48 protein-coding genes, 1 other RNA gene and 1 pseudogene (2 of these 50 cut by a window edge) are annotated in these 57,671 nt (G+C 57.5%); 25 read left to right on the top strand and 25 right to left on the bottom strand.

Translation table 11 applies throughout. From position 1 onward, the window contains the following. The 6 genes from AC5S3R_RS11205 to AC5S3R_RS11180 all read right to left on the bottom strand — a co-directional run. Nucleotides 1-15: the 5' portion of a hypothetical protein gene (locus AC5S3R_RS11205; protein ID WP_494267128.1), read on the bottom strand. The gene continues 330 nt to the left of window position 1, outside the view; only the first 15 of its 345 coding nucleotides appear in the window; its start codon is at nt 13-15; its stop codon lies off the left edge, out of view. Between the two features lie 119 nt (nt 16-134). Further along, a complete protein-coding gene (gene rodA, locus AC5S3R_RS11200) occupies nt 135-1,232 on the bottom strand; it encodes a rod shape-determining protein RodA (RefSeq protein WP_494267127.1) in 1,098 nt (365 codons plus the stop codon). Between the two features lie 7 nt (nt 1,233-1,239). Next, entirely contained in the window at nt 1,240-3,324 is a 2,085-nt protein-coding gene (mrdA, locus tag AC5S3R_RS11195) for a penicillin-binding protein 2 (RefSeq protein ID WP_494267126.1), read from the bottom strand. A gap of 93 nt (nt 3,325-3,417) precedes the next feature. Beyond that, on the bottom strand, nt 3,418-3,939 hold the full coding sequence (mreD, locus tag AC5S3R_RS11190) for a rod shape-determining protein MreD (RefSeq protein WP_494267125.1): 522 nt from the start codon (nt 3,937-3,939) through the stop codon (nt 3,418-3,420). Further along, complete coding sequence (mreC, locus tag AC5S3R_RS11185; protein ID WP_494267124.1) at nt 3,939-5,273, bottom strand: rod shape-determining protein MreC; 1,335 nt, start codon at nt 5,271-5,273, stop codon at nt 3,939-3,941. The genes mreD and mreC overlap by 1 nt, the downstream gene beginning before the upstream one ends. A 257-nt stretch (nt 5,274-5,530) precedes the next feature. Beyond that, entirely contained in the window at nt 5,531-6,595 is a 1,065-nt protein-coding gene (locus AC5S3R_RS11180) for a rod shape-determining protein (protein WP_494267123.1), read from the bottom strand. Nucleotides 6,596-6,973: 378 nt separating this feature from the next. On the opposite strand from AC5S3R_RS11180, the gene AC5S3R_RS11175 reads away from it, so the two are divergent. Then, nucleotides 6,974-8,461, top strand: a complete 1,488-nt coding sequence (locus tag AC5S3R_RS11175) for an aldehyde dehydrogenase family protein (RefSeq protein ID WP_494267122.1) — start codon at nt 6,974-6,976, stop codon at nt 8,459-8,461. A 28-nt stretch (nt 8,462-8,489) separates the two neighbouring features. Then, nucleotides 8,490-9,530, top strand: coding sequence for an L-glyceraldehyde 3-phosphate reductase (mgrA, locus tag AC5S3R_RS11170; RefSeq protein WP_494267121.1), 1,041 nt, complete (start codon nt 8,490-8,492; stop codon nt 9,528-9,530). Between the two features lie 67 nt (nt 9,531-9,597). On the opposite strand, the gene AC5S3R_RS11165 is transcribed toward mgrA, so the two are convergent. Next, complete coding sequence (locus AC5S3R_RS11165; RefSeq protein ID WP_494267120.1) at nt 9,598-12,285, bottom strand: M14 family metallopeptidase; 2,688 nt, start codon at nt 12,283-12,285, stop codon at nt 9,598-9,600. A gap of 170 nt (nt 12,286-12,455) precedes the next feature. After that, a complete protein-coding gene (locus tag AC5S3R_RS11160) occupies nt 12,456-12,995 on the bottom strand; it encodes an Lrp/AsnC family transcriptional regulator (protein ID WP_494267119.1) in 540 nt (179 codons plus the stop codon). Nucleotides 12,996-13,191: 196 nt separating this feature from the next. Between AC5S3R_RS11160 and ald the strand changes: the two genes are divergently transcribed. From ald to AC5S3R_RS11140, 4 genes are all read left to right on the top strand, one after another. Further along, nucleotides 13,192-14,307, top strand: coding sequence for an alanine dehydrogenase (gene ald, locus AC5S3R_RS11155; RefSeq protein WP_494267118.1), 1,116 nt, complete (start codon nt 13,192-13,194; stop codon nt 14,305-14,307). 119 nt (nt 14,308-14,426) lie between these two features. Beyond that, nucleotides 14,427-16,703 carry a sensor histidine kinase gene (locus AC5S3R_RS11150; RefSeq protein WP_494267117.1) on the top strand — a complete coding sequence of 759 codons (2,277 nt, stop codon included), beginning with the start codon at nt 14,427-14,429 and terminating at the stop codon, nt 16,701-16,703. Nucleotides 16,704-16,713: 10 nt separating this feature from the next. Beyond that, entirely contained in the window at nt 16,714-18,069 is a 1,356-nt protein-coding gene (locus AC5S3R_RS11145) for a sigma-54-dependent transcriptional regulator (RefSeq protein WP_494267116.1), read from the top strand. A 164-nt stretch (nt 18,070-18,233) separates the two neighbouring features. Next, complete coding sequence (locus tag AC5S3R_RS11140) at nt 18,234-18,686, top strand: recombinase family protein (protein ID WP_494267115.1); 453 nt, start codon at nt 18,234-18,236, stop codon at nt 18,684-18,686. Here the strand turns inward: AC5S3R_RS11140 and AC5S3R_RS11135 are convergent. Further along, the gene (locus AC5S3R_RS11135; RefSeq protein WP_494267114.1) at nt 18,683-19,750 is read right to left on the bottom strand and encodes a hypothetical protein; all 1,068 of its coding nucleotides are present in this window, start codon (nt 19,748-19,750) and stop codon (nt 18,683-18,685) included. The two genes, AC5S3R_RS11140 and AC5S3R_RS11135, sit on opposite strands and share 4 nt — an antisense overlap. 135 nt (nt 19,751-19,885) lie before the next feature. Here AC5S3R_RS11135 and AC5S3R_RS11130 point away from each other — a divergent pair, with 135 nt between their 5' ends. The 3 genes from AC5S3R_RS11130 to pyrG all read left to right on the top strand — a co-directional run bounded on the left by AC5S3R_RS11130 (nt 19,886) and on the right by pyrG (nt 24,904). After that, nucleotides 19,886-20,185: a hypothetical protein gene (locus AC5S3R_RS11130; protein ID WP_494267113.1), complete on the top strand. Its 300-nt coding sequence runs from the start codon at nt 19,886-19,888 to the stop codon at nt 20,183-20,185. Between the two features lie 165 nt (nt 20,186-20,350). Further along, nucleotides 20,351-23,041: a carboxypeptidase regulatory-like domain-containing protein gene (locus tag AC5S3R_RS11125; RefSeq protein ID WP_494267112.1), complete on the top strand. Its 2,691-nt coding sequence runs from the start codon at nt 20,351-20,353 to the stop codon at nt 23,039-23,041. A gap of 198 nt (nt 23,042-23,239) precedes the next feature. Beyond that, nucleotides 23,240-24,904 carry a CTP synthase gene (gene pyrG / locus AC5S3R_RS11120; RefSeq protein WP_494267111.1) on the top strand — a complete coding sequence of 555 codons (1,665 nt, stop codon included), beginning with the start codon at nt 23,240-23,242 and terminating at the stop codon, nt 24,902-24,904. A gap of 77 nt (nt 24,905-24,981) precedes the next feature. On the opposite strand, the gene AC5S3R_RS11115 is transcribed toward pyrG, so the two are convergent. The 3 genes from AC5S3R_RS11115 to AC5S3R_RS11105 are packed head-to-tail and all read right to left on the bottom strand — an operon-like array spanning nt 24,982 to nt 26,514. Next, entirely contained in the window at nt 24,982-25,389 is a 408-nt protein-coding gene (locus tag AC5S3R_RS11115; protein ID WP_494267110.1) for an OsmC family protein, read from the bottom strand. After that, entirely contained in the window at nt 25,386-25,961 is a 576-nt protein-coding gene (locus AC5S3R_RS11110) for an RNA polymerase sigma factor (RefSeq protein ID WP_494267109.1), read from the bottom strand. Before AC5S3R_RS11110 ends, AC5S3R_RS11115 begins: the two co-directional genes overlap by 4 nt. After that, entirely contained in the window at nt 25,939-26,514 is a 576-nt protein-coding gene (locus AC5S3R_RS11105; RefSeq protein WP_494267108.1) for a rhodanese-like domain-containing protein, read from the bottom strand. The genes AC5S3R_RS11110 and AC5S3R_RS11105 overlap by 23 nt, the downstream gene beginning before the upstream one ends. A gap of 96 nt (nt 26,515-26,610) precedes the next feature. Here AC5S3R_RS11105 and kdsA point away from each other — a divergent pair, with 96 nt between their 5' ends. The 8 genes from kdsA (at nt 26,611) to AC5S3R_RS11065 (ending at nt 36,065) form a co-directional block, all read left to right on the top strand. Further along, complete coding sequence (kdsA, locus tag AC5S3R_RS11100; protein WP_494267107.1) at nt 26,611-27,423, top strand: 3-deoxy-8-phosphooctulonate synthase; 813 nt, start codon at nt 26,611-26,613, stop codon at nt 27,421-27,423. Nucleotides 27,424-27,510: 87 nt separating this feature from the next. Then, a complete protein-coding gene (locus tag AC5S3R_RS11095; protein ID WP_494267106.1) occupies nt 27,511-29,571 on the top strand; it encodes a S9 family peptidase in 2,061 nt (686 codons plus the stop codon). Between the two features lie 194 nt (nt 29,572-29,765). Next, nucleotides 29,766-32,264: a hypothetical protein gene (locus AC5S3R_RS11090; protein WP_494267105.1), complete on the top strand. Its 2,499-nt coding sequence runs from the start codon at nt 29,766-29,768 to the stop codon at nt 32,262-32,264. A 104-nt stretch (nt 32,265-32,368) separates the two neighbouring features. Next, nucleotides 32,369-33,232, top strand: coding sequence for a 6,7-dimethyl-8-ribityllumazine synthase (ribH, locus tag AC5S3R_RS11085; RefSeq protein WP_494267104.1), 864 nt, complete (start codon nt 32,369-32,371; stop codon nt 33,230-33,232). Beyond that, the gene (nusB, locus tag AC5S3R_RS11080; protein ID WP_494267103.1) at nt 33,229-33,651 is read left to right on the top strand and encodes a transcription antitermination factor NusB; all 423 of its coding nucleotides are present in this window, start codon (nt 33,229-33,231) and stop codon (nt 33,649-33,651) included. The genes ribH and nusB overlap by 4 nt, the downstream gene beginning before the upstream one ends. Before the next feature lie 154 nt (nt 33,652-33,805). Then, nucleotides 33,806-34,237 (top strand): YtxH domain-containing protein, encoded by a 432-nt coding sequence (locus tag AC5S3R_RS11075; RefSeq protein WP_494267102.1) that lies wholly within the window; start codon nt 33,806-33,808, stop codon nt 34,235-34,237. A gap of 102 nt (nt 34,238-34,339) precedes the next feature. Next, nucleotides 34,340-34,897 (top strand): hypothetical protein, encoded by a 558-nt coding sequence (locus AC5S3R_RS11070; protein ID WP_494267101.1) that lies wholly within the window; start codon nt 34,340-34,342, stop codon nt 34,895-34,897. Nucleotides 34,898-35,024: 127 nt separating this feature from the next. Beyond that, nucleotides 35,025-36,065, top strand: a complete 1,041-nt coding sequence (locus AC5S3R_RS11065; protein WP_494267100.1) for a YncE family protein — start codon at nt 35,025-35,027, stop codon at nt 36,063-36,065. Nucleotides 36,066-36,676: 611 nt separating this feature from the next. Here the strand turns inward: AC5S3R_RS11065 and mnmA are convergent. The 3 genes from mnmA to AC5S3R_RS11050 are packed head-to-tail and all read right to left on the bottom strand — an operon-like array spanning nt 36,677 to nt 39,972. After that, complete coding sequence (mnmA, locus tag AC5S3R_RS11060; RefSeq protein WP_494267099.1) at nt 36,677-37,792, bottom strand: tRNA 2-thiouridine(34) synthase MnmA; 1,116 nt, start codon at nt 37,790-37,792, stop codon at nt 36,677-36,679. 55 nt (nt 37,793-37,847) lie between these two features. Then, complete coding sequence (locus AC5S3R_RS11055) at nt 37,848-39,005, bottom strand: cysteine desulfurase family protein (RefSeq protein ID WP_494267098.1); 1,158 nt, start codon at nt 39,003-39,005, stop codon at nt 37,848-37,850. A gap of 19 nt (nt 39,006-39,024) precedes the next feature. Then, nucleotides 39,025-39,972, bottom strand: coding sequence for a LysR family transcriptional regulator (locus AC5S3R_RS11050; protein WP_494267097.1), 948 nt, complete (start codon nt 39,970-39,972; stop codon nt 39,025-39,027). A 104-nt stretch (nt 39,973-40,076) separates the two neighbouring features. Here AC5S3R_RS11050 and AC5S3R_RS11045 point away from each other — a divergent pair, with 104 nt between their 5' ends. Further along, nucleotides 40,077-41,063: a YeiH family protein gene (locus tag AC5S3R_RS11045; RefSeq protein ID WP_494267096.1), complete on the top strand. Its 987-nt coding sequence runs from the start codon at nt 40,077-40,079 to the stop codon at nt 41,061-41,063. A gap of 29 nt (nt 41,064-41,092) precedes the next feature. On the opposite strand, the gene AC5S3R_RS11040 is transcribed toward AC5S3R_RS11045, so the two are convergent. Beyond that, nucleotides 41,093-41,314: a hypothetical protein gene (locus tag AC5S3R_RS11040; RefSeq protein ID WP_494267095.1), complete on the bottom strand. Its 222-nt coding sequence runs from the start codon at nt 41,312-41,314 to the stop codon at nt 41,093-41,095. 505 nt (nt 41,315-41,819) lie between these two features. On the opposite strand from AC5S3R_RS11040, the gene AC5S3R_RS11035 reads away from it, so the two are divergent. Then, nucleotides 41,820-42,272: a CYCXC family (seleno)protein gene (locus AC5S3R_RS11035; RefSeq protein ID WP_494267094.1), complete on the top strand. Its 453-nt coding sequence runs from the start codon at nt 41,820-41,822 to the stop codon at nt 42,270-42,272. An 88-nt stretch (nt 42,273-42,360) separates the two neighbouring features. Here AC5S3R_RS11035 and AC5S3R_RS11030 read toward each other — a convergent pair whose 3' ends face one another. Continuing rightward, the gene (locus AC5S3R_RS11030; RefSeq protein ID WP_494267093.1) at nt 42,361-43,386 is read right to left on the bottom strand and encodes an aldo/keto reductase; all 1,026 of its coding nucleotides are present in this window, start codon (nt 43,384-43,386) and stop codon (nt 42,361-42,363) included. Nucleotides 43,387-43,677: 291 nt separating this feature from the next. On the opposite strand from AC5S3R_RS11030, the gene ssrA reads away from it, so the two are divergent. Beyond that, nucleotides 43,678-44,030, top strand: a transfer-messenger RNA (tmRNA) gene (ssrA, locus tag AC5S3R_RS11025). 112 nt (nt 44,031-44,142) lie between these two features. Next, on the top strand, nt 44,143-44,277 hold the full coding sequence (locus tag AC5S3R_RS11020) for a hypothetical protein (RefSeq protein WP_494267092.1): 135 nt from the start codon (nt 44,143-44,145) through the stop codon (nt 44,275-44,277). A gap of 297 nt (nt 44,278-44,574) precedes the next feature. Here the strand turns inward: AC5S3R_RS11020 and AC5S3R_RS11015 are convergent. After that, nucleotides 44,575-45,567: pseudogene (locus AC5S3R_RS11015) on the bottom strand (recombinase family protein); the annotation flags it as partial. 878 nt (nt 45,568-46,445) lie between these two features. Here AC5S3R_RS11015 and AC5S3R_RS11010 point away from each other — a divergent pair. Both AC5S3R_RS11010 and AC5S3R_RS11005 read left to right on the top strand, forming a co-directional pair. Beyond that, nucleotides 46,446-47,015, top strand: a complete 570-nt coding sequence (locus AC5S3R_RS11010; protein ID WP_494267091.1) for a hypothetical protein — start codon at nt 46,446-46,448, stop codon at nt 47,013-47,015. After that, on the top strand, nt 46,987-47,442 hold the full coding sequence (locus AC5S3R_RS11005) for a PIN domain-containing protein (RefSeq protein ID WP_494267090.1): 456 nt from the start codon (nt 46,987-46,989) through the stop codon (nt 47,440-47,442). The genes AC5S3R_RS11010 and AC5S3R_RS11005 overlap by 29 nt, the downstream gene beginning before the upstream one ends. 133 nt (nt 47,443-47,575) lie before the next feature. On the opposite strand, the gene AC5S3R_RS11000 is transcribed toward AC5S3R_RS11005, so the two are convergent. Both AC5S3R_RS11000 and AC5S3R_RS10995 read right to left on the bottom strand, forming a co-directional pair. After that, nucleotides 47,576-48,418, bottom strand: a complete 843-nt coding sequence (locus tag AC5S3R_RS11000) for an SEC-C metal-binding domain-containing protein (protein WP_494267089.1) — start codon at nt 48,416-48,418, stop codon at nt 47,576-47,578. After that, entirely contained in the window at nt 48,412-48,756 is a 345-nt protein-coding gene (locus AC5S3R_RS10995; protein ID WP_494267088.1) for a DUF3892 domain-containing protein, read from the bottom strand. The genes AC5S3R_RS11000 and AC5S3R_RS10995 overlap by 7 nt, the downstream gene beginning before the upstream one ends. Nucleotides 48,757-49,099: 343 nt before the next feature. Between AC5S3R_RS10995 and AC5S3R_RS10990 the strand changes: the two genes are divergently transcribed. Together AC5S3R_RS10990 and AC5S3R_RS10985 are read left to right on the top strand one after the other, a co-directional pair. Then, on the top strand, nt 49,100-49,432 hold the full coding sequence (locus AC5S3R_RS10990) for a helix-turn-helix domain-containing protein (RefSeq protein ID WP_494267087.1): 333 nt from the start codon (nt 49,100-49,102) through the stop codon (nt 49,430-49,432). Then, complete coding sequence (locus AC5S3R_RS10985) at nt 49,413-49,955, top strand: ImmA/IrrE family metallo-endopeptidase (RefSeq protein ID WP_494267086.1); 543 nt, start codon at nt 49,413-49,415, stop codon at nt 49,953-49,955. The genes AC5S3R_RS10990 and AC5S3R_RS10985 overlap by 20 nt, the downstream gene beginning before the upstream one ends. Nucleotides 49,956-50,034: 79 nt before the next feature. Here the strand turns inward: AC5S3R_RS10985 and AC5S3R_RS10980 are convergent, their stop codons facing one another. The 5 genes from AC5S3R_RS10980 to AC5S3R_RS10960 form a co-directional block, all read right to left on the bottom strand. Next, a complete protein-coding gene (locus tag AC5S3R_RS10980; RefSeq protein ID WP_494267085.1) occupies nt 50,035-53,466 on the bottom strand; it encodes a DEAD/DEAH box helicase family protein in 3,432 nt (1,143 codons plus the stop codon). Further along, complete coding sequence (locus tag AC5S3R_RS10975; protein WP_494267084.1) at nt 53,466-54,350, bottom strand: hypothetical protein; 885 nt, start codon at nt 54,348-54,350, stop codon at nt 53,466-53,468. Before AC5S3R_RS10975 ends, AC5S3R_RS10980 begins: the two co-directional genes overlap by 1 nt. After that, on the bottom strand, nt 54,351-55,511 hold the full coding sequence (locus AC5S3R_RS10970; RefSeq protein WP_494267083.1) for a restriction endonuclease subunit S: 1,161 nt from the start codon (nt 55,509-55,511) through the stop codon (nt 54,351-54,353). It lies immediately after the preceding gene. Further along, entirely contained in the window at nt 55,508-57,043 is a 1,536-nt protein-coding gene (locus AC5S3R_RS10965) for a type I restriction-modification system subunit M (protein WP_494267082.1), read from the bottom strand. Before AC5S3R_RS10965 ends, AC5S3R_RS10970 begins: the two co-directional genes overlap by 4 nt. Nucleotides 57,044-57,130: 87 nt before the next feature. Then, nucleotides 57,131-57,671, bottom strand: the 3' portion of a protein-coding gene (locus AC5S3R_RS10960) for a hypothetical protein (protein WP_494267081.1). 8 nt of this gene lie beyond the right edge of the window; the window shows 541 of its 549 coding nt (coding positions 9-549); the start codon falls outside the window, past its right edge — the gene reads right to left on this strand; it ends in the stop codon at nt 57,131-57,133.

Genomic DNA, 57,671 nt, shown 5'->3' with positions numbered 1-57,671 from the left:
TTTCTGCCTGCTCATGAACCCAATTCCTGCCGGGACTGCGGCTCCCAGGTGGAACCTTACCGGCGAATCAATCAATCTTTTTCATCAACTCCCAAGTGTTCGGAGGAACGCCGGGAGCGAAACATCTGGACCATTTAGTTTACGAACCTGCGCATGCGGACATTCATAGCCACGCCAAGCGCGAGGAAGGTAAACAGTACCGAAGACCCGCCGTAACTCATTAACGGTAAAGGGATTCCGGTGACGGGCATAAACCCGATGACCATGCCCACGTTGACCGCGATCTGAAAGGTCAACACAGCCACGATTCCCATAATGATGAGGGAGCCGGGCAGGTCTGCGGCTGTTTGAGCGTTTTGAATCAAACGCATCAATACAAAAAAGTATAGCAGGAGGACAAAAATTGCGCCCACGAATCCGTGTTCCTCGCTCCATGCGGCGAAGATGAAGTCGGCGTGGGGGATGGGGATGAATGCGCCTTGCGTCTGCGAGCCCTTTTCCGCGCCCTGTCCCCAGATGCCGCCTGCGCCAACAGCGATTTTGGCCTGGAGGACCTGGTAGCCTGCGCCGCGGGGGTCGTTGTCAGGGTCGATGAAGCCGGTGAGGCGGGCCTTCTGGTAGGGCTTGAGGATTTTGCCGCTGTTCCAGACTCCGACGATGAGGACGAGCCCGGTGGTGGTGAGGATGAGAGCTTGTTTCCAGTTGATGCCGCCGAGGAAGAGGCCGGCGATGAGGACGGGAGCGTAGGTGAGCGAGGTGCCGAGGTCCGGTTGGGAGAGGACGAGCAGCATGGGCACGCCGACGAGGGCGAAGGCCTTGCCGATGTCCTTCCATGTCAGGTCGCGTGCTCCGAGGTTGGCGAAGTAGCGGGCGACGGCGAGGATGAGGATAAGTTTGACCCACTCGGAGGGTTGGAAGTGCATCGGACCGAGCTTGATCCAGCGGCGCGCGCCGAGGACTTTCACACCGACGACTTTGACGGCAACAAGCGCCAGCAGAAAAACGCCATAGGCCCACGGAGCCCAGTCGAGCAGCTTGTGGTAGTCGATCTTGGAAAAGATGAACATCAGCGACAGGCCGCCGAGAATCCAGTAGACCTGCTTGGTGTGGAAGCCGACGTACTTGGTGTGCAGTGTGGCGGAGTAGATTTCCCAGACGGAGATGACGCAGAGCGTGAGCACCATCAGCAGGAGGCCCCAGTCGAAGTCGCGGAAGGAGAGGAATCGGCGCATTGTTTTCTTACCTTTGGACTGGAGTCAGCGAATGGGGAAGTACCGCCAGAAGGCCTTCCTTGGTGGCGCGAAGCGGAGAGATAAATAAGGGGCTGATAGGTGCGCTCTGGGCTGCGAGGTCGTGGGAGAAATCGGCTGGGTTCACGAAGAAGTGGCCGGCTCCGAAGGCTTGCCCGATGTCTTCCTTCTTTTTGCTGTCAGGATCAGTGGTGGACCAGACGGCTCCGACCTCGACAGGCTTCTGTTCGGTTGCGTTGGCCTGCTGCAGCAGGTTGTGGTCGGTCTTGCGCTGCTTGTTGATGTAGGCAATGACAACCTTTTGAGCGATGAGCGCAGACCCTGCACCCCAGTCGCCGTGCTCCTGCAGCACTACAACCGCAAGCTCCGGGTTGCGTCGTGGGACCATGCCGACGAACCACGCGTTGGGAGTCTTGGAGCCGCCCTTGACGTGGGTGTCACCCTGGCCGGTGACCTGGGCGGTGCCGGTTTTGCCGGCGAAGTCTACGCCCTCGATATGGGCCTGACCTGCGGTGCCGAAGGTGGTGGCGCCGGCCATGCCGTCAGTAATTGTCATCCAGGTGCGATTGTCGAGCGAAACATTGGTTGCGCCAGAACCCTTGAAGGTGTTGTAAAGCGCGGTCGTGTACTCGGCGGGAAGCTGGGTGGGATTGACAAGATGCGGGCGAACCAGATGTCCATTGGATGCGATGCCGGCAAGTGCGCGAACTAACTGGATGGGCGTGACCTGCGTTTCGCCCTGGCCGATACCGACCGAGATGGTGTTACCGGGATAGTAGCGCTGGTGGAAATTGCGCCACTCCCATTCCGTGGAGGGCACGATGCCAGCCATTTCGTTGGGCAGGTCAACGCCTGTTTTCTGCGAGAGGCCGAATTCCTTGGCGTACCTGGCGATGGTATCGATGCCGAGCTTTTGCGCAAGGGCATAAAAGAAGGTGTCGCACGAATAGGGGATGGCCTGCGAGATATTCAGGACTCCGTGGTGGCGGTCGCATTTGAAGAAGCGTCCATAGAACATTCCGCCGCCCTGGCAGTTGACCTTCATGTCTTCGGCCACGCCTTCCTGCAAGCCGGCGGCGGACATGATGATTTTGAAGGTGGAGCCGGGGGCAAGCTGGTCCTGAATGGCCTTGTTCATCAGCGGATGCTTGGGGTCGGTGATGAGCTTGTTCCAGTCGGCGCTCTTGATTCGGACGGCGAAGGCGTTGGGGTCATAGCTAGGATGCGAGACCATGGCGAGAATTTCGCCGTTGCGCGGGTCCATGGCGATGACGGCTCCCGGAGCATCTCCGAGAGCAAGCTCGGCGGCGCGTTGGATATCGATGTCGATGGTGAGCTTCAGGTCCTCGCCGGGAACGGCGTGCTGAGTGCCGAGGTAGCCGACTTCGCGGCCATGGGAATCGACGATGACGTCGCGGGAGCCGTCCTGGCCGCGGAGAATCTGGTCGTAGGTGGCCTCTACACCAGCTTTGCCCACCACATCGCCCGCTTCGTAATAGGCGTAGCGCGGATTGTTGTTGAGGTCTTCTTCGGAGATTTCGCCGGTGTAACCAATGAGGTGCGCGGCAAAGCCGTCGCGGGGATAAAGGCGGCGTTCGACTTCGATGGTTTCGAGTTCTGGCAGCTCGTTGCGATGGGCCTCAACGAAAGCTTCCTCGTCGGGAGTGACGTCCTTCTTGATGGGGATGGGCTGGTAGCCGGGCGCGGAGCGGTAACGCTTGAGCGTGGCCTGCAGCGTGTCGAGGTCGAGATGGAGCCCCTGCGCAATCATCGGCAGGTCATCGTCAATGTGCTTATTCTGCTCGCGGACCAGATAGCAGGAGGTGGAGGGATAGTTATCGACCAGCAGGCGGCCTTCGCGGTCAAAGAGGCGGCCACGCGGAGCCATGATGGGCTCCTTGCGGATGCGGTTTTGCTCGGCGAGTTCCTTGAAGTTGTTGGCGCCAAGAACCTGCAAGCGCCAGAGGCCTGCGCCGAGGCCGAGCATCATGACAAGAATGCCGTACTGCACCGCCGTGGACTTGAAGGCGGAGAGCTTTTCGCCGCGATTGAATCTGTCGGAATAGATAGCCATGATGCGATACCGCTTGATTTCAGAATACTGCCGTTTTGACTTTCATCGGCAGGGAAGGTGTTTGTTTTGTCCCTCGCTCTTTGTCTCTCGTGCCTAATCTTGAATCTGGAAACGGTCGAGCATGGGGAAGAGAAGCAGTGCAATCACCGAGTTGCCAACGGCCTGGAAGAGCATTGTGTACCAGTTCCAGTCCATTTCAAGGCCCAGCATGCCGCGATAAATCACGAGATAAATGCCGTTGCATAGCAGGGTGAGGGCGAAGTTGAGCAGCACGCGGATGACGATGTTCTGCACGTCAATGCGGATACCGACTGAGGCGGCGAGGTAGCCCGCGACGGTTTTGGCAATGCCGTTGACGCCGATGGCGTGGTGCGTAAGCGCGTCCTCAAAGATGCCAACAAATGCGCCTAAAAACATGCCCTGAATAGGGCTGCGGCGGGCGAGGGCAAAGTAAATGGTGATGACCAGCGGTAGGTCAAAGTAGGCAAAGTGGCCCAGAAAGCGCGGCAAAAGCGCCTGCAGAAAGATTGCCGCCAGCGGAACCACTAAATAGAGGAAGGCTGGATAGCGGTGAATCTCCAGGTCGCGCCGCGAGTTGGCTGTAAGTATGGCCATTAGAACTTCCTCTGCGGCTGGGGCGCCGGAGTGGTTGGCGGGGCCGGGGTGGATTCCAGTTTGGTATCGCTCCTGGGAGCAGCCGGGACCTTAATATCAGCCGGGTTGACAGTCGAAGGCTTGTGAACCGGGGGCTGAGCTTGCGGCTTGGGAGCCGTTTTCGGCGTCGTTCCCGTGGCCGGAGCGGCTTCTGTTTCAGCCTTCGGAGTTGCAGGCTTGGGCGTATGCGGCTTCGGCGCGTTCTCCGCCCCACCGCTGTAACCGGGGGTAAAGCGGTCCGCATGCTGCGGTGTAAGCAGCTTGGGTGCAGCGGGCGGTGTGGCTGGAGTTGCTGCGCCGCTGGCCGGGGCCGTTCCGGGAGCAGCGGGCTGCTTGGCGTTGGGGTCGGTCAGGCCGGGGAGCTTCTCTTCCAGAACCTGAGCCGCCTTCAACTGCTCGTTCAACGCGGCGGCCTCTGCGCCTTTTTCGCTGGCGCTCTGGTCCATGTCCTTCTTTGTCTTGTCGTTGAAGCGCGGCTCGGTATCGGTGATGACCATGACTTCATCGAGCCCGTTGAGGTTCGCCGCCGGCTTGATGACAACCTGTACAAATCCATCGCGGTCGGGGTCTTTGTCGATGTGGTCCACTACGCCCACGGGAAGACCGCGTGGGAAGATCATGTCGCCGCCGGCGGTGATGACTTTTTCGCCCGGCTTGAGGCGCTGGTCGGCAAGGATGTTGACGATCGCCGGCTGCCCAGCGGCGTTGCCGCGCAGGATGCCGCGGATGCGAGTGGTTTCAAGAATCACGCCCGCGCCGCTCGACTGGTCATTGATGACCAGCAGTTGCGCCGAGTGCGGATAGACTTCGCGAATTTTGCCAACAATGCCGTCTGGTGTAATGACCGCCATGTCGCGGGCGATGCCGTCGTCCTTTCCCTTGTCGAGATAGAAGACGCGGGAGAGGTCGGTGCCGCTGCCGCCGATGATCTGCGCGGTGACGGTCTTATAGAGGTACTTTTGCTGGAAGCTGTTCAGCGTTTGCAGGCGCTGGCCCTGCTTGGCGTCTTCCAGAAGCTGTGCCTGTTCAAGGCGGAGCTGGTCGATTTCCGCCTGCAGGTCCTTGTTTTCCTGCCGCACGCGGCGCAGGTCAAAGTAGTTGTCCCATATCCAGCCGACGCCGGTCTTGGACGACTGCACTGCGCGCTCCGGCGGCGAAACAACGGCATTGGCCCACAGGCGGATGAGTTGCTGGCCCTTGTCGTCATGTCCGTTCAGGGTGGCTTCGCCGTTGCCGGTGCGCCGGACCTGGATGGCGAGGCCAAGAATCTGCACCGCCAGCAGGGCTAGCAGCACGAGGAGATTCCGATACCGGACAAAGAAGGATTCCATATTTATAAGAGACCAAGGGAACGAGGAAACAAGGAACCAAGTAGAAGCATATCGAGATATATCGAGCCTTCGTGCTGGTTAGATGCGCAAAAGCCCACTGCTGCAATCAAGTTTGTAACGGTGAGGCGCTGTGCGGCGTTCGCCATTTGCGGATTCCCCAGTCCCTTGGGCCATCCGGAGAACAAAGTCCACCGGATGGCCGGGTTTCCCGGTTCCTGTTTTTAATCGATCTTGATTTTGCGCAGGAGGCGGAAGTCGCTCAGCATCTTGCCCGTGCCAAGCACCACCGAAGCCAGCGGATCGTCGGCCACGGAGACCGGCAGTCCGGTTTCCTCGCGGATGCGCTTATCGAGGTTCTTGATGAGCGCGCCGCCGCCGGTGAGAACGATGCCGCGGTCCGAAATGTCCGCCGAAAGCTCGGGCGGGGTCCGTTCCAGCGCCACGCGAATTGCATTCATAATGACAGCAATGCACTCGCCCAGGGCTTCGCGAATCTCCGAATCGTCGATGGTGATGGTCTTCGGCACGCCTTCAATCAGGTTGCGGCCCTTGATTTCCATCTGCAGCGGCTTGTCCAGCGGGAAGGCCGAGCCAATCTCCATCTTGATGTGCTCTGCCGTGCGCTCGCCGATGAGCAGGTTGTACTTGCGCTTGAGGTAGTTGGTAATGGCCTCGTCCATCTGGTTGCCGGCCATGCGCACTGAGCGCGAATAAACGATGCCCGAGAGCGAGATGACGGCGATGTCCGTAGTACCGCCGCCGATATCGACAACCATGTTGCCCGAAGGCTCGGTGATGGGCAGGCCCGCGCCGATAGCAGCCACCATCGCCTGTTCCACGAGGTAGACTTCGCTGGCCTTGGCGCGATAGGCCGAGTCCTCGACCGCGCGCTTTTCCACCTGGGTGATTTCTGAAGGCACGCCGATGACGATGCGGGGATGCACGAGCATCTTGCGGTTGTGCGCCTTCTGGATGAAGTAATTCAGCATCTTTTCGGTGACTTTGAAGTCCGCGATGACGCCGTCTTTCATGGGCTTGATGGCAACGATATTGCCGGGCGTACGGCCAAGCATATCCTTGGCTTCCTTGCCTACGGCTTCCACCTCGCCGGTGTTCTTATTGATGGCGACAATTGAGGGCTCGTTGACGACGATGCCCTTGCCGGCCGCGAAAACGAGCGTGTTGGCCGTGCCGAGGTCAATGGCCAGATCGCTCGAAAACATGCTGAAAAGCGAACGCAGACCGTGCGTGCGCTGGGAACGCGAAGGATAGCCGTTGGATGCCATTGGAAAGTTGGTTCTACCTCTAGGAGTATTCTACGGCGATTGCAGTCAAAGCCACGTCAATGAGCGGAGTAAAGGCGGTAATGTGCAGGAAACAACCCTTGGATGTGAGCTCTAATGTTGTGCCGCGCTTTCAGGATAACGCAGATTTTCGGGCGCAAAATTGGTGTTTTTCCGCGAAATGGTTCTAAATGTGGAAAGATTGGCAGCTTTGGTTCCGGTTTGAATCGGCTGAGAGATTTTTCTTTTACGGTGCGCGGGGGAGCAGGGTGTTCCCGGAGAGGGTGCGGCTCCCCGTGCGGTAAGCTGGAACGTTAGCCCGTCACTGCGACGTGGCCGTGTCCATCCCGCGCAACCGCGCCAGCACAAAGCGAGAATTTCATGTCGGCAAAGCTTTACCACAACCTTATTGGCGGCGAGTGGGTTCCCTCCCGCAGCGGAAAAACCTTTCAGAACATCAACCCGGCGGACCACTCGGATGTGGTGGGCGAGTTTCCTGCTTCCAGCGCCGAGGATGTGGATCTTGCCGTGACTGCGGCGAAGAAGGCCTTTGCGTCATGGCGGCTGGTTCCCGCGCCCAAGCGCGCAGAAATTCTGTATCGCACCGGCGAGCTGCTGAAGGAGCGCAAGGAAGAGTATGCGCGGCAGATGACGCGCGAGATGGGTAAGGTGCTGGCCGAGACACGCGGCGATGTGCAGGAGGCTATTGACGAGGCTTTTTATGTTGCGGGTGAAGGCCGCCGTCTCTTCGGCAAGACTACGCCGAGCGAACTGGCCAATAAATTCGCTATGAGCGTGCGCATGCCGCTCGGTGTTGTGGGTCTCATTACGCCGTGGAACTTTCCGATGGCGATTCCGAGCTGGAAGCTTTTCCCCGCGCTCGTTGCAGGCAACACGTGCGTCATCAAGCCGGCAGAGGACACGCCGCTTTCCACCTACAACCTGGTGCAGACGCTTATTGATGCAGGACTGCCCGCAGGCGTAGTGAATATTGTTGCAGGCTACGGGCCGGATGCGGGCGCGCCGATTGTGGAGCATCCCGGCGTGCGTGCCATCAGCTTTACCGGCTCCAGTGAAATCGGTTCGCTTGTTGCGCAGCGCGCCGCAGCGAACTTCAAGCCTGTCTCGCTCGAAATGGGCGGTAAGAATGCGCAGATTGTTCTGGACGATGCGAACCTTGACCTTGCGCTCGACGGCGCGCTGTGGGGAGCGTTTGGAACAACAGGCCAGCGCTGCACTGCTACCAGCCGCATCCTGGTTCAGAAGAAGATTGCGGATGAATTCATTGGCCGTCTCGTAGAGCGCGCGCAGCGACTGCGCGTAGGCAACGGACTCGAAGCCGGAATCGACGTAGGCCCGCAGGTGAATGCGCAGCAGATAGAGACTTCTACAAAGTATGCAGAGATTGCGAAGAGCGAAGGCGCAAAGCTATTGCTTGGTGGCGAAGCGTTGACCGCAGGCGCGCACGCCAACGGCACGTTCTTTGCGCCGACGGTCTTTGCAGGCGTAAAGCCGGAGATGCGCATTGCTCGCGAGGAAGTCTTCGGCCCCGTGGTAAGCGTGCTGGAGTTCGATACCTATGAGCAGGCAGTGGAAATTGCCAACTCGATTGACTACGGGTTGTCCACATCGCTCTACACGCGGGATGTGAACAAGGCCTTTGCCGCAATGCGCGATTTGGAAGCCGGCATTACCTACATCAACGCACCAACGATTGGTGCGGAGGTGCATCTGCCCTTCGGCGGCGTGAAGCAGACAGGCAATGGCCACCGCGAAGGCTCCGAAGCTCTGGACTTCTTCACAACATGGAAGGCTGTCTACGTGGATTACTCCGACAAGTTGCAGCGCGCACAGATTGACAACCAGTAGCTGGTGATTACGAAAAAACAGGAGAGCAATGGAAACCGCTTACGTTCCCAACCCATCTCGATATGAGAATGCAACCTTTCGCCGCTGCGGACGTTCTGGCCTTGTGCTGCCGCCGATTTCGCTTGGCCTATGGCAGAACTTTGGCGGCGCGGATGTTTTTGAAACTGGCCGCGCAATGATTCGCCGCGCCTTTGACCGTGGCGTCACGCACTTTGATCTCGCTAACAACTACGGTCCTCCGTACGGCTCGGCAGAAGAAAATTTCGGTGTGATTTTGCAGAAGGATTTTCGCAATCTGCGCAATGAACTGGTGATTTCCACGAAGGCCGGCTGGGATATGTGGCCCGGACCTTACGGCATCGGCGGCTCGCGCAAGTATCTGCTGGCTTCGCTCGATGAGAGCCTGAAGCGCATGGGGCTTGAGTACGTCGATATCTTCTACGCGCATCGCCCGTGGGACAACGCACCGCTGGAAGAAACAATGGGAGCGCTGGCAACGGCTGTGCATCAGGGCAAGGCGCTGTATGTGGGCATCTCTTCCTACAGCCCGGAGCGGACGAAAGCCGCCGCTACGATTTTGAAAAGCCTTGGCGTGCCGCTGCTGATTCACCAACCGTCTTACTCCATGCTCAACCGCTGGATTGAAGACAGTCTGCTGGCAACGCTCGATGAAGTGGGCGCGGGTTGTATCGCATTTTCGCCGCTGGCGCAGGGGCTGCTGACCAATAAGTACCTCAACGGCGTACCGGAAAATTCACGTGGTGCTGTGGATGGTTCTTCGATGCTGAAGCAGTTCTTGAGCGATGAGAATATTCAGCATGCCAAGGCGCTCGATGAGATTGCGCGAGGCCGCGGGCAGTCGCTGGCACAGCTTGCCATTGCGTGGGTACTGCGTGACAAGCGTGTCACCTCGGCATTGATTGGTGCGCGCAATGTGGCGCAGCTCGACAACTCGCTTGATGCATTGAACAATCTGAACTTCACCGCGGGGGAACTTGCCACAATCGATAAGCATGCAGTCGATGCCGGTATCGACTTGTGGAAAGATGCACGCCTCACCATGGCGTAGTGTTTTTCCTGAGCAAAATGAAGGGGCCAGAGCATTCATGCTCTGGCCCCTTCATTTTATGCGGTGATTATTCCTGCGAGGATTGCCAATCATCATCCTCATCTGCTGTAGCGGGCTTGGAGGCTTTTGCCGTCGTAGCTTCCGGCTTCTTCGGTGCCACGTCGTTCATTGCCGGCAGCTCAGGGTGCTCATACGAATACAACTCGTTAAACATCCACTTATAGGTTGCATGCGATTGCCCGCGGAACTGCGGCTTGAAGCCGTAGAGCACAATGCGTCCGCGCCCATAAGCAAGCTCCATCGCTGCAGCCTTGCCTTCAATCGCTTCCGGATGCAGCAGCAATCCGCTTTCCAGTGGATTGGTCTGCTTGGGATAGCTGGCCAGCACCGCGCCGTGCGCTCCGGGTAGCGCCGCAAATGCCGGCCCGCCCTGGAACATGACAACAGGAGAATCGGAAAGCCCATAGTTGACGGGCTGATCCGTATGCGCAAGCTCCGTGCGCAGCAGCGCTCCAGAGCAGAAGAACTTGTCGCTCTTCACGCCTTCAATCGCATTCTGTACCGGTAGCGAAAGCAGTGGAATCAGCGCGCTTGCTGTCTTGTTCAGAGCAATCAGCGTGCCGCCCTCGCGTGCAAACTCGCGCAGGTTGTTGAGGCCATCCTGCCCAATGCCGCCTGCGTACTGTCCCGGCACAACGCCAATGCCAAAGCCATCCATCATCTGCTTCGAGGACATGTCAGGCAAAATGATGACATCGTAGCGCGCACGCAGATTCGATGACTTCACATCTGCGTTGTAAAGGCTCTTGGGCTCAAAGCCGTAGTTTTCCAGGATCCAGCGTGTCCAGCCTTCATCAATGGAGGCAGACCAGGGACGATAGAGACCAACGCGAGCCTTCTTGATAGGCAGCGTCTTGCCCGGCATAGAGACAGCAGCAGCACTTACAGAAAACTTCTGCGCGAGCGCATCCACTTTTTCGCGCCCGATGCCGGAGATGAGAAACGCGCCTCGCTCTGTACCGCTTGCGGTTTTCACTGGCTCAGCAGCGAGTGAAACCGTTGCGCCGGATTTGAGTGCTTCATTCACAAGCTGGAACGAAGCATTCACGCGATGGCTGATAGCGAAGACCGTGCCTGTGCCTTCCACGGAAGCTGCCGGCGCATGTGCAGCGTCAATCTTTTCCATCTGCGCGAGTTGTTCAGGCTTCAGAGGATCGGTGACGGCATCTACATCTACACCCATCTGCATGGGCAGAGTCCAGCCTGTCACGTCATATGGTAGGTCAATGGCCTTCGATGTTCCAGCTTCAATGGCATCGGGATACTTCTGTCGTTCAAACAGTTCTTTAGCCAGCGAAGAATACGCTTGGTCCATTGGAATGACCCAGGAACCCTTCGGATAGCTCACGCCATTTGCGGAGAAGCCATCCTTCGATGCGTACACATCAAGGCCATTGTCAATCATCAGTTGCGCAAGCTTCGCAGCTTCCGGTGTATCCGTTTGCTTGCTTGGAATGACATACGCAAACGGAGGCTCTTTCTTGAAGTGGTCGATGTTGTCGCGTGCCGCTTGGTAGCGGTTATAGAGCAGCGTCTCGCGATTCTTTGATGCAAGGTCGAGGACAGACATCGAGCCGCCAACCATATAGTCCACAGCGTCCTTCAGATGCCACCAGCCACCTTCCCAAGGCGTGGTGTACATGGTGAGTGCGCGCAGATCCTGGTACTGTTTGGGGAAATCAGAGACCGTGTAGAAATGAGGCGTGGCGTATTGGTAAAGCGCTGTTTCGGTGAAGAAAGAAATCTCGTTGCGGAAAACGTGTGTCCAATCCACGAAGCCCGCGTACCAGTTATCAAAGCGCGACTCTGAGATTGCGCCGGGCATCTTGTGTGCGTTCAGATAGGCTGACATGTTGGTGCCGATAACGTTGAGCCAGCTACGAACGTAAGGGCTGATGTTGGACGAGATGGGATCGGAGAATGGAGGAATCCAGATGCGCGCAGGGAAGGGGGCCGTCTGGTGCTGGCAATAAAAGATGACGGGATTGTACTCAAGCTGCGTCTTCGTCACAACCTGCGATTCCTTCATGTTCAGCATGTAGCCATCGCGGTTGTTGTCGTGGCCTACATATTCTTGCCAAAGCCAAGGCAAGGGGCTGACCTCGTACTTGGTGCCAACGTTCTGGCGATACCAGTGCACCACCATGTCCTGCCCGTCAGGGTTCAGCGTGGGCCACAGAACGAGAACAACGTTGTCGAGGATGGAGTCAATTTCCGGGTCGTTCTTTGCGGAGAGCAGCTTGTAAGCCAATGCCATCGTGTGTTGCGGGCCAGCAACCTCGCTAGCATGCAGGCCTCCATCAATGTGCACGATTACTTTTGAATTGCGCGCCAGTCCGCGTGCGGAATCATCATTCAGGTCCGTGGCCCGCGCCAGCCGTGCGGCGGTTTGCTTGGTCTCGTCGAGCTTGGCAATGTTGGCTGCGGAAGAGATGACGGCAATCTCAATATCGCGGCCCTGAGTGGTCTTGCCCACGGTAAACATCTTCATGCGCGCCGGATCGGCGGAAGCCAGCGCATGAAAGTAGCGCACGGTGTCTTCATAGTCGGCGAGATAAAAATCATCTCCCGGAGTGTGACCTAACACAGAGGCAGGTGTAGGAACCTGTGCAATCAAGCGTGGAGCAAGGCTCAGGGCTGGGCCCAGGGCGCACACAACCGCCAGGCCTAAACGAAGGGAAAAACGCGGCAACATCGGCTCTCCTCAAAACAAAATGGAATCGCTGCGGAACTGCAGACTGCGGGAATTGCCCGCAATGGCGCGCACAGGCACGCTTGTTCAGTCTGTCTTGCGTGATTCCAAGAGTAATTTAGGGATTTGAGAAGCGCCATAGAGATGGCATATGGATTTCTGCCAGGTTTGCGCTACCGACGACGGCCTTCCAGCACATCCCGCAGCGCAAAGCTAGTTTCAATGCGGGTGACGCCCGGCAGTCGCGAAAGCTCATTCTGGTGCAGACGGTTATAGTCGTCAATGTCCGCCACGCGAGCCAGCAACAGGTAGTCATACTGCCCGGCCATCAGGTGGCAGCTTGCAATGCCGTCCACATGGCGCACAGCATTTTCAAACGCGCTCAGCACGGAGGCTGATTGCCGCTCCAACGTCACGCGGATAAAGGCCGTCATCTGTCGGCCAAGCACGTGGTCGTCCACTATGGCGCGGTAGCCGCGAATTACGCCCATCTCCTCCAGAGTCAGGATGCGGCGCGAGGCCGCCGATGCGGATAGACCTGCAGCTTCGCCTACTTCATAATTGGTGGCGCGGCCGTTTGCTTCCAGCACGCGCAGAATTGCGCGGTCCAGTTCGTCTAACAGTCCAAGGGAAGGAGAAGTTGCCTTGACAGTCTGAGCCTTGGCGCGTGTTTTATGCGTAGATGCGGAAGCTTTCGCGCGTTTTGTTCCCATAAGGCTGTTTTATCACGAAATTTGCAAACATTGGCTGCTCGCCGCGCTTTAGCATTCAAGCATCTAAGTCACTCAAGAAGCTGTTGCGCCGGGTAGCCCTCCCCAGTATTGAAGTAAGACCGGCGTAGCAGCACTCAAGACAAAAGCCGCTACGGCGCCCACCGCGCAACATCCAACTACTCAGAGGAGCACAGCGATGATTATTGGCGTACCCCGCGAAATTAAAGATCATGAGTCCCGCGTAGGTGTTATTCCCGCAGGCGTAAAAGCACTTACGGAGGCCGGCCACAAGGTGCTGGTGGAAACCAATGCAGGCTCCAAGTCAGGCTTTCCGGATGCGGAGTATCAGGAGGCTGGCGCGGAGATTGTGGGCGACGCGGGCAACGTCTGGGGCAAGAGCGAAATCGTCGTTAAGGTGAAGGAACCCATCGAGAGCGAGTATGTGTACTTCCGCGAAGGCCTCGTGCTCTTCACCTATCTGCACCTCGCTCCCTTGCCGGGACTAACACAGAAGCTGCTCGATGCGAAGGTCATCGGCATTGCGTATGAAACTGTGCGTGACCGCAACAACACGCTGCCTCTGCTTACGCCGATGAGCGAAGTAGCTGGCCGTATGAGCGTGCAGGTTGGCGCGGCATATCTGGAGCAGGAAAAGGGTGGACGCGGCATTCTGCTTGGTGGCGTACCGGGCGTTCCCCCGGCGCATGTCACCGTCATCGGCGGCGGCGTGGTGGGCACCAATGCAGCGCGCATCGCGCTAGGCTTTGGCGCAAAGGTTACGCTTGTTGATTTGAACCTGAATCGCCTGCGCGAGATTGACGACATCTTCAACGGCCGTGTTTATACGCTTGCTTCCAACAGCTACAACATCGCCAATGCTACGCGTGAGGCAGACCTCGTTATCGGCGGCGTGCTGATTCCCGGCGCAACTGCTCCCAAGCTGGTGACCAAAGAAATGGTGAGCCGCATGAAGAAGGGTGCGGTGATTGTGGACGTGGCCATCGACCAGGGGGGATGCGTGGAGACGGCAAAGCCAACCTCGCACTCCAACCCCAGCTACGTGGTAGATGGCGTGGTGCACTACGCCGTAACGAACATGCCTGGCGCGGTTCCGCATACATCCACGCTCGGCCTTACAAACGCAACCTTCCCCTACTTGCAGCGCCTTGCAAACCTCGGCCCGAAGGAAGCCCTCAAGCAGGATGCAGGCCTGGCTGAAGGACTGAATACCTATCTGGGTAAGCTCACCTACCGCGCCGTGGCAGAAGGCCAGGGCCGCGAGTGGACGCCGGTAGCAAGCATCCTGGCGTAAAAACAGTGGATAGCAAGTAGAAGGCAAAAGCCTCGTTTCAGTATGAAACGAGGCTTTTGTCGTTGTTTTCTGTACCCTGAACCCTGTACCCCGCACCCTGCTTTATCTATAATCTGCGCATGCTTTTTCAAAGCAATCCGCGCCTTCGCCTTGTCTCGCTCCTTGCAGGCGGAGTGTTGTTTGCATTCCTGTTGCTTGGCGCGTTGCAGTGGTGGAACACCTCGCGCATCGGCTTTCTGAATCCTGACACGGCAGGCGAGACGCTCGCGTTTACCGCGTTTACCGTGGTGCTTTTTCTGCTGCTGATTGCGCTGTTAATGCTGCTGCTGCGCAACCTGCTCAAGCTGTACGCGGACCAGGGTTCAAGCGCGTTAGGCAATCGCTTGCGTACGCGCATGGTGCTTGGCGCGGTGCTGATTGCGCTCACCCCCGCGGTGCTGATGTTCCTGTTCAGCTTTCAGTTCATGAACCGCACGATTGACCGCTGGTTCTCACCGAACACAACGCAATTGCGTGAAGACTCGACACAGGTAGTTCAGGAACTCGCTCACTACGTAACGAGCAATGCGCGTGTGGAAGCGGAGTCAATTGCATCTTCCAATGTAACGGATGGCGACCCCGCGCAACTGCAGGATGTTCTCGGCTCGCATCGTATTACGCTCGCAGGCGGTTTTGCAATTGTTTACGACAAGGGCATGCACGCGATCTCCGCTTTCCAGGCTCCGCCGGAGACAAGCAATGTGCGTCTGCTTCCTTGGCTGGATGAGAACCACGCAGGAGAAGCAATGCCGCTGACAGGGCCGCTTTCTTCCAGCCTGCTGACAGCAGCACGCCGTAATGATGAACCGATGGTTGAAGTGGCCGGTCTGCAGTACGCGCTGGGACTTTCTGTTTCCGGCTCTGGTAAAGCAGTGCTGGTAGCGTTGCCCATGCCAGAAGGCTTGAGTGAGACAGCCATTCGCATTCGCACAGGCGCGGCGCAATACTGGCAGCTCTTCCGCATGCGCAACAGCATCCGCGCAAATTTCTTTCTGCTTCTCCTGTTGCTGACTGTTTTTATCTTCTTCTCCAGCGTATGGCTCGCCATCTTTCTTTCGCGGCAGATTACGCGCCCCGTCGCCGCGCTTGCGGATGCAATGGGCGAGATTGCGGAAGGCAAGTATGAGGAGCGCGTGAACGTTGCTGTCACCGGTGAAATGGGGGAGCTTGTCGCATCATTCAACCGCATGGCTGCCGACCTTGAATCCAGCCGTCAGGCCGCACGCACCTCTTCCGCGCAGTTGACTGCTGCGAATCAGGCGATTGAGGAACGCCGCCGGGAGCTGGAAACAATTGTGGAGACGATTCCAAGCGGCGTTGTCACGCTCGACAGTTCGGGCCGCATCGTGCAGGCAAACCATGCCTTTGCCGCGCTGATGGATGTTCGTGATGCAGCCGCTTTATGTGGCCAGTCGATTGAGTCGCTGCTGCCTGCGGAGTATGCCGATGAACTTGCCGCGGTGATTCGCCGCGGGCATCGCATGGGCGCCGCATCAACAGAAATTGAGCTGCATGCGCATGGCCGCACCATGCACCTGGGCTTTACCAGCGCACGGCTCGATTGGGGAAGCGGCCAGCATGGCACCGTGCTTGTTGTTGAAGATACGTCAGAGCTTTTGCGTGCGCAGCGGCAACTTGCATGGAAGGAAGTAGCGCAGCGCGTTGCGCATGAAATCAAGAATCCGCTGACGCCAATTGCTCTTTCCGCCGAGCGCATTGCGCGGCATCTTGACCGTGGTCAGGTAGATTCTCCCAGCATCATCCGCAAGTGCAGTGAAGTGATTCTCGGTTGCGTAGGCACACTGCGCACGCTCGTGGACCAGTTCTCCGCACTGGCACAGTTTCCCGCTCCGCAGCCACGCGCCACCAGCATGAATCGCGTGGTGGAAGAAGCGATGGCAATGTTCGTGGGCCGTTTGGATGGCATTGAAGTCAAGCTCGATTTAGCGCCGGAGCTGCCGCAAATCTTCGCGGACCCCGATGCGATTCGGCGCGCGCTTGCCAACCTTGTCGATAACGCCGCCGAAGCGATGCAGGGAAGCTTGCTCAAGGTGCTCAGCGTTTCAACAGCGCAGAGTGAAGATGGCTCCGCGATAGAGGTAGCTGTGTCCGATACAGGTCACGGGCTTACGGATGAGATTCGCGAGCGGCTCTTTCTGCCGTTTTATTCCACAAAGCATCGCGGCACGGGCCTTGGTCTTTCCATTGCGGCAAAGATTGCGCAGGAGCACGGCGGCTCGATTCGCGCGGAGAGCAATCTGCCGAAAGGCGCGCGCTTCCTGTTGCGCATTCCGCTCATGGAGTCTGCGGCGCAGCAGCCTGTGGACGTAGAATCCGTGAAGGAAGGCCGCGTGTGAGCGATATCTTATGAACCATATCTTAGTTGTCGATGATGAAGCAGAAATCCGTAATTCACTCGAAGAGATTCTGCGCGAAGAAGGCTACGGCGTAGCCTCTGCAGCCACGGCTGCGGAAGCAAAAGTGCTCATTGAAGATGCTCCTTATGATGCGGTGCTGCTGGATATCTGGCTGCCAGACCGTGATGGTATGGATGTGCTCGCGGAGATTCGCCAGCTTCCGCAGGAGACGCGGCCCGAGGTGGTCATCATCAGCGGTCACGGAACCATTGAGTCTGCCGTAAAAGCCACCAAGCTCGGCGCGTATGACTTCCTTGAAAAGCCGTTGTCGATTGACCGGACGCTCATTGTGCTCAAAAACGCAATTGAAGCGCGGCGGCTTCGTACGGAGAACCTTGAATTCAAGCGGCAGTTCAGCGCAAGCTCTGTTCTAACCGGCGACAGCGTGCCGCTCAAAGCGCTTCGCCAGCAGATTCGCCTCATGGCGCCAACCAATGGCCGTGTATTGATTTACGGCGAGTCCGGCACAGGCAAGGAACTGATTGCGCGCTCGATTCATGCGGAGAGCCTGCGCCGCGAGCAGTTTTTTGTGGAGTTGAACTGCGCCGCAATTCCTGAAGCGCATATTGAAGCGGAGTTATTTGGTTATCGCCACAGCGCACAGCCCGGCGGCCCGCCGGAGCAGCGTGGTACGCTCGAACGCGCCAACGGCGGTACGCTCTTTCTCGATGAAGTGGGCGACATGAGCCTCAAGACGCAGTCGAAGATGCTCTTCGCGCTCGATGACCAGATGTTTACGCCTGTTGGTGGCACGCAGCAGATCCGCGTAGATGTGCGCCTGATTGCTTCGACAAATAAAAATCTGGAAGAGGAAATCGCGAAAGGGAACTTTCGCGAAGATCTCTTTTACCGTCTCAACGTGGTTCCGTTTTTTGTGCCGCCGCTGCGCGAGCGTAAGGAAGATATTCCGCTGTTGGTGCGCGAGTTCCTTGGGGAATTTGGCCGCGAGTATGGCCGCCCGCGCATGGAGATTACGGAAGAAGCCCTGGACGCACTAGGCCAATATCACTGGCCCGGCAACGTGCGCGAGTTGAAGAATGTTATCGAGCGCGTGCTCATTTTGAATCCCCGCGCGTTGCGGATTGAGCGACGTCATCTGCCTCCTCTTACGCATAAGGCTGGCGCGCGCGGAACGGAAGATTTCTCAACGCTGCAGCAGGCACGTGATGCCTACGAGCGCGACTACATCCTCAAGAAAATCGAGGAGGCTCGCAACAATATGAGCCGTGCCGCAGAGCTTCTGGGCCTGGAGCGCAGCCACCTCTACCGCAAGCTGAAGACGCTTGGCATCACGGTGCGCGAATAGAGTGTCCGCTTTGTCCGAATGTGGACAGCGATTGCAGAAGCGAACAATCTGCGCATGGCTTCGGCAATCGCACATTGCTGGCGATGATTGCAGCGCAACCAGTTAGACAATTTGCTCATGTGGGTAAGTAATTGCTCTCTCAAACCGCACAGGGAGGCAACATCATGGCGTATTTTGAACGGATGCGCGACGTGGTTTCGGGCGTCTTCAGCCCGCAGGTGATTGAGCAGCGCATGGCCGCTGGCTGGCAGATGGTTTCCATCGAGTGGCGGCGCGAGTTGCCGGATGCCGAAGCGCATATGGAAGGCGCTTTCAGCGAGGAGATTCCTTACGGTCTGTGCATCTCCGACGATTGCAAGCGTCTTGAAGTCGATCCCGTCGAAAATAAAATCCTGTTGCAGATGATGGACATGCTTGCGCAGGATTTTTCTTACGCAAGTATTGTGAGCAGCCTGAATGAGCGGGGCTTCCGCACGCGCGAGGGCCGCCCATGGACGCGCATCGCAGTCTTCAACATGATGCCGCGCCTCATCGAAGTGGGCCCACGCATCTTCAACAGCGCAGAGTGGGAACAGCGCCGCTTGAAGTTCGCGCAGCGCCACGCGCCAGAAGCTTAGTTCTGCTCTTTCGTAACTGGCCCAAGCGAACCGGGATTATCTCCGGTGCGCGGATCAACGCGAAAATCCCAGACAGCCTGGCTGATGTCCTTGGGAGAGAGAATTTCGACCAGCGCATACTCGCCAATTTCGAGCGGAGTTGTGGGCGTAATCTTCAGCCAGTGCTTGCCGGGCAGCACTTCTGTTTTTGCGGGGATTACATCTTCGGAGTGCGTTACGTCGCCCGTGGGGCTAATGTGAATGGCTCCCACCACGCGCACGGCCTTGCGCTCATCCACGCGAACAATGGCAAAGCCTGACTGTGCGGAGTGCGCACCGTGCTTGCCGTTGGTAATCTGCTTCGCGCCGTGCGTGTCTACGCTCATTGCGTGGGAAAGCACCTGCTCCGCATCATCTGTTACGTTGAGCGAAAGATAAATTGCCGGGTCATTCACATGCAGATGCACCTTGGCATGGGCACCCGGCAGCTCAATCGCGGCGCGTTGGCTGGCCAGCGGATTGATAACGCTCAGCCCCTTGTGCGTCTTGGCGTCGATGCCCAACTCGTTCGGCATCAGCTCCACAAGCTCCGGCGTGCCCTCAAAGGTATCCAGAGCAAAGACCGAATCCTCATCGGGCAGCTCAAGTCCTTTGGCGACTTCCGGCATGCGCGCCTTCTGCCGTTCGCGCTCAGCCAGTTCTTCCTTGTCGATATCCGCGGCTTCCTTCATCGCATCCGAAGTGTCGTTCGCAACAGCCGTATGATCGCGTTCCCACTTCCGTGTTGCCTCCCAGTCGATAAGGTCAACGGGCATCTCTTCCCAGTCGCCGCCGCGCTCCACTGAGATGTACCGCAGGCGGTCGCCGTTAATCTCGTACTTACGCACAATCTGGTAGCTTCCGTCCTTCAAAATCAGCCGGTGATTTTGGCCTGTGCCGGGAATCTCCGGCTTGAGCGGAAGCGACTTATGCGAGCCTGTCTGCGTCGGGGATTGTGTCTGCGTCTGTGCCGCGCACAGTCCTGCCGCAAACGCCAATGCAAGCGCCGTCGGCAATGCTCCCCGAAGACAATGAAGGTTTTTCATGATGTTTCGTTAAGCTCCACTATTTTAGACGCGCCAGCGTTCAGGCAGCAGGCTCGCCGAACTCGCAAAAGAAAAACCGCGCACGCATTTGTGAAATTCTGTGTATGCTTACAGTACGGAGCCAACCTACGGTCAATGAAAAGATTCCCGCAGAGCCGGAGCGCAAGACCGCGCAGCTTTACTGCTGCCACGGTAGTGTGTCTCATTCTGCTGGCCTTGCTGGCCGTGGTGCAGGTGGCGCACGTCCACCCGCAGCAGTCGGATGCTGATAACTGCCCGCTCTGTATCGTTCTGCACTCAGCCGCGCCGGTTGCGACTGCGGTTGCAGCCATTGTCCTCGTTCCGCTGGGCACACCAACGCCGGTCTTTCAGGCGCATTCCGTTGCGCGTCCGTGGCACCCTACTCTCTTTACCCGTCCCCCTCCTGCCGTCTAGCACTGCGCCTTCCTCGGCCTGAATTCCGCCCGCATTCCGCCAGATTTTTCTTTCATGCGGCTCCGGCTGATTCCGGCTGACGAGTTTTCACATTCAGCGCGCATTGTGCCGTGGTACCTGAGCAAGGCCGCAGGCACATATGCAGACCCCTTCTGGAGAAGCTCAATGATGCTGCATCTTCGCGGCGCGTATCGTCGCATCCTTCTGATTCTGGCACTTTTTTTACCCATCACGGTTTTTGCCCAGGGTGGCAACGCTGGCGTTGTTCGCGGAACGGTTACCGATCCCTCCGGCGCAGTAATTCCCGGCGCTACGGTCCATCTTGCCAACCCCGTCAGCGGCTACACCCGCACCGCTACCACGGATGCCGTAGGCCAGTTTGAATTCGACAACGTTCCCTTCAATCCGTACCACGTAACCGTCACGGCCAGCGGTTTTTCCAACACCTCGCAGGACGTGGAGATTCGCTCCTCCATCGGCGCGAACCTTAAGGTAGCCCTGAAGCCTGGCACGGCGAACACTACTGTTACCGTGGAAGCTACCGGCGGCGACCTCGTCGAAAACGACCCCACCTTCCACACAGACGTAGACCGCAATCTCTTCGTCAAGGTTCCAATGGAAAGCCAGTCGTCCTCGCTCAGCTCTTTGGTGACGAGCAGCACTCCCGGCGTAGCTGCGGACTCCAACGGCCTCTTCCACGGCCTTGGCGACCACGCCTCCAACTCGTTTTCGATTGACGGCCAGCCCATCACCGACCAGCAGAGCAAGGTCTTCTCCAACCAGATTCCCTCCAACTCCATCCAGTCGATTGAAGTTATCTCTGGCGCACCCCCAGCGGAGTTCGGCGGCAAGACGTCGCTCGTAATTGAAGCCACCACGCGTTCCGGCCAGGGCATTACCAAGCCTACCGGCAGCATCAACGCTTCGTACGGCTCCTTCGGCTCCTCCACGCTTGGTTTCGACCTCAGCTACGGCGGCAAAAACTGGGGCAACTTCCTCGAAGCCGACGGCCTCAACACCAGCCGTTTCCTCGATCCGCCGGAGTTCCGCATCTTCCATGACAAGGGCAACGAAGAAAACTTCTTTGACCGCGTGGACTACAACCTGACGCAGGCGGACTCGCTGCACCTGAACCTCAACTACAGCCGTTCGTGGTTCCAGACGCCGAACTCTTACGACAGCCTCGACATCCAGAACGTAGTTTCCGGGGGAACCTCAGCGAATCCGGTCTTTGGCAGCGTAGGCGCGACGGACCAGCTCTCCAAGATCGGCACCTTCAACATTGCGCCGGTTTACACGCACATTATCAGCCCGGCATCGGTCTTCAACTTCGGTGTCTTCGCCCGCAAGGACCAGTACCACTACTACGGAAGCGGCGATCCTCTGGCCGACGATATTCCGTTCCTGCAGTCGTTCTCCATCAACCAGAGCCGCACGCTGCTCAACACCGGCGCGCATGCGGATATTTCGTATGTCGCAGGCCGCCACAACTTCAAGGCCGGCGTGGTCTATCAGCACACCTTCCTCCGCGAGCATGATGACAACCTCAGTGTGGTGGATCAGCTTTTCAACGCGCCTTGTGTGGATGCTGACGGCAACCCCATTGCGGGTTACACGGCCGACACCTGCCCGGAGGGCCAGCAGAATCCCGACTTCAATCCGCTTCTCGCGCCATATGATTTGACGCGCGGCGGCGGCGGCTACAACTACTTTGGCCATGCCGACATCAAGGAAACGGCGCTCTACGCGCAGGACCAGATCAAGGCAGGCAACTGGCTCTTCAACGTTGGCCTTCGCGAAGATCTCTATAACGGCCTGACGAAGGCAAACCAGACGCAACCGCGCGTCGGCATTGCTTACAACATCAAGCAGTCCAACACAGTGCTGCGCGTCTCCTACGCCCGTACGCTGGAAACCCCCTTCAACGAAAACCTGGTGCTCTCCAGCAACGGCTGCTCGAATGAAATTCTTGCTCCGCTGCTCGCCTGCACGCCTGGCGTCTCCAGCACGGAGCAGCCCGGCTTCCGTAACGAGTTCCACGCAGGCTTCCAGCAGGCGGCAGGTAAGTACATCGTCGTCAGCGGTGAGTACATCTGGAAGTACACGCACAACGCCTTCGACTTCTCGGTGCTCGGCAACACGCCTATCACCTTCCCCATCGATTGGCACAACTCCAAGATTCCCGGCTGGGCTCTGCACGTAGACGTGCCGGAGTTCCACGGCTTCTCAGCTTACTCGGTCATGTCGTCTGTGGCTGCGCGCTTCTTCAACCCGCAGGTGGCTGGCGCAGGTGCAACTCCCGCAACGGTTCAAGGTACCGGCGCGTTCCGCATCGACCACGACGAAAAATACAACGAGACCACGCATCTGCAGTATGAGCTCAAGCACGGCCCGCTCAAGGGTGTCTGGTCAGGCGGCAACTGGCGCTACGACTCGGGCCTGGTGGCAGGCGCGGTGCCGTTCGCCACAGACAGCACCACCCCGATAGACCTGAGCGGCCTCAGCTATGACCAGCAGTTTGAAGCCGGCATCACCTGTAACGGCGTCAAGGCGACCCCCACCTCGGGCTTCGACTCCTGCGCGCCGTCGCAGTACAAGTCTTCGCTCATCTCCATCCCGGCTCCCGGCACGGAAGACGACGACAAGAACCCGCAGCGCATTGCACCGCGCAACCTCTTTGATCTGAGCGTCGGCCAGGACAACATCTTCCACACTGACCGTTACAAGTTGAACCTCGACCTGACGGCCATCAACATCACCAATAAGTACGCGCTTTATAACTTCCTCTCCACCTTCAGCGGCACGCATTACGTAACCCCGCGCGCCCTGACGGCAAGAGTAACCCTGAACTTCTAAGAAACCGGGGATCCGGGGATTCTATAGGGACTGAAGGGACTTTTCGGCTGGGACGGACTTCCGTCACTCCCGTAGTCCCCTTGAGTCCCATAGTTCCTTTTCGGCGCGGGGGCTTCCCCCGCGCCGAAAAATTTTCTATACTTGATTGTGCCCACCAGGTACGTCCAATCCAGTCATTCCAATCAAGAGGTCGCACCCATGTCTGCAAAGTACGTCTTTGTGACCGGCGGAGTTGTGTCCAGCTTAGGTAAAGGCCTTGCTGCAGCTTCCATCGGCTGTTTGCTTGAGAGCCGCGGACTCCGCGTCAACATGATGAAGTTCGACCCTTATCTGAACGTCGATCCCGGCACCATGTCTCCCTTTCAGCACGGCGAAGTCTTCGTCACCGACGACGGCGCCGAAACTGACCTGGATCTCGGTCATTATGAACGCTTTACCCACGCACCGCTCACACGCGACAACAACCTGACCACCGGTCGCATCTACGAGCAGATCATCCTCAAGGAGCGCCGCGGCGACTATCTCGGCAAGACCGTGCAGGTCATCCCGCACGTTACCAACGAGATCAAGAACGCCATGCGCAAGGTCTCGTCGAATGGCGCGGATGTGACGATTGTTGAAATCGGCGGCACGGTCGGTGATATCGAATCGCTACCGTTCCTTGAGGCCATCCGCCAGATGCGCCAGGAACTGGGCCGCGAAAATACTGTTTTTGTACACCTGACGCTGGTGCCGTGGATCGCCGCCGCGCAGGAGCTCAAGACCAAGCCCACGCAACACTCGGTGAAGGAACTGCTCGGTATCGGCATCCAGGCGGACATTCTGCTCTGCCGCGCGGACGTGAATCTCTCTCGCGAGATCAAGCAGAAGATCGCCACCTTCTGCAACGTGGAAGAGCGTGCCGTCATTGGCGCGACCACGCTGCCGTCCATCTACCAGGTGCCGCTCAACTTCGCGGAAGAAGGCCTCGACGGCCTGATCCTGAAGTATCTCCACAAGGAAGCGCCGGAAGGCGACCTGAGCAGGTGGAAGGATCTCGCGCACCGCTACGAAAACCCCAAGGACGAAGTCAAAATCGGCATCGTCGGCAAGTATGTGGAGTACGAGGACAGCTACAAGTCGCTCAAGGAAGCTCTGACGCACGGCGCGCTGGCCGAAAACCTCAAACTCAACATCACATGGATTGAGTCGGAAGGCCTTGAGACGCATGATCCCACCGACCGCAGCTACGAGGCACAGCTTGAGGGCTTCGACGGCATCCTCGTTCCCGGCGGCTTCGGCAAGCGCGGCATTGAGGGAATGCTGAACGCCATCCGCTACGCACGCGAGAAGCACGTGCCGTACTTCGGCATCTGCCTCGGCATGCAGACCGCCTGCATCGAGTTCGCCCGCAACGTCTGCGGCCTCAAAGAAGCCAACTCCAGCGAGTTCGACCCCTCCACGCCGCACCGCGTCATCTACAAGCTGCGCGAGTTGCTCGGCGTGGAAGAGATGGGCGGGACGATGCGCCTTGGCGCATGGACCTGCATACTCACACCGGACACGCTGGCTTCCAAAACCTACGGTAACGAAACAGAAATCAGCGAGCGCCACCGCCATCGTTACGAGTTCAACCGTGAGTACGAAGCGCTACTCACCGGCGCAGGCCTGCGCATCAGCGGCACCACCCCCGACGCGACCTACGTTGAAATCGTGGAGATTCCTGAGCACCCGTACTTCATCGGCTGCCAGTTCCACCCGGAATTCAAGTCGAAGCCGCTTGAACCGCATCCGTTGTTCCATGCATTCATCGCGGCCAGCTACAAGAACCGTGCGGCAGCAGGGAAGGGAACGAGCGAAAAGGAAGCTTCGATAGCGAAGTAAACCGCGCAGCCAAAATAAAAAAGGGGCAGCCGCTCAACCGAGCCGCACTGCCCCTTTTTATTTTGTGGAATTCCGAATCAAGCACTCACCGGCGTTCTCAGCTCAATCTCAATCGCCGGCGGATGCGTCAGCGTATTGTGAATCAGGCATCGGTGCACGGAATCATTCACGCCCGCGCGCTCTTCCTCGTTCAACGTTCCCGGCACATCCACCACAATCTTGATCTGGTCCAGCCGCGCCGGTCCCATGGCTTTTTCTGAAGTGACATGGACCTCGACGCCCTCGCGCTCCAGACCCTTTTTCTTGAGGTAAGCCACCGCATAAAACGCCGCGCACGACCCAAGCGACGCTAGAAACAATTCCGGAGGGGTCATCCCCTCATCCGCACCGCCATTTGACGGCGGCTGATCACTGATAACCGTATTTCCCCGAGCGGCAATCGAAAACTTCACCGCACCCTCATGCTTCACGCTTACTTCCATCATTTCGCAGCCCCACTCTTTCTATTGTTGCTGTCCGCCAGCACTACATCCAACCGCTCGCGGAGCAATTTTCTTGCTCGGTGCCAGCGGCTTTTCATCGCCGCAAGCGTGATTCCCAATCGCTCCGCCGTTTCCTCGCCGGAAAGCTCGTCGATGGCCCGCAACTCATACACCTCGCGATACTCGGCAGGCAAACCCGCCAGCGCCGCGTGAAAAATCTCTTTCATCTCGGCAGCCGCGGCACGCTCTTCCACCGTCGGTGCCGGGTCAGAAGCCTCCATGCCTTCCTGCTCCAACTCCGTCAGCCGCAGCAGTGGCATCAGCGCCTCGCGCCGTTTCAACTGCCAGCAGATGCGACTCGCTATCTGCCCCAGCCATGCGCGAAACGCCTCTTCCGCACTCAGAGTATCCAGCCCGCGATATGCTTTCAATAGCGCCTCAATCAGCACATCCTCGGCGTCCTCGCTATTGCCGCAAACGCGCAACATCTGCCGGTAGACGGCGTCTTTGTGTTGTCGCGCCAGCCGCTCAAAATCCGTGTTCCGTGTTTCCTCAGCTGCGTTTGGATAAGTCACAAGCGCAGGATACCCCTTCCGCTACTGCCGCTCCTCGGCTCCCGGCGTGATTCCACGGCAGCCGCGCCAGCCCCTCGCCCATCAGGCAAAGGTTCGTCACTCCCGCAAACGTCAGCCCGCAGCCCACAAACGCAGGCACCACCAGCCACCATGGATTCACAAACACTCCCAGCGCCACTCCCACAGCTACAAGAAGCCCGGCAATCAGCCGCACCTGCCGTTCCAGCGCCCAGCGCGACGCCGTAGTGCGCACCACAGGATTCCCGCCCCTCAGCCACGCGTCCGTTCCGCCGTCCAGCACCAGCAAATCGCTCCTACGGCGCTTCAGCAAATCCGCAGCAATCCGCGCTCGCGTTCCCGCCTGGCAGACCAGCACCACAGGAGCATTCGCCGACAAATCCGCCGCGCGCATCTCCACCTGCTCCAGCGGAATATTCACCGCTCCCGGCAGATGCGCCGTCGCAAACTCACTGGCTGAGCGCACATCCACAAGCTGTGCCGCACGCCCCTCCGCCTGCCACTCTTTCCACGTATCGATATCGATTGCCTGCATCGTGAGCCCCTTTTCCCCTCTTATCTTCAAAGAGCGCGGCGACATGCAAAAGGATTCACGCCCACCCAAAATCCATCCAACTATTACAATGAAGGAGTGAGTCAAACATTTGAAGTCGGCCCCGTCCGTGTAGGCGAGGGCAAGCTATTCCTCATCGCCGGTCCCTGCGTTATCGAATCCGAAACCCACGCCCGCTTCATGGCGGATCAGATTCAGCGCATCACCTCCGACCTCGGCATCCCCTACATCTTCAAAGCCAGCTACGACAAAGCCAACCGCACCAGCGTCAAGAGCTTCCGCGGCCCCGGCATTCAAGAGGGAACCGCCATCCTTGGCCGCATCGCCAAAGACACCGGCCTCCCCGTCCTCACCGACATCCACGAGCCCGCACATGCGGAAATCGCCGCCGAGCACATCGACGTCCTGCAAATCCCTGCCTTCCTCTGCCGCCAGACGGACCTCCTCGTAGCCGCCGGCAAAACGGGCCGCGCCATCAACATCAAGAAGGGCCAGTTCGTCGCCCCGTGGGACATGAACCATCCCGTTGAAAAGGTCCGCAGCACCGGCAACGAGCGCGTCTTCCTCACCGAGCGCGGCGCCAGCTTCGGCTACAACACGCTCGTCGTCGATTACCGTTCGCTCCCTGTCATGCGCAAAATGGCTCCGGTCGTCTTCGACGGCACGCACTCGGTGCAGCAGCCATCAGCCGCCAACGGCGTCAGCGGAGGCCAGCCCGAATACATCCCCATGCTTGCCAAAGCAGCGGTAGCAGCAGGCGTAGACGGCCTCTTCCTCGAAGTGCACGACGACCCGGCGAACGCCAAATCCGACGGAGCCAATGCCCTCAAGCTAGACCTGCTTAAGCCTCTGCTGGAAACGCTGCTGGCCATCGATAAAGCCGCAAAATAACCCACAACCAAATCCAGAGGGAGGAAAAACCGGGGACCATCCCCGGTTTTTTCATCTGCACCAACTGTGGCTGTTAGCATTTCCCCTATGAATCTCAGCGCATCTGCCTTCCGCCGCATAGCCATTGCCGCGTGCAGCCTCGTACTCGCGTTTCCCTCCGCCGCGCAAATCACAGACAAAGCCCAGGTAGCAGAAATCCTCCACAGCCTCAACAATGGCCGCTCCGTAGGCCAGGTTGCCGTTTCTCCCGACGGCTCTCGCCTTGCATGGGTTGAGGCAGGCCGTGATGGCGGCATCCGCGTTGCTCCCATCGGCGACATCTCTAAGGCCGAGCCCGTTTTGGTTGGAAAAACGGGGGCCACAGGCCGCTGCATGGAAGGCAATCTCGAATGGCGTCCCGACTCCAAGGCGCTCGCTTTCTTCGCCGTCTGCGAAGGCAGCCGCCAGGAAGACCTCTACCTCTCGCATCTCGATGGCGCCGCAGCCCAGCGCCTGACAAAGCTCAACGGCTACATTAATCAGCCAGCATTTTCTCCCGACGGAACCAAAGTAGCCTTCCTATATGTAGAAGGCGCAACCCGCCCTGCCGGAGCGCTTGCCGCCATGAAGCCCCCCGCGGGCGTCATCGGCGAAGACGGCATCGAAATCCAGCGCATCGCCATCGCCGACACCACCGTCACCGAGCCAACCGCGCCAGCGCCTGCCACGCCCGCCACGTTGCACGCTTTTGAATTCGGCTGGTCGCCCGATTCCAAATCCCTCGCCTACATTGCCGCCCCACCTCCCGGCGAAAACAACTGGTGGATCGCCAAGCTCTACACGCAGCCTCTCGGCGGAGAAGCTAAGGCCATCCTCGCGCCTACGGAGGTCTTCGGCCCGCTTCACAACATGCAAATCGCCGTCCCGCGCTGGTCGCCCGACGGCATGCGCATCGCCTTCATCGGCGGCGTCATGAGCGACCAGGGCTCCACCGGCGGCGATGTCTGGCTCGTCTCCTCCACCGGCGGCAAGCCGGTGAACCTCACTCCCGGACGCACCGCTACCCCCGCGTGGCTCGACTGGGCTGATAACGAGCGCCTCTACGTCAACGAAACCGCGGGCGGCACAGACCGCCTCGTGCGCTTCCGCCTGCACGGCGAAGCCCCCGCAACCGTGGAAGCCACCATCTTCAGCGGCGTAAGCGGCGCGGCAGATGGCCGCATCTCTCACAGCCTTTCCACCACCGCCGACCACAGCCTCTTCGTCTTCCACGCCAGCAGCTTTGAGCGCCCTATGGAGATTTACTCCGCCAGCACAACCAAATCCGCCGAAGGTCTGGAAGGACTCACGCAAATCTCGCACATGAATGACGGCATCAAACCTGCCTGGGGTAAGTCCGCGTCGCTTACATGGAAGAGCGACAACTTCAACGTGCAGGGCTGGGTGCTGGAGCCAAAGAACTACGACCCCTCCAAAAAATATCCGATGATTGTCATCGTCCACGGCGGCCCCGCTTCAGCAGTCGAAGCTCGCTGGGGCGGCGGAATGCTCAGCGCCACAGCCTTCTCCGCGCTCGGCTACTTCGTCCTGCAGGCCAACCCGCGCGGCAGCTTTGGCCAGGGCGAAGCCTTCACGCAGGCCAACCGCAAGGATTTCGGCTACGGCGACCTCCGCGACATTCTCGCCGGCGTCGATGCCGTCGAAAAGAAGTACCCCATCGATGACAAGCGCATCGGCCTCACCGGCTGGAGCTACGGCGGTTTCATGTCCATGTTTGCCATCACGCAAACCCACCGCTTCCGCGCCGCCGTTGCCGGGGCGGGCATCTCCAACTGGCAGAGCTACTACGGCGAAAACGCCATCGGCCAGTGGATGATTCCTTACTTCGGCGCCAGCGTTTATGACGCTCCGGCAGCCTACGCCAAAAGCTCTGCCATTAACTTCATCAAGCAGGTCACCACGCCGGAGCTTATCGTTGTAGGCGACCGTGACGGCGAGTGCCCCATGCCGCAGTCCTACGAGATGTGGCACGCCCTCCGCGACCACAATGTCTCCACGCAATTTGTGGTCTACCCCGCTGAAGGCCACCATTTTGTAAACCCGGCCCACAGCCAGGACGTAATGGACCGCGCCGTGGACTGGTTCGCCAAATACATGCCGGCGAACTAACCCAACTCAAGCCGCTAAGTCTATGTATCAGGCGGGGCCAAATCTATGCGCCCCGCCTGATACACTTTGGATTGAAAGAAAACAGCATTTTTCGCCCGCTGTCTTGTGGCCGGGCAAACTTTCAAACGCATATTTTGCGAGCATTTTCGGGAAAGACCGTCCTGCTGTAAGTGGGTGCGGGGCGGGGAGGATTCATGCGGCGGTTTTTGACGCTTGTTTGTCTGCTAGTGCTGGCTGTTCCGGCGGGGATTTCCATCTCCGGTTGCACCCGCAACCCGGCTGGAAACTATTGCAACGGCCTCGGCTACGGTCCTAAGATTACGGACCTTTACACCATCACGCTCACGCCGCAGTTCACAGGCATTTCGATGGCCTATGGACAGACACGCCAGAGCAATGCGCCCTCCGGCTCCACCTGCAAGGGCACCAGCGCCAGTGTCTCCACATGGAGCTACGGCACCACGAACAACCAGCTCGTGGATATCTCGCCCACCGGCAACATGTGCGCCGGTACGTGGAACCGCAACACCGGCGGCGGCATCGCGGACTACACCATCTGCAATCCGCCCAGCCCGCTGCCCAACACCAACGGCCAGCCATATGGAGTTGCGTACATCACTGCGGCGGCGCAGGGCGTTACGTCGAATCCTGTGCCGGTCTATGTCCATCAAGCTGTCACATCCATATCCCTGGTCGGTCCAAGTAGTTGTCTCTCGCAAAATCAGGAGGCGCAGCTTGATGCGCAGGCCTGCTATTCCGGCGTTGACGCCAACGGGAACTCCACGCAGGTTCTGCTCTGCGCACCGTCTACGGTTACTTCCGCCAACTACGCCTGCCCGCTTCCGGCTGGCGTAACCTCCGTGCCCACCTGCGGAAGCTCCATCGGCACCATGTCCTTCACCGTTGGCACGCCGGCCATTGCCACCATCAACGCGGAAACCAACCAGATTACCGCGCAGCAGCCTGGCACCACGGTCATTACGGCGCAACTTGCACAGACAGGTTCTTCGGCTGGCTACTTCTCCACCTGCCCGCCGGCCTCCATCTCTGTCTCGCTGAACGGCGATACGACCGGAACCATCACGCAGGGCGTGCAGCAGAACCTTGTCACCACGGTTAAGGACACCAAGGGCGCAACCATCACCGGCCTCACGCTCGATTACCAGTCCACCAACCCGATGAACATCACGGCATCGAGCACCGGAGCACTCACCGCCAGCTTCCCCGGCGCGGCCTCGGTCTATGCCATCTGCCAGCCCGGCACCTGCAACCCTGCGCCCATCAACCAGGTTGGCGTACAAGGAACAGGCCTCTCTATCTCGTCGAACGCGGTGGACCTCAACGTCCCCGGCACGGCCAGCGCTTTCATCTGGCTCGCCGCCCCCGGACAGTCGCAGTATTTCGTACCGTACGAACTGCTCTCCGGCACGCAGGGTTCGACTGTGCGCCTTCCTTATGTACCCAACTCCATGATTATGGACCGTACCGGCACGAGCCTTTACTTCGGCTCGCAGACGGAGCTGATGGTCTACAACACCACCAGCAACTCGCTCGGTGGCGCATATCCCGCAGTCCCCGGCGTTGTTCTGGCCGTTGCGCCAAATAACCAGCAGGTGCTCGTCAACGACCAGATCCGCAAGGTCTTTTATCTGGTCAACGCCTCGAACGGTGCTGTATCCTCCTCGTTCGGCGGCCTCGGTGTCTCGGCAGAATGGACGCCGGACTCCAAGACGCTCTACATCTCGGATAGCGCGGCAGCCAACAAGCTGCAGGCTAACATTGACGCCGGCATTACCAGCCACACCGACACGCTCTACGTCTACAACGCCAACACCGGCTTCACCAGCTACCCGCTGACCAGCTCCACACCTTCGGCCAATCCCAACAACCTGGCCGTTACGGTCCCCGGAGTCGGCGCATACATCGGCGGTGCCTCCACCGTGGCGCACACCTGGTGCCCCACCGGAACACCGACAAATTACAGCTCCATGTCCTTCTATCCGCAGGGTGACGCTGTGGCCGCAGCCACCGATGCACTTGGCGCAACCACAGACGGCCAGCACATTCTCGGAGCTGCACTTGGCTCGGGCGGCATCTCCTTCTCGGATATTGCCGTGACAATCCCGCAGGATGACTGTCCCGCTGAGCAGAACGGCGTTTTGCAGCCGCTTCTTCTCAAGAGCTCCTTCAAGCAGACGAGCATGACGGCCAACGCCACTCCAGTGGAAACCGCTGATGGCTTTGACCACTTGCAGGTCATCACCTCGCCCGCAGCCGTTACCAGCGGCACGGCGGCTTCGGCATACAGCCTCAGCTTCGTCACCTACAACGGCAACACCGCTGGCGCAACCCTGCCGTACTACAAGCAGACCATCACCGCGCCCGGCACCACGCCGACCTCCGCGCTCGGTACCGTGGGCTACGTCACGTTTACCGGCGCTTCGTCGATCACCGCACCCGTTGCCGGAGCCTTCAGCCCGGACAACACGCTCTTCTTCGTCTCCACCGCGGGCGACAACAAGGTGCACTACATCGATACCAACACGCTCAAGGACACGCAGCAGATTACCCCCAACCTGCCTGCCTGCACGCCCATCTCGGCGGGCGGTAGCGACCAGGGCTGCAAGTTTACGGGCACGGACAAAGTGGTTCCGGCAACAGTCGTCACCGTCAAGCCGCGCGCCACAACATAATCGCCAAAGCATTACTCACCGGAAGGGCCGGCACACGCCGGCCCTTCTGCTGTGTGCGTACATTCACCAGTCACGCCACCCTAACCAGTTAGAATCAGGAAGTCATGATTAAAGGAATCTCTTTCCTTCAACTCACTGCCAGCCCGTCGGCCTACGAGAGGTTGGGAAGGTTCTTATCCGCCCTCGGCCTCGCCTCCGCAAAAGGCTGGAGCGAACCAACCAGCCGTGGCGCAGCCTTTGCAGCGCCGCATGCACGCGTCGAGCTAATCGACGGGGCCATGCCGCCCTTCGCAGCCATCACCGTTGAGGTCAGCTCCATCGATGCCGCGCATCAAGCCGCCGAGCGCTGGCTCAAGAGCGAAAGCCTCGATGCTGAATCGCTCCTCACGCCCGTCACCGAAACACGATGGAAGGCGTACACCTTCACCGTGGAGCCTGAGCCAGGCCACAAGTTTTCCTTCTGGGCGTGGATTGAGCCACTCAAAGGCAAGCCCGCCGCTCTCGAAGGCGACATCTCCGCCGAAGGTATGAAGTTCGCCATCGTCACAGCCCGTTGGAACGCCGTCATCACCGACCGCCTTCTCGAAGGCGCACTCGACGCGCTCCTCCGCAGCGGAGCCAAGCGCGAAGACGTCGCCATCGTCCGCGTTCCCGGCGCATGGGAAGTTCCCAACGCTGCGCGCCTCATCGCGAATCAAAAAAACGTAGACGCCATCATCACCCTCGGCTGCCTCATTCGCGGAGAAACCGCGCACTACGAAGCCATCTACAACGAAGTTTCGCGCGGCATCGGCCAATCGCAGCAGGACACAGGCATCCCCCACGCCTTCGGCGTGCTAACCTGCGAAACACTGGAGCAGGCATTGAACCGCGCAGGCATCAAGGCCGGAAACAAGGGCTTTGATGCCGCCGCCGCAGCCATTGAAATGGTCAACCTGCGCCGCAAACTGGAAGGGGATGCAAAATGACGACGACCAAGACGCGGCGCAAATCCCGCGAACTGGCCATGCAGATGCTCTTTCAGGCCGACATGGCGCGCCAGGACGAAGACCAGGTCCGCGCCACATTCTGGCGTGCCGGTGACCCCGTCGATGCCGATGTGCGCGGCTTTGCTGAAGACCTCTTCCGCGTCGCCATGAGCCGTCAGGAAGAGATCGACGACCTCATCCTCAAGAACTCCAAGAACTGGCGCCTTGAGCGCATGGCCGCCGTGGACCGCAACCTGCTCCGCATGGCTATTGGCGAAATGCTCGGCTTCAAATCCACGCCCTTTCCGGTTGTGATTAACGAAGCCCTTGAGATTGGCCGCCGCTACTCCGCCCCTGAGTCCATCAATTTCCTCAACGGCCTCCTCGACGCCGTAGCCCGCCATCTCATCACCAGGTAACGCTCTGAAACGAGAGTGCATCCAACTCCACGATGCACTATGCGTTTCCGCATCAGAGTTTTTGAGCACAAGGCGACCATTTATTTCCCAACTGCATCCTTTGGGGTAACATGGATGCTCCGGTGCTCGTCTTATTACAGGAAGGAGAGTTGATATGGCAGAGGACAACAAAATTAACAGCGTAGCGTGGTTCCTGGCTGGAATTGGCGTAGGCGCGCTTGTCGGTATTCTCTATGCTCCCAAAAGCGGCAAGGAGACCCGCGAAGACCTTGCCAGCAGCGCCCGCGATGGAGCGGATTACGTCCGCGCACGTGGCCGTCAGGCATCCGATTATGCCACTGACCTCTACGGCAGGGGCAAGGATTATGCTTCCGGATACGCCGATCGTGGCCGCGAATACTACGAAAAAGGCCGTTCGCAGTGGGGCGACTTCGTGGATCGTGGCAAGAGCCTCGTCAACGAACACTCGGGACGTGTCGCCGCAGCCGCTCAGGCCGCCCGCGATGCGTACAAGTCCCATAGCGGCACTCACGAGGAAGCTCCGGTCGTCGAGACCTCCGAGCCCGTTGCGGAAGGCCAGGCTTAAGCCCTCCGCCGCTGGCGCGTAGTACCCTGAATTGCAGTCGCCGGTCAGCGTGTGCGCTAAGTTATGCGCGTTGACCGGCGGCAGCATGTTTACGAGAACCCAATGCAAAATTTAGATTCGCAGACACTTCTTCTTATTGTTGTTGGCATTGCCGCCTTCGCCGTACTGCTGCAGGCCGGCGTGCTGCTCGGCATCCTCATCGCTCTTCTCAAGATCAGCAAGCTGGTGCGTGAAAAGGCCGACGAGTTCCACAAGTCCACCATTCCCGTGCTGGACCACTCGCGCGAGCTGCTTGAGTCCACGCACTCGCTCGTCTCGCGCCTTGAGCCGCGCTTCGACTCCGCCGCCAATGACATTGCGGAGATTGTGCAAGCCGCACGCTCGCAGGCCGGGCGCCTTGACCTCACCGTGAACGACCTGCAGGAGCGCCTGCATAAGCACGCCCTGCGCCTCGACGGCATGGCCACCGGCGTTCTCGACTTTGTCGAAAACACCGGCAACTCCATCAGCGAAACCATCAATCGCCCCCGCCGTCACGCCTCCAGGGTCGTTGCCGCCGCCAAGGCCTTCGTCAAGGGATACACCTCGTCCGTGCAGGGCCAGTCCGTCTCGCACATCCAGCCCGATCCCACGCCGGAAGACAAAAACATCCCCGCCTGATTTTGTTTTTCCTCATCCTCCCAAAAACACTGGGTGCCCCACATCTCCTGCGGTTGGAGATGTGGGTAACACTTCCTCCGCCATCCCGCGCATGCTTTAATCTCTCCTGTATACGGAGCCTTCCATCATGCGCATCGCAGCCCTCGCCGCTCTTGCCGTCCTCACATCGGTAGCCGCTGCCCAGTCGCCGCGCCTGCTCGTCCTCTCCAAGCGCGACCACACACTCGCCATCGTCGATCCCGCCAGCTATAAAGTGGAAGCCACCATCCCCAGCGGAGAAGACCCGCATGAAGTTGAAGCCTCCACCGACGGGCGCTCGGCCTATATCTCGAACTACGGCTTCGGAGCCTTCCATACCATTACGGCGGTGGACCTTGTTGCTCATAAGCAGGCTAAAGTTATCGACCTGACACCGTTGCGCGGTCCGCATGGCTTGCAGTTTGCGGAAAGCAAGCTCTACTTCACGGCAGAGGTCAACAAAGTCATCGGCAGCTACGACCCCGCCACCGGCAAAGTGGACTGGATTCTCGGCACCGGCCAGAACCGCACGCACATGCTCCATGTTTTTCCCGGCGGACAGCGCATTGTTGCTACGAATGTGAATTCGGCGACGTTCTCGATTCTTGACCACATTGATACACCTGGCGGAACTCCATCAGGCCCGCCAATGGGGGCTCCTCCATCGGGTGGGTACCGCCCGATTCTGCCTCCGGGCGGCGATTGGGTTCCTACTGTGCTTCCCACGCATCTGGGTGGCGAGGGGTTTGACGTTTCTCCCGATGGCAAGCAGGCCTGGGTGGCGAATTCGGCGGATGGCACTATCACCATCCTCGATCTTGAGGGTAAGAAGGTGGCGGATACTCTGGATGCCAATGTGAAGTCCGCTAACCGCCTTAAGTTCACGCGCGATGGCAGGCATGTTCTTGTTTCCATGCTGGGGCAGCCGTATGTGCTGGTGCTGGATGCCGCTACGCATGCGGAGGTGAAGCGGATCACCATTGGCCATGGAGCTGCGGGAATCCTGATGCAGCCGGATGGAAAGCGGGCTTATGTTGCCTGCACGCCGGATGACTACGTGGCGGTGATTGACCTGAATACGCTGGAGGTTGTGGGCAAGATTGCTGCCGGTGGTAATCCCGATGGGATGAGCTGGGCGGTGATTCCTTAGGTTTAATTTATGTCTCCGTGTGTATGCGCACAGCGGGGTGCTTTCCCATTTCTTTTGTTTTGTGTGGGTCGTGGGGGATTGCACAGGGACTGTGCAGTTTCTTTATTCCGGAACTGTGCAAAAGGCAGGGTACGGGGTGCAGGGTACAGGGGATTGTGCTTGCTGTTGACGGCATGGAGTCTCCTTTCTTTTGAGTTAGCGAGTTAGCGGGTAAAAACAGAACGGCCCGATTCCTTTGGAATCGGGCCGTTTTTCTTCTGCTGATTCTATTGTGGCAGATTTCGCATAATTGAGCGCAAATCTGGAGAGGAATTTTTCTCAATGGAATCAATGAGTTAGGAAATGTTTTCGGGTTTGGGGCTTGACAGGATTTTTCCACAGGACAGCGGGAGAGCTTGATGCGGGAAGAACTCTCGGTATGGGTATCCCCGGTCCCCAAATGCGAGGGACCGGGGCACCCGGCTATTGCGGCGCTGATGGCAAAACCTAAAAGCATGCCTCAGGGCCTAAAGGCCCGACATTCTCTCACTGGCTTGATTGCCGGGGCTGAAGCCCCGGCCTACCTCAAAGCGCTGCGCTCGGGAGGACAGCTTCTGGTTGGCGTTTTTCTCTTAGCGAATCCAGCCGCCGCCTACTACTTCATCGCCGTCGTAGAAGACTGCGGACTGGCCCGGCGTTACGGCGCGCTGCGGCTCGTCGAATGTGGCGCGGACTTCGCCATTTTCTGCGGGTTCCAGAGTGGCCCAGGCGGGCTCGTGGCGGTGGCGAATCTTGATTTTTACCCGCATGGGGGCGGTCAGCTCGGGAATGCTAATCCAGTTGACGCGACCGGCGCGCAGGTTGCGGGTGGCTAGCTCTTCGTCTGCGCCTACCGTTACGCGGTGCGATGCCGGGTCGATGTTCAGCACGTAGAACGGGTTGGGAGAAGAGATTTTCAGGCCCTTGCGCTGCCCTACGGTGAAGCCGGTGATTCCTTCATGCTGTCCGACTACTTCGCCGGTGGTGGTGACGAGCTCGCCGGAGGATTCCGGCATCTGCTCGCCCTGCTCTTCGAGGTACGCCGTGAGGAACTGCTTGTAGTCGCCGCCGGGGATGAAACAGATTTCCTGCGAGTCGGGCTTTTCTGCCAGTGCGAGGCCGTGCTCGCGGGCTACTTCGCGCACTTCGGGCTTGGTCATCTTTCCCAGAGGGAAGAGGGTGTGGGCGAGCTGCTCCTGCGTGAGGCCGAAGAGGAAGTAGGTCTGGTCCTTGGCCTTGTCGGCGGGGCGCTTGAGAATCCAGCGCTGGCGCTCGGGGTCGTACTCATTGATGGCGTAGTGGCCGGTGGCGATGCTGGATGCGCCGATGGAGCGGGCCGTCTTGAGCAACTGGTCGAACTTGAGGTGGTTGTTGCAGAGCGAGCAGGGAATTGGCGTGCGTCCGGCGAGGTATTCGCTGACGAACGGCTTGACTACATCCTTCTCGAAACGCTCTTCCTGATTGACGACGTAGTAGGGGATGCTGAGGTGCTCCGCTACGCGGCGGGCGTCGTACACATCATCCAGCGAGCAGCAGCGGCCTGCCTTGGGAGCGTCGGGGATGCCGTGCTTACCTGCAAGCCGCTCCTGGTTCCAAAGCTGCAATGTTAGCCCGACAACTGCATTTTCTTCGTGGGCGAGAATCGCCGCTACGGTCGAGGAATCAACTCCTCCCGACATGGCAACGGCAATGGTATCCTTCTGGTCCATCAACTTCCAAACTCTCTCAATCTTTTTAGATGCCGGGCATCCGCTTGCTGACTCGTTAACCGAGCGTGCCAGCCTCTACAGGGGAAACTGCCCGGAGGCGTTCTACGGCTTCGGGTATGACGGACAGAACATAGTCCACGTCTTCCGGCGTAGCCGTTTTCATCAGGCTGAGGCGGAGGCTTGTGCGGGCTCGTGCCTTGGTGAGGCCCATCGCCATGAGCACATGGCTGGGCTCGGTTGCGCCGGAATGGCAGGCCGAGCCACCGCTTACAGCTACGCCCTTCAGGTCCAGCGCAATGACCAGCGCTTCGCCTTCCAGGTTGTCGAACCAAATGTTCGATGTGTTGGCGACGCGTTCCGCTCCAGAACCATTCAAGCCGGTGCCGGGGAGATGCAGGATTTCCGCTTCGAGACGGTTTCGCAGGGCGGCCAGCTTTTCGAGGGAGCCGTCGGACAGGCTGGACAATGCGATTTCTGTTGCCTTGCCCATGCCTACGATTCCGGCTACGTTTTCTGTGCCGGCACGGCGGCGGCGCTCGTGGCTTCCGCCAACCAGCAGGCTCTCAATCGGCGTGCCGCGCTTGACGAAGATTGCGCCGACGCCCTTGGGGCCGTGGAATTTGTGCGCGCTGATGCTCAGCAGATGGCAGCTGATTTCGCGCACGTCGATGGGGATTTTGCCAGCGCCTTGTACGGCATCGACATGGAAGAATGCGCCTGCTTCGGCGGCGATTTTTCCGATTTCCGCAGCAGGCTGGATTACGCCGGTCTCGTTGTTGGCCAGCATGATGCTGATGAGGCGCGTGTTGGGGCGCAGGGCTTCGCGGACTGCTTCGGCTTCGATAACTCCGCTGGCGGTGGGGGCTACGTAGGTGACTTCGACTCCGCGCTCGGCGACGCGCTCGGCGGCTTGCATGACCGCGGAGTGCTCGATTGCGGAGGTAACCAGGTGGTCGCCGGGACGCAGCAGGCCGAAGATGGCCGTGTTATCGCCTTCGGTGCCGCCGGAGTTGAAGACTACTTCGGCTTCGCGGCAGTTGAATAGCTCGGCAACGGCTTCCCGGGCATGGTCTACGCCGCGCCGTGCTGTCTGGCCGGGAAGATGAATGGACGAGGCGTTTCCGAAGAACTCCGTCCAGTAGGGACGCATGGCTTCGACCACCTCCGGCAGCAGAGGGGTTGTGGCATTCGCGTCCATGTATACACGCCGCATTGCAAAAAAATCCCAGTCTTTATTGTACTTTCAAGCGGGTTTTTCTGCCGGAATCGGAGCCGTTGCTGCTGCGGGACTCCATGCCCCGCGCGAGCAAAAGCGCGCGGAATGCTCCGGGGTTTCCGGCGGGCTCCGGGCCGGCTGACCACACGATGGAGAACATGCGCGAGAGCTTTAACCCCTTCACCCGCACGCGCTTGACGGTTCCCAGAGCCAGGTGATTTCGTGCTGCCCATTGCGAGACAAAGGCTACGCCCAGCCCTGCTTCCACGGCGCTCAGAAGGCCTTCGGTGGAGTCGAGCTCCATGCGGATGGCCATCTCTTTTTTACCGACGCCGGCGGCTGCCAGCGCTTTCTCTACGACTCTTCGCGAGCCTGAGCCGAATTCGCGTGTCAGGAGGGGGGACGTCTTGAGTGCGGCGGGTTCGATTTCCTGCTCGGCCCACTCGTGGCTGGCGGGAACGACGAGCACCATGCGGTCTTCCATGAACGGCTCGACGTGTACGTCTTTGCGTTGCGCCGGGCCTTCAATCAAGGCCAGCTCGATGTGGCGCGCGGTGAGCGCTTCCAGGATTTCATCGGTGTTGCCGCTCATGGCAGAGACGGAGACGCGTGGATGCTCGCGGAGGAAGTCGGCGAGCAGCGCCGGGAGCAGGTATTGGCCGATTGTCTGCGATGCGCCGACGGCTAGTTGGCCGGCCAGCGTTCCGGTGGCGTTGGCGACGGCGACGCGGGCTTCATCGGAGATTTCTTTGAGCCGGTTTGCGAAGGGGAGCAGGGCCTTTCCGCTGGGCGTCAGCGTGATTTTTCCGCCGGTGCGGTCGAAGAGCGGCACGCCGTACTCTTCTTCGAGCGCCTTGATTTGCTGCGTTACCGCGGGCTGTGTGAGCAGCAGCTCTTCGGCTGCGCGGCTGAAATTTAAATGCGCAGCTACAGCGCGAAATACCTTGAGGCGAAAGTTCTCCATGCAATCTCCAACGCTTTTCATCGTAACCGCCCTATAAGGAAAGGCAATCGCACATCATAACTTCTGCTTGGACCGCGGGGCTAAATGCGTTCCATGCTGGGATTGTGGAAACGACGATTGCAGAACATAAGGCTGCCAGCCCTTGGCTGGTGAAGAATCTCTTCTTTCTAGGCATTATTCTTGCCGCGAGCGGGGCGCTGTCTCCCGCGCTGGCGCTTGTACTGGGCATTGTTTATGCGGGGATTTCTTCGTACGTGCATATTCCGCAGCACTATGCGCAGGACACGCGGCATCTTTCCAGGCTGTTGTTGCAGGCTTCGGTGGTGGCGCTGGGCTTTGGGATGAATTTGCATCAGGTGATTCAGGCGGGGCGCTCGGGGCTTGCTTATACGGCGATCAGCATTGCCGTGGCGCTTATGCTGGGCATTGCGCTGGGGTTTGTGTTGCGGGTGCGTGCGCGAACGGGGTTTCTTGTTTCGATTGGTACGGCTATTTGCGGCGGCAGCGCGATTGCGGCGGTTGCGCCGATTCTTGCCGCCGGGCCGGAGGAGATTGCTATCTCGCTGGCTACCATCTTTGTGCTGAACTCGGTGGCGCTGCTGGCGTTTCCGCCGATTGGGACTGCATTTCATCTGACGCAATCGCAGTTTGGGCTGTGGTGCGCGCTGGCGATTCATGACACGAGCTCGGTGGTGGGCGCTTCGGCGAAGTATGGAGCGATGGCGTTGAGCGTTGCTACGACTGTGAAGCTGGCGCGGGCGCTGTGGATTGTTCCGGTGTCAGTGGTGGTGGCGGCTACGCGCAGGGGCGATGAGCGTGGCAAGGCGCGTATTCAGTGGCCGTGGTTTATCTTGTTTTTTCTGGTGGCTGCGGCTGTCAGCACGTTCTTTCCTGCAGGGCATCCTGTGTGGGAGATTTGCCGCAAGCTTGGTCTGACGGGGCTTTCGGTGACTCTGTTCTTTATCGGCACCGGGCTGACAGCGAAAACGCTGCGCACGGTGGGGCCGCGGCCGCTGCTGCAGGGGATTTTGCTGTGGATTGTGGTGGCAGGAGGCTCGCTTGCGGCGATTGAGACAGGGTGGATTCAGTAGCCGGAGAGCAAGCTGAGAGACTGCGGATTTCAGATTTCATCTTCCGGGAATTCACCGGTACGGAATTTGGAATCTTCCGCTTCGGGATCTACGGCTTGCAGCTGGGTCAGCGTTTTGCGGTAAAACCATGCTGCCGCCAGCCCACCGATTACGGCAGAAGCAGCGGCTACGGCTCCTACGCGTATCCATGAAGCGCGGGGCTCCGGGGCGGGGGCGATGGCTTCCTGCGGGTTGAAATCTTCTGAATTCAAAGGGTTTGTATGCCTCGCAATGATTGTACTCCGGTTCTGATTCTGCCAGAAGGGGGAAAACTTTTTTGCTGACAGCTGACAGACCGGGTTTCTGCAGTTAACTTCCTTCCTGTCTGGCTTTTCCACAGCCGGGTAGGGCTTCGCTTTTTTCAAAACATACAAAGAATTTATAAATTCTCAAATTTTGTATTTGCGCTCTTCTGAATCTATGGTATGGTGTATATATTCCGGTTGGGGAGAGGTGGTTTCCTGACTCTCTTCAATCGGGAGTAGTTTGCGTCACTGGCCTCCCGGCTCGAGCGGTAAAACGTTCGAGCCGTCTTTTTTTGCTGGCGACGCCCTATCCCGCCATATTGCTGCAAATTCACAACACTTAAGCACAGGCTTTACTGCATTCCATGTTTAAGCCGTCACTTAAGCGAGCTCATACATTGTGCGCGCTGTCCCGCCCGAGAGCTGGTGATCTACAATGACACGCAGAAGCAGCGAATCAGGAGAAGTGGGAATGAAATTGGTTTTCAAGCACAAATGGCTCTGGGCTGTGGCCGTCTCCGCCATCACCATGGTCAGCTACGCGCAGTTTTCCAACCCTGCCGACGACGTGCCGGCCTATCATCCTTCCGCGCCGCTCTCGGTTGCCAAGCTGCCGCCGATTCTTGCCGGAGCCAAGCTGCAGGGCCCGGAGTTCCGTTATCCCTGGCAGGCGCATATCTACCAGCAGGTTGCCAAGGTGGGCAATGTGGCTTACCAGCTTCCCTGCAACTGCCGCTGCGACCGCAACCTGGGCCATACGAGCCTTCGCAGCTGCTTTGAAACACTGCACGGGGCCGAGTGCTCTACCTGCGCCAAGGAAGGCGTTTACGCTTATCAGCAGACCAAGCTGGGCAAGACTCCCGCACAGATTCGCGCTGGGATTGCCGCACATGCGTATGAGTCCATCGATCTTGAAAAGCAGTAAACAGACGCATTCTTTAGAACGAGAAAACGCCCGCAGGTCCTGATTGGATGGCGGGCGTTTTCTATTTGTTTTTTGCTTCAGGTGAAGCTCATCCTAACCACGAAGGATTTTTCGCTGTTCCGTCGAAATGGTTGGAGGTTTTGAATAGCTCGTAACGGCCATCGGCTGCGGCGGAGCGCGTGCGGTCAAGCAGGGCTGATACCTGAGTTTCGCTGAGAGGCTTGAAGGTCTTTACCGCCGTCAGCGCCTGTTCCAGAATCTCCGGAGAATCGATTCCGGTGATGATGGTGGAGACGGGCAGCGTCATGGAGTAGTGGAAGGCTTCGATGGGCTCGACTGTTTTGCTGTCGAGAATGAAGTGGTCGCCGAAGGTTTTCATTGCCAGCACGGCGATTCCTTGCTGCTGCGCTACGGGCAAGACCTGCTTTGTGAAGGAGCGGAAGTGGGCATCCATTACGTTGATGGGCATCTGCACCGAGTCAAAGTGGAAGTTGTGTTTCTCTGCCATTTCCAGCATGCGTAGCAGCACGAACGGGTCTTTGTGCCCGGTGAAGCCAATGTAGCGAAGTTTGCCCGCTCGTTGCGCGGCTACTGCGGCCTCCAGCGCGCCGCCCGGAGCGAAGATGCGGTCCGGGTCTTCGAGGCGAATCACTTCATGGAACTGCACCAGGTCGATGACATCGCTTTGCAAACGTCCGAGTGACTGCTCCAACTGCTTGTTGAACTCGTGCGCTGTGCGGCCATCCATTTTGGTCATCAGGAAGGCTTTGGAGCGGTAGCCGTCGCGGAGCGCCTGTCCCATGCGTACTTCGCTGATGCCGTCGTTGTAGTCCCAGCAGTTGTCCATGAAGGAGATGCCGCGGTCGATGGCGCTGCGGATGAGCCGGATGGAAGCGGCGGAGTCTTCCTGGTGGCCAATATGGTAGCCGCCGAGGCCAATGAGGGAGATTTTTTCGCCCGTGCGGCCAAACTCCCGATACAGCATTCCCGGTACCTGGGGCGGCGTGGTGGGAGCGGAGGAGGTGCTCTCAGCGCTGGCTGCCGGTCCGGCAGACACAGCGGCAGAGGCGACGGCTGCGGCCGTAGCGGACTTTAGAAAATCTCTTCGTTCCATGACAAAAGCCTCCGGGAAGGGGTTCAGAATTAGTTGATACTGCGCGGCCTGCGAATGCAATGCAAAGGGGACGCTTTTTCATGGAAAAATTGTTGAAATCCGTTTCTAAAACTGCACTCTAATCCGCGAAATATGAGGGGATTACATGGCTGCTCAGGCCGCGCTGCGTGGAAGAGGAAGCGCGCACGCAAAACTCAGCGTAGAATAGAAAGACGAGCAGCACAGACCTCCAACGGTCCGTCTGCTCCCTTGGCGCTCACTCCGTCATCTAAGGAGATGAGTCAGCGAAAAGGGGGCGTCACGGTTTCGACGGGATTGATTGCGGCTCAGAAGGCATGCCGGGGTGTGGGCACCCGTAATCGCTTACAAAAACAAAGTTGCCAACGATAATCTGGCACTTGCTGCTTAATTAACTAAGTAGCCGTCTTCCCCGGCTTCGCCTGTGGGCTGGGAGCGAGACGTCATACAGCAGGCTGGTGGTTGCCGCTCGGTCCGTGTGGTAATTACGAGATCATCGGACTAGTCTTTCGAGCATCTTGTCCGTTCTGAGCTCAAGAGGCGAACCTTTCGGAACTGGACTGAGCATGGAGTCTTCTGGCTGACTACGATTTCGGACGCGGGTTCGACTCCCGCCGCCTCCACCATTTGCATATTTCCACCTAAAAAATTTTCCAACTGACTGAATATGCAATCTTTATCCGGGTTCAAAATGCCTGTTTCGCGGTGGTATTTTAGACCACCCGGAAACAGTGCAGTTTGAACTCGCTGACGCTGATCCAGATCTGCGTGCTGCCAAGCTCTCGAAATATCCACCAGCATTGTCTTGGAAAACTCCAGCAGATCATCAAACTTGGCCTTGGCAGTGCTAGCTGCGGCAATCTGCGCCTCTAGCGAAGCAATCTGATCATCGAATTTGCGCTTCAATCCAGGAAAGACCGGGGTGATAGCCGGGTCATCGTTCACGTACTTCAAAATCAGCTTTTCAAGAGATGCGCGAACGGCGCTCAATTCTCGTCCGAGGTTGTCGGCTATGACCTCATTGTTACTCGTCCGCTTTTCCCACTCCTCCTGGAGAACAGAACCGAAATCATCCGAGAATGCAGCATCAACGCGAAGGCGTGAGAGCAAGTCGATGAACTGAGTCTCCGGCTTGTGGACAGGTATGTTCTTTACTCCGTTGCATCTGGTGCAGCGATAGTAGAAGTGGTACTTTCCCGTCTTGCTTCGTGACGGGCCACCGGTCAGGGGTGTATTGCAATGCGCACACCGGAGGAAACGGCGAAGTGGCATTTCTTTCCGATTACGCTGAATAGGTGCAGCGATTACCCGCTTTCCTTTAAGGGCGAGTTGGGCATTCCGAAAAGTTGCTTCACTAACCAGCGGGGCGTGCAGCCCTTGAAGATCACCGTACTTCTTGGAGCGAATTTTTCCAATGTAGATCGGGTTCTTAAGCATCCTCATGAAATTATCCAGAGACAGCTTATGTCCTTTCTTTGACCGGAGTCCCAACGCTGTCATTGTCCGCCATACGGCAGTGGGACGATCCGTTCCTGCTGCCATTAGATCGAAAGACTGACGGAGCAGAGACGCCTCAGGTTCCTCAGGGATAATGTTCGCCAGACCCTTCGCTTTTGCGCGGATGTTCTGATAGCCGAGCGGCGCTTTGCAAATCCAGCGTCCGCTTTCAACGGCGGCTTTCATCCTCTGCTGTTGTTTCTCCGAGTGCTGGTCGCTGAAATCTTCCGCACGACTCAGTTCTTCTCGCCGTGATGTACGCCCCGAGGCAGTCCGACAATCAATATGCGGATTATTAACCGAGATTGACCAGACGCCCAGATGGTCAAGTTCGTTAAAGGCTTGCAGCGCGCGACGAGTATCCCGAAAGAAACGGGAATAATCATAGAAAACCACGATTACATTTGGGTTCTTACGAATCGCCTCAAACATCGCAAGGAATTGGGGGCGGTCAACATCACTCCAACCGGATACGCCTGGGTCTGTAAATACCCCAATGACAGTCCAGCCCCGTTCATTACAGAAGTCACGGCATGCGCGTTCTTGTGATTCCAACCCGTAGGCATCGCGTGCTTGTTCATCGGTGCTGACGCGCAAGTACAGGTACGCGAATTTTGTTTCGCGAAACTTGAACCTATTCTTGCCCTGGCTTTTCTTCCTTGCCATCCTCGATCCTTCCGTTCAATAAAGAGTGAGCTTGCTACAGCATGACCCTTTAGGGCCAGCCTGATTCAACTTCGTATCCGGCTAAAAGGATCAGAAACCAAGCCCTATTCACCGCGCCTATGTGCTTCATCCGCACGGGCCTTAGCTGATGCTTGGTATAGCTCAATACATACGATGGCTAGTTGCCTGATTCGGTTTCGCCGCTGGAGAGTGAATTCTCGATCGATCTCGTCGCTATCTGCGAGCCGCATAGGCGTTTCAACCGTCTCCGAGATATGGATACACTTGGGTGCATTCGGAGTCTGCGTCGGCGATTCTTCCGGCGGACAGTATGTGAAGTTCCCAGAGCTATAGGGGGCATTTATTACTGTGGACAACGCGCCTTGCTGCACATGAAACTTTGCATCAGCGACGTTGGTCGTTACGGATTCGAGTTGGGATTCAATGCCCACACCTTCATATTCGGGAGGGCAGAAGAAATCGGGTAAATCAGCTATTAAGGGATCGCTGAAGCTGGCGCTCCGATCCGCATGTAAGTATATGAATGTATATATATTTATACTAAGTTTTTCGACAATATCTGCGCGTTTGGCCAAATCGAGCACATAGAGTCACCCCTTCAGAGTCTAACTTGCCAACCATGCAAAAAGTGATCCCAACATAACCGGGCCGCAGTCGCGTTACAAGATGCCTTTGGTTCGACGAAAATGGAGAAATCCCCGGTTTTGACTTACCCGATTTTCGCTGTCCAGCCGAAGCTCCGCTTCTTGATACGAACCAGCCTACGGACCGCGCTGCTACCGGCATCTGCCGATAATTTCCTGCGTAATGTTGCCGAAGGCCTAATTTTCATCTAAACTTTAGGTGAAGGTGGGGACATGGAGAGCAACATACAGTTCAAGCTGAAGGACGCGAGCTATGTTCTGGGAGTATCGCCCAAAGACCTCCAGAATTTGGTGCAGTTCGGCGTGCTCAAGCCCACGCGCCAGGACCGCTTTTTCGTCTTTGACGCTGTGACGCTGCTCCAAGCTAAGGTAGCCTTTTATTTGAAGGAGTCGCTTGGAACATCCGTGCCTCTGCTGGCACGATTCACCAAGGAGATTTTTAAGGACATGCCCAGATCGAAGACCGGCGAGGCTCGCAACATCTCGATCCTTTCACGCCCTCTACGAGGCGAAAAGCCGGTCAGGATTGAGGTTCCGTTGCAGTCGCTGGCGGCAGAGCTGGAAGCCAGGATTCCGGCGGTAGATTCATCGGGCAAGAACACAAAGGTGAGCGAACGCAATCAATGGAAAGAGGAGATCACTAGCACCCTTTCCCAGGCTGCCGATGATCTAGCGGGGACTACGGAGCAGGAAATCCTTGACGAGATCAAGCGCTATCGCGTGGAACGAAAGAAGTCTCCGGAGATCACTGTAGTTGCCCTACCAGAAGAAAAAACGGCCTAGAGGCGTCGTTGATACATCTGTGTTGGTTGCGGGGATCGCTGCATTTAAGAGCCCCCCAACCAGCACGCGCGTATCCAGCGCTGAGATGCTGCACGAGTGGATCGATAGTCGCACCTTCACTTGGCTGGTAAATGAAGAAATCCTTGAGGAATATAAGGTGATCCTCACACGCCGCAAGGTCCGGCCTCACCTTATCGGTGCAGTCATCAACCTCATCCGTTCGGCGGCAGAGGACGTTCCGGCTGCTGGAACCTACGACATCTCCCCCGATCCATTCGATGAGCCATTTTGCGCCTGCGCGGAAGACGGCAACGCCGATTTCATCGTCACTCTCAATCCTGACGACTTCCCGCAGCACAAACTCAAGGCTCACGTAATCGCCCCGGATAATCCGATTCCGACAACGAGACGCTCACGTCGCCGGTGATTGGATGAGTTAGCATAACTCGCGATCCCAGATCTTCTCGGCAAGAATTTCTGCGCTAGGCATCGTGTCATCGTGGAGAAAACATCGTGGGATACCTATATGCTTCTATCGCGTTCTTATTCTGACACTCGCATTACCGTGCCAACAAAGAGACTTCAAATTCGCGGTGACACAATCCGTATTTTCTCCCTGATCCGCACCAGCACTCTTGGTTGGGCTTGATTGTAGCCAAGTGTTCTTTGGGCCCGGCAGGCGCTCCCTTCCCTGGCCAGTGTCCACGCCAAACTTTCTGGGGAAAGAGTTTCGGATGTTTCAGGAACGGTAGAGCCGCGCTTGGCCGCACTCGTGGCTCAGTGTCGAATATCGGCTTACCTGGCTCTGGTTGATAGAGGAGCTTGCCTGAAAAATCTTCCAGCCGTCGAGTCTTCTCCCAAACCAGATGTCGCGCCAAATAGGTCGAAACCTGATCTACGAAATGAACAATCCTGGGAACATTGCGGGCATAGATAAAATCTGGCGCGGAGTAAATGCACAGCCCATGCAGCGTTCTTCCGGCATACTGCAAGGAAATATCTGTACGCAAATGCGGATGCCCTGGGAATCTGTATCCGCTAATCTCAGGACGCAGGCTGAATACAACCGGGTGCATCGGCTCTTGGCGTTCCAAGATCAGCACTTGAAAATGTTGAGTCATTGAGACCAGAAACGGCTTGGCCCAATGCGCCGCAGTTCGCTCATGGCCCCCAGCGCGACTCGATAGAAAACCTTGATCGCACGAAATACTGCTCCCCCTCTCTAGGGTGTCAAGCAGGTTCCAAGCGTCATTGTCATTTCGATAAGGTTGAAGCCTCCCCCGCCACGCGCGAGTTGCCGAGGTCCCTTGAGGGACCTCGACTTGATAGAAGGCTGTGTAGTAGTCATCGAGTTCGACTGTATCCTCGATGAACGAGGTGATCCGCCCCGTGGTCGCTACCATTGAACGAATCCATGTGAACGGGCGGGAGTGAAGGTGCGCGGAGGAACAACCACGGGTGGCTCGATCTTGCAGTGCGGCAAGGCAAGCAGGTTGTTTGGCTTCTCTCCATCAGGCTCAGTCTTTAAGAACTTGTGTCCAGTGGGAGACTTTTCGACGATTACTTCGACGCGGTGACCATCAGGACGTTCAACATAAAATGAGGCCTGTTTGCTGTCAATGAGCCCAATGGCTTGAGCCTCAGTGAACGTGTGCTTAGTGCCGATTTCGTCTACGCATCCAATGCTTGCGATGCGTTCATGGTGGTGGTCTGGTGTAGTGCAAAAAATACGATGCCGCATACGGGCCTCCGTGTCGTTGTGGGACTGCATTGACGTCCACGACGACACGGGTCACTTGCGATGCCCGGACCATTTAGGAAATAATCCGGTGTACGCACTGCATCGCATAGCGGGCAGCGAGGTGGACGTTTAGTTCACCGCCAAGCCGGTCACGGATTAGGCCCCGTGACCGGCTTTCCCTTTGCTGCATAAATTCTCGCCGCTTCCAGCTCGCATGTCAAATTAATTAGGTTACTTAGGAAAATGATAATTTATAGTTTTCAAAATGAATATTATTAGTTATCTTATTTGATTTTACTCTTGACACATTGGCATATTTTTCGTACTTTGTATTAGAGGGGCTGTGGAAAACTCGTTCTTCACTGTTAATTTTCTTTTCGGAGATAAGCTATCCAGCGCTCGCCGGGCGAGGAAGATATCTCAGGTGGAACTGGGAAAGCGAGTAAATCTCTCACGCATCACGATTGCAAAGCTGGAGCGTGGCGTGCAGAACGTGCAGCTAGGTCAAGTTTTCATGCTTGCCCAAGCATTGGATGTGCCCCCAGAGGAACTGATTCCGAGCGCACGTGAATTGGACAATTCTGGCGTAAACAAGGACGCGCTGTTCTTGCAATTCATACGGAACCAGATGGCTAGCGTCATTCAAGAGGTGGATCATGAGGAGTCATCGCATTAGCTTCGATTCCTTTGTTGACGAGTTGCTAGTAAAGTACCAAATTCAACATCCTCCAGTGCCGGTGAAGAGGATTGCAGAAGCAGAAGGATTGCTGCTGCTGGAATCCCCGTTTCAAAGCGATGTCTCAGGTGCTCTGGTCAGGTCAGGTAAGGCCGTTGCCATTGCCGTTAATCTTAGTCAGCATCCAAACCGGCAGCGATTTACTATCGCTCATGAACTCGCTCACTACTTCCTCAAGCACAAGGAGGAAGAAGATCATATCGACTGGAAGTTCACTGTTTTGCGCCGAGATGGAACATCCTCAACGGCTACCGATGCAGACGAAATTGAAGCCAATCGTTTTGCCGCTCGCCTGCTAATGCCTGAGGGATTTCTACGGCGCGATGTAGAGCAGCTTGCAAGATTTAACGGCGAAGCAGTATTGAGTGATGTTGAGATTCAATCTCTGGCAAAGAGGTATGAGGTCAGTAAGACGGCAATGGGCTATCGACTTGCAAACCTTGGGTTGATTGATCCTGATTGATCAATTCTGAGATAAGGCTGCACTCGAATGCTATTTGCCCACTTCTGCTACGAGATTCGCCGAATACTTCAGAATCTGGTCAAGGTGCAATTTGAACCACGAGGGCGTTCTGACGTATTGTATTCAGCGATGCGATCAGTGCTTCAGTAGTTTGCTCGTCGAACACACCATTGATCCCATTCTGGTGAATATCTGTGAACGGTGACTCGTAAAGCTGGGCGACATCGACCCAGCCGCGCTGAGTCAGATAGTTCACAACCTGGTCCAAGAAGACAATCTGATTTGATGTCAGGTTCTTACCCTGCATGAAACCTGAGAGCGCCGCCTTCGCGGCGGCACGATCCATCCCCAATAGAGAGCGGACGAACAGGCCCAGCCCATTCGTCTCACTACTGGCCGCTGTAATCTCTTCGACAGAGCTTCCCTCTGCCTGGAAGATTCCCTCCAGAGCATTCAGATCGTCGCCTGTCAGCGGATCGTTGAACATCAGCTTATGGATGGCAGGATCGTTCTCACGCTTGCGGAGGAAGACCAGCGCCTTCTCTCGGAATCGCTCCATGTTCACGCCGGGCGAGACTCCCGGCAGGTCGATCCACTCTCCCTCGCCCATTTCGTCAGCAAAGTCTGTAATGACGTTGGCGCGTTTCTTGCGTTCAATCAGATGCACCAGATCGCGTAGTCCCTTGCGAACCCGCTCCAGGCAGACGACAGTCACGCCTTCCCAGAACTCCGTCGATTGCACTTCCTGGATCAGCGTCAGTTTGGCAGCAACTGCGGGGATCGCCGTCTGCGCTTCCAGCAGTCGTGCAATCTCGACCACGTTCGTCTGCATCTTCACGAAACCCGGCTCGTGGCGCAGTAGCGTAAGCTGCATTCGCAGCATCAGCAAATCAAACTGCTTCGCCTCCAAGCCCTCCGGTGCAATAGTAGATGGCAACCCGGCGATCTGGTTCTTCAATTCTGCCTGCTGCTCGGGCGTCAACGCAGCCCACGCGTCCGGCCTGCTGAAATGCTCCACCAACTTCCGCTTTGGACGCACGATGAAGTTCTCCGGGCTCATCGCCGCCACTTCTTCGCGCAGGTGATCCGCCAGTTCCGCCCGCAGCTTGGCGTATTCGGGATTACGCTCTGTCTCCGGCTTGGTGGCCTGGTCTTGGTCCAACACTGCAAGCAAGTCCACTCGCCGGATAAACAGATTCGCACTCAGCGACAGCGCCGCCGATCCCTCCACGGTCTCCGGGTTCTGGCTGAAGTATTCAAGATTCTGGCAGTAGTCAAAGATGTAGAAAAATCCCTTGTCGTTCTTCGGGTCCGGGCCGGGACCAAACAGGTTCTTGCACAGTCGCGTTCCCCGCCCCACCATCTGCCAGAACTTCGTCTTCGACCGCACCAACTTGAAGAAGACGAGGTTCACTACCTCCGGCACGTCAATGCCGGTATCGAGCATGTCCACCGACACTGCGATGTGCGGCATCTTATTCGCTATCGAGAAATCGTCAATCAGGCTCTGCGCATAATCCACCTTGAAGTCGATCACCCGCGCGAAATGCCCGGCATACTGCGGATAATTCGCATCAAACCGCTTCACGATGAACTCTGCATGATCGTGATTCTTCGCAAAGATTATGGTCTTGCCAAGCCGATCACCGTACTCCACCTTCTGGCCTTTTTCCATCAGGTGCTTCAGCACCTTGTCCACGGTGTCGATATTGAACAACCACGTATTCAGTTCCGCTGCCTGTACCTCATCCGGCGGGTCCTCCTCGCCGTCTCCCCAGTCGGTATCCTCCCAGCGGTCTTTTTCATCTTCGGGCAGATCGTCATACTTGATCCCTTCGCGCATGAACTTGAGCGGCACGGAGACTGCTCTCGGTGGCACCAGGAACTTGTCGGCAATCGCGGTGTCGAGCGAGTATTCATCCGTCGGCACGCCGTCTTCCAGATTGAAGAGCCGGTAAGTATCGTGATCAACCTCGCCGCGCGGCGTCGCTGTCAGCCCAACCAAGTACGAGTCGAAGTACCGAAAGATCGCTCCGTACCGCTGATAGACGGATCGGTGCGCCTCGTCCACCACAACAAGATCGAAGTAGCCGGGACCAAAGCGGCGCGTGCCATCCTCCTTCCGCTCATCAATCAGCCGCATCATCGACTGATAAGTGGAAACATAGACGCGGCTCGTCTCGCTCTTTTCTGAGACAAGATTCACCGGCGACGACGCGGGCAGATGTGCCTTGAAGGCATTTACCGCCTGCTTGACTAGCGCCACACGGTCAGCCAGAAACAGCACGCGCTTCACCCACCCGGCCTTCATCAGCACGTCGCACAGCGCAATCACCGTGCGCGTCTTGCCCGATCCGGTGGCCATCACCAGCAGTGCACGGCGTTGATTTTCCTTCTCCAACCGGTCGCCCACTTTGCGGATCGCACGTTCCTGGTAGTAGCGCTCCACAATACTGGTATCAATCGACCGGCCTTCCAGCTTCTGGCGGCCAGCCCGGCGCTGAATCAGCAGTTCCAGCTCGTCGTGCGTATAAAAACCGCTTACTTCGCGCGGTGGATACTTGGCATCATCCCATATCCAGTGCTCATAGCCGTTCGAGTAGAAGATCACCGGGCGCTGGCCGAACTGTTTTTCCAGGCAATCGGCATAGAGCTTGGCCTGCTGACGGCCCACGTTTGGGTCTTTGGTGGTTCGCTTGGCCTCTACCAGACCGAGCGGCTTGCCATCCTTGCCCCACAGCACGTAATCGACATAGCCCACTCCTGAATCTGAGGGCATCCCGTGGACTTTGTATTCCACGTCATGGCCATCCTTGAAACTCGTCCAGCCTGCCTCACGCAGAAGCTCGTCAATGTACCGGCTGCGTGTTTCTGCCTCGGAATAGTCATGCGTATCAGGAATTTGCTCGTTCCGCTTCTTAGCCTCAGCCACCTCGGCGCGTAGCTTCTGGAGTTCCGCATCCAACGCCGCCCTATCCTTAAGCTGTTTGGCCAATTCCTCAAGCTGCGCGTCCTTCTGGCCCAGGCTGGCTTCGAGTTCTGCCAGCTTGGCCTTCGTTGCCGGTGGAATCGGCGACGTGATGGGTAGGAGCGAAAGGTCAAACGCCTGCGATGCGGCAGGCTTTGCGCCGCGTGCGTAGGTGTGCGCCAACCAATAGCAGAGATGGAAAAGCTCCTGCACCGCAGCCACGGAGTTTTCTTTGGTGATCTTGCGGCCCGAGGCGTGGGCGGCGGCGTTGCCATAGGTAATGATGAGCCGCGCCTTGGCAACGATCTTCTCCCCGGCCACCGCCAGAAAAGTGTGGTCGTTCACCAAGGCGCTCAGGTTCTGCTGATAGGGCGGCTTCAATGTCGGATCGCTCTTGAAGAGCCATTGCATCCCAAGCTCCAGCGTCCTTCGCGCATGGATGCAGGCCGTGGCAGGATCGGGAATCGCATACTGCTCGGCCTTCACCGCCGATTCGTAAATCTGCGGCCATTCGGATTGGAGGAAGCTGAAATTGGAACTCATCAACCATTTCCCCTTGCTGAGAAAACCTCGCCATAGTCAATCTCAGTAAGATATCCAGCGAACCCGAAAAAGAGCATTGCGATAATCAAAGCATCACGAGGTTCCAGTTCGCGCAGTCTTCCCTCTGCGCTTCCTGCATGACGAATGGCCGGATAGTCCGAGCAAAATCCATACAGCGATGACAACGCATTTCTAATAGTGGCATGCGGCCAGCAGTTAATTTCCCTTGTAGCTTGCCCCAGCGTTCTTTCTGTAACTCCAGGGAACCGGATCGCAAGCCCTTCAGCTAGCGAACATGCACGTGCTATACACGCATTTATGTCGGCAGCCCTGTTTCGTATCGTTAAGTCTTCGAACGCCTGTTCGGTCGATATCAGCAGTTCTTCAAGATCGCGGTCTCGTGATACCGACAGCCGTATTCTTTCAACTAACTCCGAAAACAGAGCTGGCATATAAGGAACTATCTGGAATGGGTCTAACAAACGATACCGCAGGTTATATCTACTGAGAAAATCGCGAACAAGTAATATATAGAAATCCTTCAACTCAGGGCTGTCATACTCGTCCACTAAAAAGAATGCTTCCTCAAAGAAACGAACCAGATGCCTTTCACTCCGGAATTGTCCAGGCCGAGTATTGCAGATAAAATCTTCTGCCAGCTTGCGATCTGTTGCTGCCATCAAGAACTCGGCTGACGGATTAGGATATGGTTGAGCCTCATCCCCTCCTTCTAAAATTGGTTCAACGGGCGGCTCCGGCAACGCTTTTTGCAGTTCCCTCACTAAATCAGGCAATAACTCATTTGGTGATTGCTCAAAATCGCGTAAGGGCAACCATATTTCTGACCAAGTGTATGGCCACGCTGAGATTAACGTTCCACGCATCTACAATTCTCCCATGAAGGCTTGAGACTGTAATGCGCTGAACAAAGAGTCGCTTTGCTCACCAGACTCGGATAAGCGTGAATGAAGTCGCATTACACTTTCGATCTGCGCTCTGAAACGCTTCTGAGTATCCAATGGAGGAACAGGGATCACTAATTTTTCGAACTCGGTTTTCTTGAGAATCGGAAGAGTCGTCGATGCGCCGCGTAAGGATATTTCATCTTTCAATTGAGTCAGCGCAAAGTAGCCATATATGTCGTCAATCTTCCCATCCCATTCAACGGCATTGATCTGCTGATTAAACGCAAAATCAGTCGCGATTAAACCCATCTTGCCAATGGTTGCGCCAATACAGCAGACAGCCGTCGAGCCCGCTCGAACGACTTTGCTCATACTAGCGCCGTCTCTAGTCAAGGTTCTTTTCGCCACACGGTGATTCCAGATCCCTTCAAGGTCTCCCGGTGTGACGAATGGCAGTTCTCCGCCAAACATTCCATCTAATTCGCTTGGAGGAGTCCTACCGGTAGTAATCCTCCCGAGCAAACTAATTGCCTGAGATGGCCACTTCTGCTGTGTTGCCTTACGAGATTTGAATGCGTCCAAGAAGAGAGATTGGGTGAGGGAGTCGAGCTTCTGGATGGCGACGCGGCGCCTTTGGCGCAACTCATCGGCTTTGTCCAGAATCGCCGCAATCCTCCGCTGCTCCTCCAGCGGCGGCAATGGAATCCTAACCTTCTTGACCAAATCTATGTTCAGATTCTTTACGGTTGCTCCAGCCGCGAGGCGTTCAAATTCACCATATACGGCCTGCGAGCCTAATAAGTGATAGAAGAAATCTGAATCAACATTGTTTTCCTTCTTCGCGAGAACAAGCCAGCCGTCATGAATGCAGCCGGACGTTTGCATTATGTAGGGCCGACCAAAACTCATTGAATTCGTTAGAACAAAATCGCCGGGATTTACCGCTCGTGATCGTTGTACTCCCTCTTTGCGAATTCGCTTTTTGGTGCCAGTGATGAATTTTGAACTCGCTGACGCATCGCTAATCATCACCCAGTTAATACCATCTGGATCATCCGTAATATAAGCATCAATAGGACGGGGTGATCCGCCGCGAGCAATATCGAAAATTTGGCTTAGCGCAACTTTCGGCCACGTCACTTCAGCATCCCCTCCAACTCCTTCAGCCCCGCCTCGATCTCCGATTCCAGCTTGAGCAGTTCCGCCAGAATCTGCTGCGGCGGCACGTGCGCCACCTCTTCATAGACCACCTGCTTGTATCGGTTCAGGCTCAGGTCGTAGTTGTTTTCGGCAATCTCCGCCTTCGGCACGCAGAAGCTCTGCGCGGTGCGGGGCCGCTTGCGCTCGGCACCATCCCGTTGCCACCATCGCGTGAGAATGTCGGGCAGGTTGTTCTTCGCGTGCTCTTCTTCGGTCAGCTTCTGCGCCGGGCTTGGCCCCAGCTTCTCCCAATCGAGCAGCGGCTGGCGCTTGTCATCGAGCGACCATCCATCGGCCTCGACATCGTAAAACCAGACTTGGTCCGTGCCGCCGGAGTTGGTTTTGGTGAAGAACAGAATGGCCGTCGATACCCCAGCATAAGGCCGGAAGGCTCCGCCGGGAAGCGAGACCACCGCATCGAGCTTTTGCTCTTCCACAATCAACTTGCGCAGCGTCTTGTGCGCCGTGCTCGAACCAAACAAGACGCCATCTGGCACGATGACCGCCGCTCTGCCGCCGGGCTTGAGCAAGCGCAGGAAGAGCGCCAGAAACAGCAGCTCCGTCTTCTTCGTCTTGACCGTGGCCAGCAGGTCCTTGGCCACGTTCTCGTAATCGAGCGACCCGGCAAAGGGCGGATTGGCAAGGACAAGCGAATACTTTTCATCCTCGCCGGAGTGATCCTGGGCAAGCGAATCGCGACGTTGAATGTCCGGGTTCTCCACGCCATGCAGCAGCATATTCATGCTGCCGATGCGGAGCATCGAGGCGTCATTCTCAAAGCCATGAAACAGCCCCTCATGGAAATGCTTTCTCAGTTTTGGATCAGCAAAAAGGCCGGGATGGTGTTCGCGCAGGTACTCACCCGTGACCACTAGGAAGCCGGAAGTGCCCGCCGCCGGATCGCAGACAATGTCCTTCGGCGTGGGCGCGGTCATCTCCACCATGAGCCGGATGATGTGGCGCGGCGTGCGGAACTGACCATTCTGCCCGGCCTGAGCCAGTTTGCCCAGCATGTACTCGTACATGTCGCCCTTGGTGTCGCGGTCCTCCATCGGAATCTCGCTGATAAGATCAACGACCTTGACCAGCAGTGCGGGCGTGGGGATGGTAAAGCGGGCGTCTTTCATGAACTGCGCGTAAGTGGACCCATCGCCCAGTGTGCGCAGGAATGGGAAGACGTGCTCTCCGAGGGTCTTGAAGGCGGCGTCAGGCGCGGCGTTTTTCAGGTTCTTCCAGCGGTACTGCTCGTAGGGGAGTTTACGCTCGTCCTTCCCTTCGGGGAAGATACGGCGCTCGATGGGTTTGCCGATCCGAGCGGCCTTCAGCTCTTCGACGGTCTGGATTTCGTCCAGCCGCTTGAGAAACAGCAGATAGGTGATCTGTTCGATGACTTCGACCGGGTTGGCGATGCCGCCCGACCAGAAGGCGTCCCAGATACGATCAATTTGATTGCGAATTTCTCCAGTAAGCATGGTGTGACTTATTTATAGATGATGCCCACCGGCACCATCTATGGGTATCTCATCTCTGGACCGGGAAATGCCGGGGAGTATCCGGTTCTAGCAGAAATATCGCTCAGGCAATCCGGCAATCCAAGCAGCAACTTCATCGGCTACAGAAAAGCGAACAACCGGATTATCGGCGTATCTGGCCCCGAGCGAATATGCGTGCTGTTCCAGAGGAATTCCTTCATAGCCCCCTCCGCTCAGAAAACCGCGAACATACAGATCAGCGAACGCTGCGACACCGAGTTGACGGTACTGTTCAACATGTACGAGTTCATGGAAGAGCAAGCCGTGATCGAACGCCATGTGTGCAACAACCGTATCGTGAAATGTGATTGCCGCCATTCCAGATTGATCCGGGAGATTCGTAAAGCCCAAGTCCACGAGCATTGGATAGAAATCGGGATTTGCCACCCGTCCCTCACTAAGCACCAGCAGACGTGCCTCATCCAACAGGAACGGAGTGAAAAATCCCGCCATTCTGGCCTTCTGTTCTACCGACAAAGGGATGGCGGCAGGAAGGTATTTTGCCCGTTGAGTTGAGATATATCGCTCAACAAGCACAGAAAGCTGCGAGACCAACTGCGGAGGTAGA

This window comes from Occallatibacter sp. FHG110214_02 (genome assembly GCF_059115385.1).
This window is presented reverse-complemented; position numbering and strand designations above follow the sequence as displayed.

Bases quoted from the DNA above. Each gene is read 5' to 3' on its own strand.
- rodA (WP_494267127.1), bottom strand. From the start codon at position 1,232: ATGCGCCGATTCCTCTCCTTCCGCGACTTCGACTGGGGCCTCCTGCTG.
- mrdA (WP_494267126.1), bottom strand. From the start codon at position 3,324: ATGGCTATCTATTCCGACAGATTCAATCGCGGCGAAAAGCTCTCCGCC.
- mreD (WP_494267125.1), bottom strand. From the start codon at position 3,939: ATGGCCATACTTACAGCCAACTCGCGGCGCGACCTGGAGATTCACCGC.
- AC5S3R_RS11180 (WP_494267123.1), bottom strand. From the start codon at position 6,595: ATGGCATCCAACGGCTATCCTTCGCGTTCCCAGCGCACGCACGGTCTG.
- AC5S3R_RS11175 (WP_494267122.1), top strand. From the start codon at position 6,974: ATGTCGGCAAAGCTTTACCACAACCTTATTGGCGGCGAGTGGGTTCCC.
- mgrA (WP_494267121.1), top strand. From the start codon at position 8,490: ATGGAAACCGCTTACGTTCCCAACCCATCTCGATATGAGAATGCAACC.
- AC5S3R_RS11165 (WP_494267120.1), bottom strand. From the start codon at position 12,285: ATGTTGCCGCGTTTTTCCCTTCGTTTAGGCCTGGCGGTTGTGTGCGCC.
- AC5S3R_RS11160 (WP_494267119.1), bottom strand. From the start codon at position 12,995: ATGGGAACAAAACGCGCGAAAGCTTCCGCATCTACGCATAAAACACGC.
- ald (WP_494267118.1), top strand. From the start codon at position 13,192: ATGATTATTGGCGTACCCCGCGAAATTAAAGATCATGAGTCCCGCGTA.
- AC5S3R_RS11150 (WP_494267117.1), top strand. From the start codon at position 14,427: ATGCTTTTTCAAAGCAATCCGCGCCTTCGCCTTGTCTCGCTCCTTGCA.
- AC5S3R_RS11145 (WP_494267116.1), top strand. From the start codon at position 16,714: ATGAACCATATCTTAGTTGTCGATGATGAAGCAGAAATCCGTAATTCA.
- AC5S3R_RS11140 (WP_494267115.1), top strand. From the start codon at position 18,234: ATGGCGTATTTTGAACGGATGCGCGACGTGGTTTCGGGCGTCTTCAGC.
- AC5S3R_RS11135 (WP_494267114.1), bottom strand. From the start codon at position 19,750: ATGAAAAACCTTCATTGTCTTCGGGGAGCATTGCCGACGGCGCTTGCA.
- AC5S3R_RS11130 (WP_494267113.1), top strand. From the start codon at position 19,886: ATGAAAAGATTCCCGCAGAGCCGGAGCGCAAGACCGCGCAGCTTTACT.
- AC5S3R_RS11125 (WP_494267112.1), top strand. From the start codon at position 20,351: ATGATGCTGCATCTTCGCGGCGCGTATCGTCGCATCCTTCTGATTCTG.
- pyrG (WP_494267111.1), top strand. From the start codon at position 23,240: ATGTCTGCAAAGTACGTCTTTGTGACCGGCGGAGTTGTGTCCAGCTTA.
- AC5S3R_RS11115 (WP_494267110.1), bottom strand. From the start codon at position 25,389: ATGATGGAAGTAAGCGTGAAGCATGAGGGTGCGGTGAAGTTTTCGATT.
- AC5S3R_RS11105 (WP_494267108.1), bottom strand. From the start codon at position 26,514: ATGCAGGCAATCGATATCGATACGTGGAAAGAGTGGCAGGCGGAGGGG.
- AC5S3R_RS11095 (WP_494267106.1), top strand. From the start codon at position 27,511: ATGAATCTCAGCGCATCTGCCTTCCGCCGCATAGCCATTGCCGCGTGC.
- AC5S3R_RS11090 (WP_494267105.1), top strand. From the start codon at position 29,766: ATGCGGCGGTTTTTGACGCTTGTTTGTCTGCTAGTGCTGGCTGTTCCG.
- ribH (WP_494267104.1), top strand. From the start codon at position 32,369: ATGATTAAAGGAATCTCTTTCCTTCAACTCACTGCCAGCCCGTCGGCC.
- nusB (WP_494267103.1), top strand. From the start codon at position 33,229: ATGACGACGACCAAGACGCGGCGCAAATCCCGCGAACTGGCCATGCAG.
- AC5S3R_RS11075 (WP_494267102.1), top strand. From the start codon at position 33,806: ATGGCAGAGGACAACAAAATTAACAGCGTAGCGTGGTTCCTGGCTGGA.
- AC5S3R_RS11070 (WP_494267101.1), top strand. From the start codon at position 34,340: ATGCAAAATTTAGATTCGCAGACACTTCTTCTTATTGTTGTTGGCATT.
- AC5S3R_RS11065 (WP_494267100.1), top strand. From the start codon at position 35,025: ATGCGCATCGCAGCCCTCGCCGCTCTTGCCGTCCTCACATCGGTAGCC.
- mnmA (WP_494267099.1), bottom strand. From the start codon at position 37,792: ATGGACCAGAAGGATACCATTGCCGTTGCCATGTCGGGAGGAGTTGAT.
- AC5S3R_RS11055 (WP_494267098.1), bottom strand. From the start codon at position 39,005: ATGCGGCGTGTATACATGGACGCGAATGCCACAACCCCTCTGCTGCCG.
- AC5S3R_RS11050 (WP_494267097.1), bottom strand. From the start codon at position 39,972: ATGGAGAACTTTCGCCTCAAGGTATTTCGCGCTGTAGCTGCGCATTTA.
- AC5S3R_RS11035 (WP_494267094.1), top strand. From the start codon at position 41,820: ATGAAATTGGTTTTCAAGCACAAATGGCTCTGGGCTGTGGCCGTCTCC.
- AC5S3R_RS11030 (WP_494267093.1), bottom strand. From the start codon at position 43,386: ATGGAACGAAGAGATTTTCTAAAGTCCGCTACGGCCGCAGCCGTCGCC.
- AC5S3R_RS11010 (WP_494267091.1), top strand. From the start codon at position 46,446: ATGGAGAGCAACATACAGTTCAAGCTGAAGGACGCGAGCTATGTTCTG.
- AC5S3R_RS11000 (WP_494267089.1), bottom strand. From the start codon at position 48,418: ATGGTAGCGACCACGGGGCGGATCACCTCGTTCATCGAGGATACAGTC.
- AC5S3R_RS10995 (WP_494267088.1), bottom strand. From the start codon at position 48,756: ATGCGGCATCGTATTTTTTGCACTACACCAGACCACCACCATGAACGC.
- AC5S3R_RS10985 (WP_494267086.1), top strand. From the start codon at position 49,413: ATGAGGAGTCATCGCATTAGCTTCGATTCCTTTGTTGACGAGTTGCTA.
- AC5S3R_RS10980 (WP_494267085.1), bottom strand. From the start codon at position 53,466: ATGAGTTCCAATTTCAGCTTCCTCCAATCCGAATGGCCGCAGATTTAC.
- AC5S3R_RS10975 (WP_494267084.1), bottom strand. From the start codon at position 54,350: ATGCGTGGAACGTTAATCTCAGCGTGGCCATACACTTGGTCAGAAATA.
- AC5S3R_RS10965 (WP_494267082.1), bottom strand. From the start codon at position 57,043: ATGCTTACTGGAGAAATTCGCAATCAAATTGATCGTATCTGGGACGCC.